Raw genomic sequence first — 55,379 nt, 5'->3', positions numbered from 1 at the left:
CTTTCCCTTTGACGCTGAGCGTACTCGCCAATGCTCTCCCGGTTCACGGCTACCTCCCTGGGATTTCGGTAACCGTAGTTTTGAGACAATCACTTTATTTCGGTAACCATATTTTTAATGTCATGCGGGGGATTGACGTGGCGGTGATGTTCCGGACCCTGGGAGGCATGTATGTGTCCGATGATGAGTCGGAGCCGGAGTTCGCCGCGGCCATGGCGCGGGGGTTCAACGACTGGGCGTCGGACTTCTGCAAGACCGATCCGGCCAGGTTCAAGGGCACAGGAATAGTGGCCCAGCACAACGCGGCTGAGGCCGCGCGGGAGGCGAGACGGGCCGTGGAGGAGCTGGGTATGGTGGGCATAGCCATGCTTCCCATGCCCATAGCGGGAAAACACGTGCATGACCAGGAGTTCGACGTTTTATGGGCGGAGCTGGAGGGGCTTAACGTCCCCGCGTGTTTTCACGGAACCTCCGGAGGCTTGTCCAAGGACTACATCAGCGCGCGTCTAGCGGGCCATCCGGCCTTTAGGACGCTGTCGCACGCCTCCACCTTTGCACTAGAGCTGATGCTGGCGGCGGGCAGCATGATCCTGGGCGGGGTGCTGCATCGATTCCCCCGCCTGCGCGTGGCGTTCCTGGAGGGGAACTGTTCGTGGCTGCCGTAGTGGCTGTACCGTCTGGACGACCAGTGGGAGAAGTTTGGCCCCGGGGAGGGCCTGGAACTGGATATGAGGCCGTCCGAGTATTTCCTGAGTCAGTGCTACATATCGGTAGACCCCGACGAGGAGTTGGTAAAGCACGTGGTCGGCGAGCTTGGCGACAGCAACATTGTGTTTTCGACGGATTTCCCACACCACGACAGCGCATACCCTCATGCCGTCGACACCTTTCTGTCTACGGACGCGCTGAGCCTAGAGTCGAAACGAAAGATCCTCTGGGACAACTGCCGCCGGCTCTATGACCTGCCTAAGTCTCTGAAACAAGGGGCAGCAGGCGGAGAGGCCCTTGAAGCAGCCTCAATTCATGATTAGACGGCTGCTGATGAGGCCCGTCCTTCTTCTGGGCCTTATACCTAGCCTGGCGCTGCTGGCGGTTATTAAGGCCCAGGACAGGGCTAGCTCCTTTGAGCTGATGCAAGACCCGTCCACTGTCACCGACTCGCCTTTTTACATTGGGGCCGTCTCCAGCCTGGGAATTGTGTTGTGGTCTTTCGCGGCCGCCGCGTGCCTGTTCGCCTGGCTGGTGAGGGGCCAGCCTTATCTCAAGGGAGTTAGCCTGTTCCTTCTGGCTTCCGGCCTGGCGTCTTGCGCGCTGCTGCTGGACGATTTATTCCTAGCACACGAGCACGTTATCCCATACTACCTAGAGATACCGCAGAAGGGAGTGGTGGCGGTCTATCTCTTAATCGGCCTTGTCTATCTGGCGGTCTTTCGGAAGAACATCCTGGCCGGCCCGGCGGCGTTTCTCTTGCTGGCCTTTGGTCTCTTCGCGATTTCCTCCTTCCTGGACACTCACGTTATACAGATGCCTGACCACGATTGGTGGGAGGACGGAACGAAGTTTCTGGGGATCACAAGCTGGCTTATATTTTTCGGGGAGAGGAGCAGACAGGCCGTATATGAGGGGTTGGAGATGGTGGGGAGGCGTGGGGTGACGAACGGGCTGCGGCCCCATGTGTCGGCGATGGTGAGCGAGAGGGATACCGGAGGTCCGTTGTAGAGGCAGTTGGCAGCGAGTCCCGCCTCGCCAAGGTTTCCTACCGCTTAGCTCTGTCAGTCAAGACGCGTAATCTGAAAAAGAGGTCTCGTTCTTAATCGGGATACCTTCATCCTCTTTGTCCCCTTCTTCATGCCGGAAGAAGGGGAAAGAAGAACAAGATCACCTCATCATCATCCCCTAACCCCTTCTTCTCCTTTTCAATAGGAGAAGAAGGGGGACCAGAAGGGGAAGGCCTTCGCCTCCGTTTGTTCTTAGGCTCGTGGTTTTATAATCCTAGCCCTTAATGTGCATTACGAGTTCACGTGAGAGAGGCCAGATGGGCAGGACAACCGGTTATGCGGCCTGCCTAGCAAGACACACAAGCAAAAAGAATGAGGCGCAGCGATACTGTGGACGACGCGGCGTCATCCAACGGACGAGGATATGCGCGTTAGATGGCGACCATGGGGTCTAGGATTCGCTGGAGGGCCATGGTGTGGCTGCAGGTGGCGCTGACGCGGAAATAGTGGCAGTCGCAGGACCAGAAGCCGTTGTTATATATGACCTGGTGGTCAGTGTGGTCGCCCCGCAGGGTGGCTGTGAGAGAGGTGAACTTAACGCGGTCTTTTTCCTCGGAGTAACGTCTGGCTTTTTCGATCTTGCCGATAACGCTGGACTGCATTCCTACTCCTTGGGTGGTGGTAATTTGAATATTAAGGGAACTACTAGAAGGAATCAATGGGAATGGTCATTATCTTGGTTTGGCACAACAGACCTTGTTCTTAATCGAGGCGACCTCATCACCCTTAATCTCGCCACGGCGAGCTTGCAGCCCTCTTCTCCTTTCTGAGAAGAGGGAAAGAATAAAGAAATACCACAACCCCCTCCTTCGATCCGCCAAAGGCGGACTCAGGACGGCGTCTAACTCCCCCTTCGTCCCTCGGGGGGTACTCTGGACAGGCTCTTCCAGGCCGAAGGGGGAGAACCTGATGGGAGGAGAAAGGAAGGTACTCGACGAGCTACGGCTCAATGCATTGGGTCGCTTTGACGGTACGACTAGAGGGCGACGTTGGCGAGGCTGGAGCGGAGGCGTTTGAGGCGGTCCCGGTAGTCCGGCATGGAGCGCTCGACGCGCTGCCAGAAGCGGGGGGAGTGGTTGAGGACGGCGAGGTGGGCCAGCTCATGGACGACGACGTAGTCGATGATTTCGGGGTCGAGCTGGATTAGACGCCAGTTAAATCGCAGGACGCCTTTGGCGGTGCAGCTGCCCCATCGATGGCGCTGCTCGCGGACGATGACTTCCGCGGGCTTGAGGCCCATGGCGGCGCTCCATGGGGTGACGCGCTGGCCCAGGTATTCCAGGGCATGGCGCCGATACCATGTCTCGAAGGCGCGGGCGATGGCCGCGCGGCGGGAGTCTGGGTCGGGGTAGTCTGGGGCGTCGAGGGTGAAGGCGCAGTCGTCGAAGGAGATTTGGGGACGACGAAGCCCCTTGGGCGGGTTGACGGTCAGAGGGAAGGAGCGGCCCAGGTAGGGGAGGGTGTCGCCGGCGGCGAAGGCGATGGGAGAGGGGGCGTAGGCGTGGCGGCCGTAGTTTTTAAGGATCCATTTGGCGTGGCGGAGGACGAAGCTTTCTATGTGGCTGAAGGACTCGTTTTGAGGGGCGGCGACGATGACGCCGTGGCGGGGATGGAATGTGATGTGGAGGGTTTTTCGGCGGCGTTTGCTCCTGATAAGGAGGTAGCGAATGGCGGCGCCGTTGTACTGGATGGAGCACTGCTGAGCTGGCATGAGTGGGGGATTTTACAGAGAATGAGAGGGTAAGAGGAAGGGGTTTTTAGCGGATGATTTTGGACGTTTTCGTGCGTGATTTACATAAAAGCGGATTTTCCCGACAATGATCTGAATGAGGCAATCCACGCCGGATTTGATGATGAGTTGTAGTTCCCTACGGCACACTGATGATGATTAACAACTTAACTGGCTTTGCACGGAAAGTGGAGTGTTGGTCTCCTTCGGAACCACCATCCCCTTTATCCCCTTCCCGAAGAGGAAGGGGAAGAGAAATAAGGAACCACAACCCCCTCTAACTCCCCCTTCGCCTTTCAGGCCGAAGGGGGAGAACCTGATGGGAGAAGGCCCCCGCCGAGATGTTGCGCCCCATATTCGCTTCCGGACTAGGGGTACACCGAGTTTTCGTGCAAAGCTAACTTAACGAGGTAATACACCAGCGGATTTAATGGTAGGTAGGTACTGTACCGCACACTTCAGTGTGCGGCATAGGCCTCGTCGGTAGCCATGTTGCACACTCAGTGGAGACTGGTATTTGGTATCAAGGTACTCAGTTTGACCATGCCTGATTCTTGCCCTAGAATCGCCGCCACCTGTACACTAGATGTAAGATGCTAACAGGCGACCAGATACGAGACAGATTTCGCGCTTTCTTTGAGAAGCGAGGACACAGCGCGCTGCCCAGTGCGTCGCTGGTGCCGGCGGGGGACCCGACGCTGCTGTTCACCAGCGCGGGGATGGTGCCGCTGAAGCCGTATTTCACGGCCCAGCAGACGCCGCCATCGAAAAGACTGACGTCGTGCCAGAAGTCGTTCAGGACGACGGACATCGACGAAGTGGGCGACCATAAGCACCTAACGTTCTTCGAGATGCTGGGGAACTTCAGCATCGGCGACTATTTCAAGCGGGACGCTATTAAATGGGCGTGGGAGTTTGTGACATCGAAGGCGGAGGGGTATGGGCTGGAGCCGGAGCGGTTCTACGCCACGGTTTATCTGGACGACGAGGAGGCTTACGGCATCTGGCGGGACGAGGTGGGAGTCGACCCGAAGCGTATACATCGTTACGGCAACGAGGCCAACTGGTGGGGCCCGGCAGGCCGTACGGGGCCGACGGGGCCGTGCAGCGAGCTGCATTATGACTTCGGCGCCGAACGGGGGTGCGGGCAGCCTATTCGGGATGGGTCAGATATTAACGGGCCGGGGTGCCACCCCAATCACGAGTGCGAGCGATTTGTCGAACTCTGGAACCTGGTGTTTATGCAGTACTACCAGGACGAGGAGGGGAAGCGGACGCCGCTTCCTGCGCCGAGTGTTGATACAGGGATGGGGCTGGAGAGGGCGGCAGCGGTGGTGCAGAACGCGGCGAATGTATATGAAACGGACTTGCTGAAGCCGCTCATCGAGAAGGTGTTGCAGTTGTCGGGGAAGGCGTACGGACGGGACAAGGAGACGGACTACGCGCTGCGGGTGGTGGCGGAGCACAGCCGGGCGGCGGCTTTTGTTATCAGCGACGGCGTCGCGCCCAGCAACGAGGGACGGGGCTACGTGCTGCGCCGGGTGTTGCGGCGCGCCATTCGATACGGGCGTCGTTTGGGGTTGGAGGGGGCCTTCCTGGGCGAGGTGGTGGAGGCGGCGATACGCCGGTTCTCGGGGGCGTACCCGGATTTGGGGACAAATCGAGATTTCATATTGCGCGTTGTGAACCTGGAGGAGGAGCGGTTTAACGAGACAGTACGTAAGGGAAGTGACCATCTTGAGGGGTACATAAGGGGAATTAAAACCCTATCGAAAGCTGATTTAGGAAATATTAAGGCTGCCCTTACGCCATTATTAACCGAGAGGGCGAAACGTGGTGGTGTGGGTTTCCAGGTCTCACAAGCTACTGAAACAGTTTGGTCAGTTAAGGAGAAGCTCGATAAGGGAAGAGATAGCGTTGACCTGAATTTTTCTGTTAGCGCAGAAAGCTATTTCAGGGCCATTTCCAATCTGATAGAACTGCTAACGAGGCTCTATAGGGCAGCAGGCGAGGGAGGATGGGACACCACTCCAGAAATTAACAAAGGCTCAATAAGGAGTGTTTTGGCTTCACTTGAAGAGATATCAACCAAACTGCCTGGCGACATTGTGTTCCAGCTCGCATCCACTTATGGCTTCCCTGTGGAGCTAACAGCAGAAATAGCACGAGAGAACGGGCTGGAAATAGATTTTGAGGCTTTCGAAAGGGCACAGGAAATTCATCGTCAGGAATCACGGACGGCGCATGTGGTGACTGGGGGTATGGAGGTCCACGCCGCCTATGAGAATTTGGGGGTGGAGAAGTCAGAGTTTGTTGGATACCAACATTTGCATAAGCACACCAGCGTTATCGCGCTGCTGGTGGAGGGGAGGCTGGTGGGCCACGCCGGGCAGGGGCAGACGGTGGAGGTTGTGCTGAAGGAGACGCCTTTCTATGCCGAGGGCGGCGGGCAGGTGGGCGACGCGGGGTATATCGTCGGGGCGAAAGGGAAGGTGGAGGTCAAGGATACGCAGAGCCCCGTCGCGGGACTGATTGTGCACAAGGGTGTGGTGCTGGAGGGGAACGTGTCGCTGGGGGATAAGGTAGAGGCGTCGGTGGACGGGACGAGGCGGGCGGACACGGCGCGGAACCACAGCGGGACGCATCTATTACACGCGGCGCTTCGCCAGATTTTGGGGTCGCACGTGCGGCAAGCGGGGTCGCTGGTGGCGCCGGAGCGGCTTCGATTCGACTACACCCACGTGAGTCCTTTGGCACGGGAGGAATTGCGGGACATTCAAGACCTGGTGAACAGCAAGGTGCGGGGCAATTTGGATGTGAAGACCAGGGAGACCACATATGCCCAGGCGGTGCAGGAGGGCGCGCTGGCGTTCTTCGGCGATAAGTATGGCGACAGGGTGCGGGTGGTATCGATGGGGGAGCGCCGAGAGCACAAGCCCTTCAGCCTGGAGCTGTGCGGTGGCACCCACGTTCACGCGACGGGCGAGGTGGGGCCGATATTTATTCTAGGCGAGGCCAGTGTAGGCGGCGGGCTGCGTCGAGTGGAGGCGGTAACGGGGAGGTCGGCGGAGTCGTTATTTGTGGAGCGGACGGACATTTTGTATAACGTCGCGAAACGATTGGAGACGCCGGTAGCGGATGTAGAGGGGCGGCTGCAATCGTTCATGGACGAGATGTCGTCGTTGCGGAAGCGGGTGGCGGAGTTGGAGCGGCGGAGCCTGAAGTCGGAGGCGCAGGAGCTATTGGGGAAGGTGCAGCAGGTGGAGGGGGTGAACGTGCTGGCGGCAAAGACGTCGGCCAACAGCGTGGAGGCGCTGCGGGAGATGGGGGACTGGCTGAAGGCCAAGCTAAGCAGCGCGGTGCTGGTGCTGGCGATGTCGCAGAACGGCAGCCCGTTGCTGGTGTCGATGGTGACGCCGGATTTGATCAAGCGAGGCTTGCACGCGGGGAATATCGTGCGGGAGACTGCGAAAGTGGTGGGAGGCGGAGGCGGCGGCAGGCCGGACACGGCGCAGGCGGGGGGAAAGCGGATGGATAAGCTGAACGAGGCGCTGGCAGGGGTGGCGGAGCTGGTGAGGCGGGAGGTGAGGCCCTGAGGGTGCAAGGTGGGCAAATATTCAGCATGCTAATGATGTCTGAGGACTGAATGTGGTCATACGTATCGTAGTTTGATGATAAGTTGGTACCCTACCGCACCCTGAAGGGTGCGGCATAGGCTTTGTTGGCAGCTTTGGAGGTCATATACAGGGATGCCGGCAGAGGAAAGAATAGTTCGCAGTGCGGCAGGTTTCCCTTGATAAAGTATCGTGGAGCCAGGGTTTCACCCTCACCTTCCCGATGGTCATCGGGATTTCAATCATATATGCAGTAAGGTGTTCAATAATCCTCTCCCATCAAGGGAGAGGAAAGAAGAGAGAGTTTCAACGTGGCGTTCATATTATCCATGCCTGTGGAAACGGCTCAGAGCCAAAGGGGGCCGGGGCGGGTGATGGCGCTGGATGTGGGGGACCGGCGCATTGGGATGGCGGTCAGCGATCCGACGGGACTGATAGCGTCGCCGGCGGGGTTTATAACTCGGAGGGGGTTGGAGCGGGATGTGGAGATTATTATTAGCAAGGCTAGGGAGTTGAAGGCGGAGCGGATTGTGGTGGGTATGCCTTTGGATTCGAGGGGGGAGGTGGGGGAGCAGGGGAGGCGGGTGCAGGTGCTGGTGGAGGTGCTAGAGGGGGCATCGCCGGTGGCGGTGGAGACGTGGGATGAAAGGTTTTCGACGTTGGAGGCGGAGGGGTTCATGAGGGAGATTGGGAGGAAGCCGTCGAGGGAGAAGGGGGCGTCGGACGCGGCGGCGGCGGCGGTGATTTTGCAGGGGTGGCTGGATAAGAGGAGAAAAGGCTGAGGTAAAGTTGGTTGCAAAGATGAGGCCTGGTCAGCAGGGTTTCACCCTCACCTTAATCCTCTCCCATCAAGGGAGAGGAAAGAAGAAAGAGGGTGTATCTAGTGCTGACAACTCACGGCTTTAATCCTAGCATCAAAACATACTATGACAAAACGCTTGGGAATAATCGGGTATCCGATAAAACACTCCATGTCGCCGGCGTTTCAGAATGCGGCGATACGGCATCACGGGCTGGACATGACGTATGAGGCGTGGGAAGTGCCGATGACGGGGGTGAGGGAGTTTGTGGCGGAGGTGAGGACGGAACAGTCCAACATACTGGGGTTTAACGTGACGGTGCCGCACAAAGAGATGGTGATGGAGTATGTGGACGAGCTGTCACCGGAGGCCAAGCGGGCGCAGGCGGTGAACACGATTATGAAGCGGGACGGGAGGCTTTTCGGGCACAACACCGATGGGCTGGGGTTCGTCCGCGCGCTGAAGGAGGAGGCGGGGTTTAGCGCCGCTGGAAAGCGGGTGCTGATTCTGGGGGCGGGCGGCGCGGCGCGAGGGGTGGTGATGGCGCTGGCGTCGGAGGGGATGGCGTCGGTGGCGATTGCGAATCGGACGGTGGACAGGGCCAAGCGGCTGGTCAAGGACTTGAAGCAGGGGTGGAAGGGAGAGGCGAGGGCTATTGGGCTGTCGGGGGAGGAGATGGAGGAGGAGGCGTCGCAGGCGGACTTAATCGTGCAGTGCACGACCATGGGGATGCTGCACGGGGGAGCGGAGCGGGAGTCGGCACTGAGTCGAGAGCAGATACCGTCTGGGGCTGTGGTATATGAGCTAGTGTATAATCCACCCGTGACGCCGCTGATGCAGGAGGCGTCGAAGTCGGGGGCGCGAGTGCTGGGGGGCCTGTCGATGCTGATCTACCAGGGCGCGGTGGCCTTTGAGCTGTGGACGGGCAAGCCTGCGCCGGTAGACGTGATGTTCAAGGCGGCGCGAAAGGCGCTGATGGAAAGGACGAGTTAGGCGAAGGTGCTGAGGTTGACCCCCCTCTTTAGTTCTCCCCCTCAAGGGGGGAGAAGAGGAGAAATGATGGCAGGTGGCAGTGATAAAGGATTGTGGAGCTAGTGTTTCACCCTCTCTTCTGTTCTCCCCCATCAAGGGGGAGAAGGGAGAAAAGGAAGGCTTAGCCTGATAGGCGGCATCTCAACTAGCAACAACCGTCCGAAGAGTACCATGAACAAAATCAACGAAACAAAGTAGGACGATGCTGAGCAAGATTAGGTTTATGACAGCGGGCGAGTCCCACGGCCAGGGGCTGGCGGTGATTGTTGATGGAATGCCGGCGGGCGTGCCGCTGACGGAGGACTACATCGGTGCGCAGATGGCGCGTCGGCAGAAGGGGTATGGCCGGGGCGGGCGGATGCAGATTGAGAAGGACTGGGCGCACGTGATAAGCGGCGTGCGTCACGGGAAGACCCTGGGCAGCCCCATCGCCATGACTATTGAGAACAAGGACTGGGTCAACTGGACCAAGATTATGAGCGTGTCGGCGGTGGAGGAGGAGATTAAGCGGGTGACGCGGCTGCGGCCCGGCCACGCCGACCTGGCGGGGACGATGAAGTATGGCTATGACGACGTTCGCGACGTGCTGGAGCGGGCCAGCGCGCGAGAGACGGCGGCGCGGGTGGCGGCGGGGTCGGTGGCGAGGGCGCTGCTGGAGCAGTTCGATATATCGATAAACAGCCACTCGCTATCCATTGGCGGGGTATGGGCGAAGGCGCCGCAGAACATCGATTGGGCCAAGACGGAGGCGTCGCCGGTGCGGTGCGCCGATGAGTCGGTGGAGGCCAAGATGATGAAGGTCATCGATGAGGCCAAGGAGGCGGGAGACACGGTGGGGGGAGTAGTGGAGGTGGTGTGCGAGAATTTGCCTATTGGGCTAGGGTCGCACGTGCAGTGGGATAGGAAGCTGGACGGGCGGATAGCTCAGGCGCTGATGTCGATACACGCCTGTAAGGCGGTGTCGATTGGCGACGGGTGGGAGTCGGTGAACATGAAGGGGTCGCAGGTGCATGATGTTATCGAGCCGGTGACGGACCCGTCGAGGCCGTGGCAGCGAAAGACAAATCGTGGCGGCGGGACGGAGGGCGGGATGACCAGCGGGACTCCGCTGGTGGCGCGGTTCGCTATCAAGCCGATATCGACGCTGAAGAACCCGCTGCCGTCGGTGGACCTGGACAGCGGGGAGATGGTGCAGGCGCATTATGAGCGGTCGGACGTGTGCCAGGTGCCGCCGGCTGGGGTGATAGGGGAGGCGATGGTGGCGCTGGTGGTGGCGGACGCTTTTCTGGAGAAGTTCGGGGGGGACAGCCTGAGGGAGACGCGTCGGAATTATGAGGGGTATATGAAGACGGTGGGGCCGAGGAAGGTCACGGCGAAAGGGGCGTAGGGATGGGTAGCAGAGCCCCCAGGGGCCCCGCCCCAACCCCCCTCTCTAAGTCTCCCTCCTTCAACCAGGCTCAGGACAGGCCTCAAGGGGGGAGAGGACCAGACGAGGCCAGTGAACTCGAAGCCCCCATATCGATTGTGGCGGTAGGGTTTCACCCCTCATCTCGCCACGGCGAGTCTTCGACCTGCGCCTTCTCCCCCTTCGACTACGCTCAGGGCAGGCTCCAGGGGAGAAGGAAGTTCCTGGGCGCTGAACAGCACTTTTCGGCGCCTCAAATCTCAATTAGCGCCAGGCACTAGAGAGGCGGCAGCGATGCCTCAGCAGCAAAACGTTATCGCCATTGTTTATGACTATGACCGCACGCTGAGTCCGTTTTCGATGCAGGACGACGTTTTGTTCGCGCGGCTGGGCGTCGCGAGGAACGATTTCTGGGGGAAGGCGGCGGACATGATCGCGTCCAAAGCCTATGAGGGGGAGCTGGCGTGGATGCGGCTGCTGCTGGAGATACCGGAGTTTCGACGGATGTCCAACAAGGACTTGTCGGCGTTGGGCAAGGAGCTGCATTTTTATCGGGGCGTGCCGGAGGTGTTTCGGGAGCTGAGCCTGACGCTGAACGAGGAGAGGTTCCAGCAGCACGGCATCAAGCTGGAGCACTATGTCGTAACGTCGGGACTGCAAGCGATTCTGGATGGCAGCGGCCTGAAGCGGAACGTGGACCGTATCTTTGGATGCGAGCTGGACGAGGACAAGGACGGGCGGGTGTGCTGGCCCAAGCGCATCGTCAGCCACACGTCCAAGACGCAGTACTTGTTTCGCATAAACAAGGGAGTCGAGTACATGGACTTCCATCTGGACGTGAACGACCACCTGCCGGAGGACGAGAAGCGGGTGCCGTTCAGCAACATGATGTACATCGGCGATGGGCCGACAGACGTGCCGTGTTTTGCGGTGGTGACCAGCCTGGGGGGGAAGGCGGTGGCGGTGTACGATCCGGACAGCAAGAACGCTTTCGAGAACTGCATGTCGCTGCGGGACGCCAAGCGGGTGGACGAGATAGCGGAGGCGGACTACCGCAAGAACACGCACCTGCGGCGAGTGCTGGAGTACTACGTGAAGCAGATGGCGCTGAACATTGTGGCGAGGATGGAGGGGGAGCACGTGAGTCGGCTGATACAGGCGCCGAGGCATTACTGAGGGCTGCTGGACGGCGGAGGGGCCGCCTTGACACCGTAATCCAATTAGCCGAGGATGGTGTAAGTATTACTGTCGCTGCCAGTTGGCATTGGCTTAGGGGGTCGAGTCAATGTCAAGGGCGAAGAAGCTGCCGCAAAATTCCCCACAGTCCTCAGTAGACGCAACCCCCATTTCCACCCCTGGAACTTCGGGCCGTGGGCCTCGTAATTCCAGCAACGGTCGGAGCAAAGACGGCAAGGGCGCTCGTGGGAGCAATGGGGCGGGTAAGACCAACGGGCGCAGAGGGGTCGAAGAAACGCTGATTGGAGGCGAGCACAGCTTTAGCCAGATGTTCGATGTGCTGCCAGCGGCAATCTACACGACGGACGCGGAGGGCCGCCTTACTTACTTCAGCCCGGCAGCCGTGGAATTTTCCGGCCGCGTGCCGGAGCTAGGCAGCGATAAGTGGTGTATTAGCTGGAAGCTCTACTATCCGGACGGCAGACCGATGCCCCACGACGAGTGCCCCATGGCTATTGCGCTAAAGGAGGGGAGAACTGTCCGTGGCGCTGAGGCCATTGCGGAGAGGCCGGACGGGAAGCGCATCTGGTTCGCCCATTATCCGACACCGTTGCGCGATGCCGAAGGCAGAATTACCGGCGGCATCAACATGCTGGTGGACATCTCGGAGCGCAGGCGGGCAGAAGAAGCGCTGTGGCGTAAGGAACAGGAGCTGACCGATTTTGTTGAAAACGCTACCATTGGCCTGCACTGGGTGGGGCCTGATGGCCGTGTGATCTGGGTAAACCAGGCGGAGGTAGACCTCCTGGGCTATACCCGCGAGGAGTATATAGGCCATCACATCTCGGAGTTCCACGCAGACCAGGCCGTGATTGAGGACTTCCTACGGCGTCTCAGCAATAGAGAAGAACTGCACAGTTATGAGGCGCGACTGCGGTGCAAGGACGGCTCGATAAAGTACGTCCTTATCGATTCCAATGTTTATTGGCAAGGAGACCGATTTATTCATACCCGTTGCTTCACTCGCGACATCACCGAGCGTAAGCAGGCGGAGGAGTCGCTACGTAGGAGCGAGGCCGAGGCCCGCCGGTTACTGGAACTTAACCAGACAACTACGGCCAACATGGGTGAAGGAATGTACACCGTGGATACTCATGGCCTAGTCACGTACATGAATCCTGAGTCGGAAAGGTTATTTGGATGGACATCTGAAGAATTAATTGGCCGCAGGATGCATGATGTGACTCATTACAAGCGCCCTGACGGCACGCCGTTCCCTATCGAAGAGTGCGCAGGTTTTAAGGTGGCACATGAAGGCAAAGTGCTGAAGGATTTTGAAGATATCTTTATTAGCAAGGACAGAAGTTTTTTCCCAGTCTCCTACTCGTCGTCGCCGTTGCGGGACCAGCAGGGCTCGATTGTTGGTCTGATAGTTGTATTCCAAGACATCACGGAGCGGAAGCGGGCGGAGGGAGAACGTGCGCGCCTTGCTGCTATAGTTGAATCCACATCGGATGCGATAGTCAGCAAGGACTTGAATGGGACCATTACGAGTTGGAACAAGGGAGCGGAACGAATCTTCGGTTACACCGCGGAGGAAGCTATTGGTCGTTCTATCACCTTTATCATACCGCCTGACCGCATAGACGAAGAGCAGATGAATATGGGTCGCATTCGCCGTGGTGAACGAATAGAGCATTATGATACTGTGCGTATTAGTAAGGACGGCCAGAGATTACCCATCTCTCTGACGATATCTCCGCTTAGAGACAGCGCGGGCAAGATTATTGGCGCGTCAAAGATAGCCCGTGATATCACGGAGCGGAAGCGCGCGGAGGAGCAGATCAAAGCCTCGCTGCGAGAGAAGGACGTTCTTCTAAAAGAGATCCACCATCGTGTGAAGAATAATCTACAAATCACTTTGAGTCTGCTCAGTATGCAGGCGGACGAGATTAGGGACCCCCAGGCCAGGGCAAAGTTTCAAGAGAGCCAGGAGCGCATCCGATCTATAGCGCTGATTCACGACAAGCTATTTCAGTCCAAAGACCTGGCCGGGATAGACATGGCCGGTTACATTCGGAATCTAGCTGACAGCCTGCTGCATTCATACAACGTGGAGCCTGAGCGGGTAAAGGTCACGCTGGATGCAGACAAAGGGTCTCTGGAGCTTGATACGGCGGTGCTTTGCGGGCTGATACTCAACGAGCTGATGACCAACGCGATTAAATATGCCTTTCCAGGCGGCAGGAAAGGGAGTATTCGGATCGAGTTTCGAGAGGAGGAGCCGGGGCGCTTCAGCCTGAGGGTGGCGGACGACGGTGTGGGCCTGCCGGCGGGGTTGGACTTTCGCAAGACGGAGAGTTTAGGATTACAGCTAGCCAACGAACTAACCCATCAGCTGCGTGGTACGATTGAACTGGAACAGGACGCATTGAACGGAAATATCGGGACAGCCTTCCGGATCAGGTTTACCCAGGTCGGGGGGGATGATGTAGCGTGGAAAAGGCTCGTATATTAATTGTCGAGGACGAACGGGTGGTGGCCCTGGACTTGAGAAGGATGCCCAGGGGCTGGGGTTACACCGACGTGGATGTGGCTACCTCAGGACCGGAGGCCGTAGAGAAGGCTGCCAAATTCAAGCCGGACCTGGTGCTTATGGACATTGTGCTGGGTGGAAGGGCTGATGGAATAGAGGCTGCGGAGCGTATTCAGCGGGCCCGTCCAATCCCGGTAATATTCATTACGGCTCATGGAGACGACGCAAACAGTTACCGAGCCCTGGAAGCCCTCCCGGTGGGAATGATTAGGGTTATCACAAAACCTGTGAAGGAAGAGGACCTCAAGTCGGCGATTGAGATTGCTGTGCGCGATTAGGGGATTTGAAGGGACGGGCGCTCTGCTATTTTGACCGGTTTTATTTGTCATTGTCACGTCTACCCATGCTAAAATGTCGGTTCTCGGCGAAGGCTCGGCCTTTGTGCTGAGGAGAGGAATTAAGAAGAGAGGCTTGTGAATCGCTTTGCTTTATAATTCGGCGTGAACAAGCTAGCGTGGTGATCAGATTCTTCGATCCGCCTACGGCGGACTCAGAATGACAAACGTTGGCGATTTATGGCGGCTAAAGAGAACATAATCCTGACTGGATTCTCGGGGACGGGGAAGAGCGCCGTGGGGGCGCTGGCGGCCCGAACCCTGGGGTGGGAGTTTGTCGACACCGACGCGGAGATTGTGAAACGGGCGGGGAAGTCGGTGACGAAGATATTCGCGCAGGAGGGGGAGGTGGTGTTCCGGAGGATGGAGGGGGAGGAGGTGCGGCGGGCCTGCGGGGGCACACGACGGGTCATTGCGACGGGCGGCGGCGCGCTGATGGATGAGGGGAACCGGGAGGTGTGCTTTGGGAGCGGGCTGGTGGTAGGGTTGGAGGCGAGCCCGGAGACGATTTACAAGAGGCTGTCGGCGCAGGGGGGAGGACGGAACCCTGAGGAGCGGCCCATGCTGGCATCGCGAGAGCCGTTAAAGCGTATACGGGAGCTGAAGGCCCAGCGACAGCCGTATTATTCGATGGCGCATTGGACGGTGTCGACGGACTATTTGACGGAGGCGCAGGCGGCGGCGGAGGTGGCGCGGGCGTGGCAAACGGTGGGTGGGAGGATGATGGGAGGCGCGTCGTCGGACAGTGAGGTAGCGGCGGTAGTGACGCATTCGACGGGGAGCTACCCCATCGTTGTGGGCTGGGGGCTGCTGGAGAGGCTGGGGGAGCGGCTGCTGGGGATTGGGATAAAGGGGCCGGTCTATATCATCAGCGACAGCAACGTGTTCCCGCTGTACGGGCGGCAGGCGCAGCGGTCGCTGCAGAAGGCGGGGATTGTCGCGCACGCGTTTGTGATACCGGCGGGCGAGGAGAACAAGAGCCTGGCTATGGCGCAGAACATTTACGAATGGCTGGCGTCGCGGCGGGCGGAGCGCCGGCACGCCATTTTAGCGGTGGGCGGCGGTGTGGTGGGGGACCTGGCGGGGTTCGTGGCGTCGACGTACCTGCGCGGGATGCCCTTTGTCCAGGTCCCGACGAGCATGGCGGCGATGGTGGACGCCTCCATAGGAGGGAAGGTAGCGGTGAACATGCCGCAGGCCAAGAACCTGGTGGGGGCGTTTTATCAGCCGCAGATGGTGCTGGCGGACCCGCAGGCGCTGACCACCCTGGGGAAACGGGAGCTGGCGGAGGGCTGGTGCGAGGCTATCAAACACGGCTTCATCCTCGACGCCGGGCTGGTGGATGTGTTCGAGGAGCACGCCGAGGCGCTGATGGCGCTGGAACGGGATATATCGACGCAGGTTATACGCCGGAGCATGGCTATCAAGGCGCAGATTGTGTCGGAGGACGAGCGGGAGACGCTGGGGCGTCGCATATTGCTGAACTACGGGCACACAATGGGCCATGCGCTGGAGGCGACGACGTCGTACGGGAAGTACCTGCACGGCGAGGGGGTGTCGGTGGGGATGATGGGGGCGGCGCGGATAAGCCATCGCATGGGGATGATTGGCGACGATGTGATAAATCGGCAGGAGCGGCTGCTGCGGCGGTTCAACCTGCCTACCAAGGTGGAGGCAGTGGACTCGGAGGGGTTGTTTAAGGCGATGGCGCTGGACAAGAAGACGGAGGGCGGGGCCATCCGGTGGGTGCTGCTGGAAGGGGTGGGGAGGGCGGTGTCCCGACGGGATGTGCCAGGGGAGGTGGTGGAGGAGGTGGTGCGGGGCTTGGGGAGGTAGGGTAGGAGGGAGAAGCGGGGTCATTCGGGCGTGGCAACAGTCACGGCGATTAGATCCTTCGATCCGCCTACGGCAGACTCAGGATGACAGGACTCTTTTTATTACATACCTCGGGAGTGCTTATCTGCCGCTTGGAGCAAGTCGTTGACAGTCACATGAAGGGTTATGCTGGCAGGCGTGCTGTTGAGGTTTCTCGATCCGCCACGGCGGACTCGAAATGACGTGCCCCCTGGCACCCATCGCTAAGAGAGGGAGCTGGCCCTGCCTTCGCTGGTATGACGCCAGCGAGCTACTTGCCGTGGACTTTTTCGATGGTGTAGGAGATGGCGCCGCGGGGGGTGGTGATTTCCACTTTTTCGCCCTGGCGGCGGTTCATGATGGCCTTGCCGACGGGGGACTCGCTGGAAAGTTTGCCGGTGGCTGGGTTGGCCTCTCGCGGGTGGACGACGGTGTAGGATAGCTGGCGGCCGCTGACGGCGTCTTTAAGGACTACTTTCTTGCCGAGGGAGATTCGCATGGTCTCATGGGAAGATCCGGCGCCGGTAACGACGGCGGTACTTAAGGCGGCTTCCAGGTCTCGGATCATGGATTCGACCATGCCCTGGCGCTCTTTGGCGGCGTCCAAGGGGGCGTTCTCCCGGAAGTCCTTGTCGGCCATAGCGCGGCCAATATCGCCGGTGATTTTGACTCGCTCTACTTTCAAGGCCTCGAGGCGGTTAACCAGGTCTTGATAGCCCTGGGTGGAAAGCTCGGCGCGTTCCGGGGCGTGACTGCCATTGGAGGCGTGGGCTTTGGACCTGCTCTTGGGTATGCGGATATGGGAGGCGAGGCTGGCTTCGATATATTCCTTCTTTTTGAGGAAGGTGAGAAAGGACTTGACGGGTTCCAGGGGCTTGGAGGCGTCGCCGGCGCGGGCGCCTATCCATTCGGCGTAGGAGGCGACTATTTGAGGATTAAGCTGAGAGATGCTGCTGGTCTTGCCGCACCACTGTACAAATCGGTTGACATCCTGGAATCCGGAGGCATCGTTAGTGCCCTTAACACCGTTTACGTAAGCTGTGTAAGCGTCATACAGTGAAAGGTCAACTTTTTGCTGCAAGTCCCAGTCTCCTTATTGTGTGAAATGTCTCACCAGGATAGCAATCCCTAGTATTTTTAGCCAAGGGGCGCTATCTGTGAGAACTAGTTTTCAAGGCTCAGTATATTGTGACATTGATTTCAAATTCTGTCCAATTTCAGGTATAATTAAGGCAAGTTGATTATTGTTAGCCTCACTCCGAAATCCGATAGAGAAGCCTCCTCAGATTTTGGAGTTCTCGCGAAGTATAATGTGAAGCCGGTCAGGTCCAATGAGCTTCACTTAGGGCAAGGCCCCGGCCTGGATGGGATGAGTGGCTTGTACGTGACCGGAGACGCTGCTTCTATCTCGCCGGTCACGAAGAATGTGTGGCTGGAAGAAGACGTGTCACTCCTTCGACGGGCATTGGAGAGGGATGTGCCGATTTTAGCTACGGGAATGGGACTGGGTCTTCTCAACCAGGCCTTTGGGGGAAAGCCATCGATTCCCGTGAAGGGACATGCGGCGAATGATGGGAACAATGGCGCTGCCGCAACACATACTATCTATCTATCGCCGGGGAGCAAGTCGGCGGCGATTCTGGGTGTGGGAGGGTTTTTCAAGATTACCAGCCGCCATACGGAGGGCTTGAAGGAGCCTCAGAGGTCGCCGAGGCTTATGGCGTCGGCGTACGCGGTGGAGGATGGGGTGATAGAGGGGCTGGAGAGCGTAGAGCATAGCTGGGTTATCGGCTTCCAGGCGACCATTGAGCGGGAGGGGGAGGCGCCCAGGGTGTTCGGCAACGTGATGCAGGCCTTTGTGGAGCGGGCCAGGTTGTTCGCGACGGAACGGGTGTCCGAGGGACGGTTTTAACGCCGATATGTGGCAAATTGGTGGAAATGCGCTGGTTTAGGAATTGAAGGCGCAGGTTACCATAAGACAGAATTAGAAGATAAGAAAGAGAGTTGGAGTGAATAATGGTCACAGCCTCTGACAGGCCCCTGCCTCAGACCGTCCGCATAGACGACGAGATGAGGTCGTCTTATCTGAGCTATGCCATGAGCGTCATTGTGGCGCGGGCGCTGCCGGACATTCGGGACGGGCTGAAGCCGGTGCAGCGGCGCATCCTCTACGCCATGAGCGAGCTGAACCTGGGGCCGAACAGCGCGTATAAGAAGTGCGCGCGTATCGTCGGCGAGGTGCTGGGCAAGTACCACCCCCACGGCGACGCGCCGGTGTACGATGCGCTGGTGCGTATGGCCCAGGACTTCTCGCTTCGCTACCCGCTGGTGGACGGCCAGGGGAACTTTGGGAGCATTGACGACGACCCGCCGGCGGCCATGCGGTACACCGAGGCGCGGCTGACCCGGGTGGCGATGGAGATGCTGGCGGACATAGACCTGGACACCGTCGACTTCACCGCCAACTTTGACGACTCGCTCAAGGAGCCCACAGTCCTGCCCGCGCGGCTGCCTAATCTGCTGGTGAACGGCGCGTCAGGTATCGCGGTGGGAATGGCGACGAGCATCCCGCCGCACAACCTGGGCGAGATATGCGACGCCGTAGTCCACCTTATCGACCAGCCTGACACCTATGTAGAAGACCTGCTTCAGTACGTGAAGGGGCCGGACTTCCCCACGGGGGCCATTGCGCTGGTGGGCAAGGGCAACGAGTTCGGGCGGCAACTGTACTCGACGGGCCGTGGCCGGGTGGTGATGCAGGCCAAGACGGACATCGAGGAGATTCGAGGCGGGCGAAGCCAGATAGTCGTCACGGAGATACCGTACCAGGTCAACAAGGCCAGCCTGGTGGCGCGGATAGCGCAGCTGGTGCGCGATAAGAAGATAGATGGCATATCGGACATACGGGACGAGTCGGACCGGCAGGGGCTGCGGATAGTTATAGAGCTGAAGCGGGACGCCCACGACCAGATTGTGTTGAACAACCTGTTCAAGCACACGGCGCTGCAATCGGCGTTCAACGTGACTATGCTGGCGCTGGTGGACGGGCAGCCGCAGATTTTGAATCTGAAGGACGCGCTGCAGCAGTTTATACAGCACAGGCAGCGGGTGGTGACCCGCCGTTCCGAGTTCTTGCTGAAGAAGGCCAAGGACCGCGCCCATATTTTGGAGGGCTTGCGAAAGGCGCTGGAGAACCTGGACCTGGTCATCAAGCTGATCCGCGAGGCCAAGGACGTGCAGGCGGCCAAGGATGCGCTGATGCAGCGCCTGACTCTCACGGACATACAGGCGCAGGCAATCCTTGACATGCAGCTCCGCAGGCTGGCGGCGCTGGAGCGGCAGAAGCTGGAGGAGGAGTACCAGGAAGTCCTCAAGACCATTGCGGAGCTGGAGGCGATACTGGCCAGCCCGGCTAAGGTGCTGGAGGTCATCAGGGGCGAGACGTTGAAGCTGAAGGATGACTTCAAGAGTCCTCGGATGACGAAAATCCTAAAGGGCGAGCCTGGTGAGAAGACCTTTGAGGAGCTTTACAAGCCGGAGGACGTGGTGCTGGCGGTGAGCCGGCGCGGGTATGTGAAGGTTATGCCTCTTAGCACCTACCGGGCGCAGCATCGCGGAGGACGGGGTGTGCGGGGCATGTCCACGCGCGAGGATGACATCGTACAGCACATCGTCGCCACCAACACTTACCACTACCTGCTGTTCTTCACCAACCGAGGGCGGGTCTATCGCCTGCGGTGCGCCGAGATACACGCCGACACGTCGAGGAACACCCGCGGGTCCCACGTTAAGAACCTCATCGGGGCCATCGCGGACGACGAGCGGATCAGCGCCATCATATCGCTGCCCGAGGTGGAGACGGAAGGGAAGTGTGTTGTCGCGACGCGGATTGGGGAGGTAAAGGCTGTACGGTTTGAGAATATGGCTAACATTCGCAGCAACGGCCTGATCTTCATGGACCTGGAGCCGGGGGATGAAGTGGTGTCGGTGAGGAAGGTAGAACAGGACGAGGATGTGCATATCATCACGGCCAAGGGCCAGTCCATTCGCTTCCCTGGGGAGAAGGTGCCGGTGCGGAGCAGGGCGGCGGGCGGAGTGAGGGGCATACGGCGCGGGAGCGACGACTACGTGGTAGGGATGGAGACGGTGAAGCCCAACGAACGGCTGCTGGTGGTCAGCGCCAACGGCTACGGCAAGCTGGTGGCCCTGGACCGCTTCCGCCAGCAGGGCCGGGGCGGCAAGGGTGTGCGGGTCTTCAAGGTCACGGATAAGACCGGCCCAGTGGCCGCCGCGCGGGTGGTGGCGGAGGGAGTGGAGGATGAGGTGATGCTGTCGTCCGCCCAGTCCCAGGTTATCCGCACGAGCCTGGCGAGCATATCGCAACAGGGCCGCAACGCCAGCGGGGTTAGGGTGTGGAAGGCGGAGGATGGGGACAAGGTGGTGGCGATAACGTGCTTCCAGAACGGGAAGGAGAAGGGCGAGTAGGGCCAGACCTACTGCGGGTTTAGCTGGGTAAACTTGCTTTCGTAGAAGAGCAGGGGCTTGTCGGAGTTGCCGAGGACTACTTCCTCGACCTGGCCGATGTAGATGGAGTGGTCGCCGTGGACATGGGTGTCGATGACGCGGCACCCGAAGAAGGCCAGGGCGCCTTCGATGATAGGCAGCTTGCTCTGGCCGAGGGCGTACTTGTAAGGCTCGGGACCAACGCGGTCGGCGGGTTTCCTGGCGAAGTACCTGCCTACGTCCTGCTGTTTTTCGCTCAAGACGTTGACGCCCATGGCTTTGGTAGCTTCGATATAGCCGTGGGTGCTGGTGCGGAAGTCCACGCATACCAGGACAAGGGGAGGGTCCAGGCAGACGGACGTGAAGGAGTTGGCGGTCATGCCGTGGATTTTGCCCTGGCCGCTAAGGGTGGTGACCACGGTAACGCCGGTGGCGAAACGGGCCATGCTCTGTCGAAACGTGTCTTTTGTAACCAAACTTCAAGCCTCGTGAGTAGCTGGGCTAATTATAACATTCGAAATGCCGCCCTCAACACGCGACTTTAGCCCATTGCTTATACTTAGTGGTCAGGCGTTCTATGAAGACCAGTGATTTTGATTACCACCTGCCTCCTGATCTTATAGCCCAGCATCCCGTGGAACCCCGTGACTCTTCACGACTCCTGGTATTGCATCGAGAGACTGGTGATATTGAGCACGCCCGGTTTCACGAGATTGGTCGGTGGCTGCGGGTCGGCGATCTGCTGGTGCTGAATGACAGCCGAGTGATACCCGCGCGTATTCGCGCCAAGCGGGTCGGAAGCGGCGGCGGTGCCGAGTTTCTACTGCTGGAGAGGCTGTCGCCGGGGGTGTGGAAGGCCATTGGGCAGCCGGGACGCCGGTTACAGCCGGGCGCGCGGTTTGTGGTAGAGGGGGCGGACGTGGAGGTGGAGGTGCGGGAGCGGAGCGAGGACGGACTGCGGGTGGTGCGGCTTTCGATGGAGGAGGGGATGGAGAAGTGGGGGCAGGTCCCGCTGCCGCCGTACATCCACGCGCCGCTGGAAAATCGAGAGCGGTACCAGACGGTATACGCTCGTGAGTCGGGGAGCGCCGCCGCGCCAACGGCGGGGCTTCATTTTACGAATCGGTTATTGGGGGAACTGAAGGGCCAGGGGGTAAGGGTGGCCTACGTGACGCTGCACGTTGGGCTGGACACCTTCAGGCCGGTGGAGGTGGAGGACCCTCGACAGCACAAGATACATACGGAGTTCTTTCAGATAACCGCAGCCACAGCGGAGGCGGTGAATTCGGCGAGGCGGGAGGGCAGTCGAGTAGTGGCGGTGGGGACTACCAGCGTGCGGAGCCTGGAGCAGGCGGCATTGTGGTCGGAAGAGCGGGGCGAGTCGGGGCTGGCGGCGACGGCGGGTCGGGCGAGGCTGCTGATACTGCCGGGGCATCGGTTCAGGATGGTGGATGTATTTGTGACCAACTTCCATCTGCCTCGCAGCACGCCGCTAATGCTGACGTCGGCGTTGGCGGGGTGGGAGCGGCTGAAGGGGGCGTATGAGGAGGCGATACGGGAGGGTTACAGGTTTTACAGTTTTGGGGACGGGATGGTGGTGGTGTGAGGGTTGGGGTTTGGCAGGTGTACTATAATCACCGTATATACGTTATACGGAGAGCAACATGGCTTTGAAAAAACGGGTGGAAGTGCTATTTGAACCATCTAAATTCTCATATCTCGAAGAGATAGCGCGCCGGCGGAAGACTTCGGTGGGGAAGCTGATCCGGGAGGCGGTGGAGAAGACGTACCTGGAGGCGGACTTGGAGAAAAGGCGGGAGGCGGTGAAGTGGTTGGCAAGCCAGAAAATTGACTTTGGCGGGGATTGGGATGTGGTTAAGAAGCAAATCATTGAGGAACGAGTTAGGCAGATTGAGGAGTCGCTGGAGAATTACAATAAATGAAACTCATTGATGCCAATATGGTGATCTACGCGGTAGGCCTAGATCATCCCTTAAGAGAGCCAAGCCTAAAGATAATCGAGCATTCGCTAGAAAATACGGACGGTTACGCAATAGATGCAGAGACAATACAGGAAATCTTATATGTATTTGACTACCGCCATCAGAAGAAATTTGGAATTGAGATAGCTGAAAAGCTTCTTGGAATGTTTGGGTCTGTAGTACCTGTTACCACAAGCGAGGTATCGTTAGCGATACACCTTTTTGAGAGATATCCTCGTCTACAATCTCGAGATGCCATTCATGCCGCAGTGGCGATTGTTAATGGCATGGACGGCATCATTAGCGCGGACAAGGCTTTTGATGGCATCGAAGGATTAAGGCGTTTCAACCCACTGGAAGTGGCGTCGTCGTTGTAGATTTCTGAGCTAGCAGATCCTGCGTTTGCAGGATATTACTATTCTAATGAGATCACAAACGTAGAGTCTAAACATGGAAGATACATTGCGTGACAGGAAAAAGCGGATTGAAGCTGCAAATCGGATATAAATGCAAACATTGACCTAGGTGGTGATTGGGAAGAGCTGAAACAGGAGATGCTAGAGGAGCAGGCCACGGAGATAGAGGAGTCTATGTACGGCTCAGACTCTCAAGGAAAAGATCAGGGTCGGGCTACTTAGGCAGCTCCAACATCTGCAACACGTTGCCGTCTGGGTCCTTAAACGTGGCGACCCAGCCGCCCCAGTCCTCACGCTCCGGCACTCGAATGAACTCTACACCGGCGGCTTTTAGGCGCTCGTATTCCGAGTGGATATCTTTGACGCCGAAGTGGACCATGGTGCGGTAGGGGTCTTTGGAAGGGCCGTGGACTCGACTGTGAAGACCGAGGTTGAGGCGCATGTCGCCCCATCTGAAGACGACGAAGTCACCGTGGTCGGAGTGGAGGGGGAGACGGAGGGTGTCTTTATAGAAGGCCTTGAGGCGGTGGAGGTTATCGGTCCAGAGGGTTATGCCGATGATGCCGTAGATCATGGGTTTCTCCTAATTGGTTTCAAGCAAAAGTCGTTCTCTATTAGCCTGTCGATTCCACAGACCAACGAGCCATCCCCTTTATCCCCTTCCTTTTCTGGAAGGGGAAGAAATTGCTGGGGGGCACCCCCAGTTCCCCCGCCAAAGAGGACTTCGCCCTCTCTGGACTCTCCTGAGAAGGGAGAACGCCATAGGTATGCTATTGGCTTTGGAGTCCACTATGCTTAGTTAAACCCTTGAGTTACGCCTTTGTAAGCCAGGCCGGCGAGGCCGCCGCCGAGGACTATCCAGGCTGAGTTGACTTTGAGCCGGAAGACGGCGAGGAGGCTGGCGAGGCCGAGAAGGATGGTAAACCAGTCGATGACGGAGGCGCGGCCTAGTTGCCAGGTGACGCCGGCCATGATGGCTAGCGAGGTGGCGTTGATGCCGTCTAGGAGGAGGCCGGCGGTGGGGGAGCGCCGGACGATGGGGAGGATTCGGCTGAGGAAGAAGACGAAGACGAAGGCCGGCAGGAAGATTGCGACGGTGGCCACCAGGGCGGCGGGCCAGCCACCGACGAGGTATCCGACAAAAGTAGCGGTGGTGAAGACGGGGCCGGGGGTGAACTGGCCGACGGCGATGGCGTCGAGGAGTTGCTGCTCGGTGAGCCAGCCTAACCGGTCGACGAAATCGCCGTGGAGGAAGGCGAGGAGGACATAGCCGCTGCCGTAGAGGACGGCGCCGATTTTGAGGAAGGTGAGGAAAAGGGTGGTCATGCTGAAGCCGGGGACGGTGGCGGCGCCGAAGGCGGGGGGCACGGAGGCGATGAGGGGGAGCAGGGCAATTCCGTTGGTGCGCTCTTTCCAGACTTTGAAACCTTGTTTTATCAACAGATACAGGGCCGCTCCCGCGAAGAGCAGCAGCAGTTCGTTAATGCCGATGAGGTAGAGGGCGATGACGGCGGCGACGATGACGGCGAGGACAGGCCCTTTAATCGCCCGCCGGCCGAGGGCTAGCAACGCTTGGAGAATTACAGCGATGATTACAGGCTTAATGCCGTAGAGGAGCCAGTCGGCCTTGACGGTCTCGCCGTACTCGACGTAGAGGATGGCGATGGCGAGGACGATGAGCATGGCTGGGATGATGAAGCAGGCGCCGCCGACGATGAGGCCCCGCCATCCAGCGCGCCGGTGACCAAGATGGATAGCCATTTCGGTGGAGTTGGGGCCGGGGATGACGTTGGTGGCGCCGACCATGTCCAGGAACTCCTGGTCGTTGAGCCAGCGGCGCCGTTGGACCACCTCGTCGCGCATCATAGCGATGTGGGCGGCGGGGCCGCCGAAACCGATGAGGCCGAGCTTTAGGAAGAGGCGAAAGACCTCTGCTATGGGACTGCTTTTGGGTTTTGCATCAGGGGAGTCGCCCGTTGAATCGATCGAAGCCATGCCTACTAGCGGCGAGGCTCGCGGGATGAGCGGGCTCGATAGACCTCGACGCCGGCGGAGGCGAGGATGGCGCCTTTAATGGGGGGCTTGGTCTTTTTGATGCGCACCCGGACGGCGGCGACGGGGTGGAGTTCCAGCACCGCCTGGGCTATGGCTTCGGCGAGGGACTCGAGGAGATTGCGTGGCGGGCCTTCCAGGACTTCGCGGACCATGTGGTAGAGGTTGGTGTAGTTGACGGTGTCCTTGATGTCATCGGAGTCACCGGCGCGGCGGAGGTCCATTTCGGCCTCGAGGTCGACAACAAAGGGCTGGCCGAGGGTGCGCTCCTCCTGGTTGCGGCCGTGGTAGGCGTAGAATTGCATGCCTTCCAGGAGGATATGGTCGGGCTGTTTGGAGAGGGGCATTAGTTCCTCCCTAGGCTATAGACAACAAGCGTAATTCTATGCGGGACACCATCCCCTGGCCCCTTTCCCGACTGCATCGGGACTGAGTACAGCCTGCTGGAAGGGGAAGAGAAATAAGGCTCACCTCATCACCCTCCTTCGACCAGGCTCAGGACGGCGTCTAACTCCCTCTTCTCCTTGGACAATAGGAGAAGAGGGAGAACCAGAAGAATAGCCCCAAGTTCCCCTGGATTCTAGCGCGGAGTATGAAGCTGGGGTCAACATTAAGATGTCTACCGCTTCAGCTTTTCCATTTGTTCAACCAGGGTGAGGAGGTTGCGGGCGCGTTTGACTACGGGCACGTCCACCATCTTGCCATCGAGGGATAGGGAGCCGCGGCCCTGGGCTTCCGACTCCTCCCAGGCTTTGACGACGCGGCGGGCGTAATCGATGTCCTCTTGCTTGGGGGAGAAGACCTGGTTGATGACATCGATCTGGGCGGGATGGATGGAGAACTTGCCCTTGAATCCCATTTTGGCGGCGGTTTCAGATTCTCGGCGGAGGCCCTCGGGGTCGCGGAACTTGACGTAGGGGGAGTCGAGGGCGGGAATGCCGGCGGCGCGGGCGGCCATGGCGACGAAGCCGCGGGCTTGCTGCACCTCCTGGCCCTCGTCGGTGCGGACGATGCCCATGTCGTTGGTGAAGTCCTCGGCGCCGAAGGCCAGGGCGGCAACTCGCGGGGAGGCTTCGGCGATGGCAAGGGCGTTGAGGACGGCGCGGGCGCTTTCCACCCAAGGGATGATTTTGACCTTGCCAGCCTCCATGCCGGCGCGGCGTTCCAGGGCCTCCAGCATTCGGCCGCACTCCTGGACGTGCCAGGGCGAAGTGACTTTTCCGAGGCTTATGCCCCAGAGGTAAGGGCCGACAACAGCTTGGAGCTCCTCCCAGGTAAGGCCCGTGTCCAGAGAGTTGACTCGAACGATGACTTTTTGGCCTTGAGTCCAGAGGCCAGGGACGGTGGATTTCACGAGGTCGCGGGCGGCGGTTTTTTCGGCTGGGGGGACCGAGTCTTCGAGGTCGGCGATGAGGGCGTCTGCGGCAAAGGCGCGCCCTTTTTCGAGCATGTCGCGGCGGTTGCCGGGGATGAACTGGAGGCTGCGGAGAAGTTCCACTATTCGGCTCCTGATGAGGCTGGTGGAAGTATAGCATTAGGGTGTGGGGGCAGGAAGAACGGTGGCTATGGGGCCTCATCATTCCCATCCCGAACCACTCCTCCTCAAGACGTGTGATCCACATCACATTCCTGTTCTCAGTCGAGATACCTTCATCCCCTTTGTCCCCTTCTTTCCCTCGGGGGATACTCGGGACGGCGCCTCACGCTGGAAGAAGGGGAAAGAAAAAAGAAATACCACAACCCCCTCCTTCGACCAGGCTCAGGACGGCGTCTAACTCCCCCTTCGCCTTCCAGGCCGAAGGGGGAGAACCAGAAGGAGCAATGAAGAGTGGCCTGGCTACTAATACAACAGTGGTGCGACCGAACAAACTTAGATTACAAATTTCGACGAGAGTGATGGGAGGGGGTATCATAGGCAGGACGTTTATGTTTCTACGACTGGGGCGATTCACAGTACGCTATCGATGGGCGATTATCGCCGCGTGGGTGGCGGCTTTCGTGGTGTCGCTGCCGCTGCTGGCGCGGGTGACGGAGCCGCTAAAGAGCGGCTTTGGCGAGGTGGACACGGAGTCGCGCCGGGCGCTGCAGATCATAGCGGACCGCTTCGACTCTACCGAGGCGGGCTTTACGGTGGTGTTCCAGAGCGACAGCCTTCCGGCGACGGATGCGCGGTACAGAGAAGAGGTAGAGAAGGCGCTGTCGCCGCTGCGGGACAGACGCGAAGTTGAGGACGTGCTCACCTACTACGACGGCGGCACGCCTTCCATGGTATCGGCAGACGGGCGGACGACCTACGCGCTGGTGCGGCTGGAGCTGGATATTGACGAGGCCATAGACCGCATCTCCGGGCTTAAAGATTCGCTGGGTGAAACTGAGCTTAAGGTCTGGACCACGGGCGGCATACCCATCTTTTCCGAAATAAACGACACGTCGGAGGAGGACCTGCGGCGGGGGGAGATGCTGGCGGTGCCGCTGGTGCTGGTGGCGCTGGTGTTTGTGTTTCGAGGGGTAGTGGCGGCGGTGATACCGGTGGTGGTGGGCGCGGTGGGAGTATCGGCGGCGCTGGCGCTGCTGTATTTCGTGGCCCAGGGCTTCGACATGTCCATTTTCGCGCTGAACATTGCGTCGTTCCTGGGGCTGGGACTGGCGGTGGACTACTCGCTGCTGACGGTGAGTCGTTTTCGAGAGGAGCTGGCGAGTCGTTCCAAGGATGAGGCGGTAGAAGTGGCAGTGGCGACATCGGGAAAGACGATAGTGTTCTCGGCGGTGACGTCGATACTGGGGCTGGCGTCGCTGCTGCTGTTCGACTTCATGATGCTGCGGTCGCTGGGGGTGGGCGGGATGCTGGTAATCGCCGTGTCCATGCTGGCGGCGCTGACGCTGCTGCCGTCGATACTGGCAGTGGTGGGAACGAGGGTCAACGCGCTGCCGGTGCTGGCGTCGAGGAAGCAGGGGCGGAGCTACTGGCGGACGCTGGCGCTGGGGGTGATGCGCCGGCCCTTGCTGGTGGCGATACCGCTGCTGGCGCTGCTGGTGGCGCTGGGGATACCGTTCCTGGGGGTCAAGCTGGGGTCGCCGTGGGCGTCGGTGCTGCCGGAGGAGTCGCCGTCGAGGCAGGGGTGGGAGGTGGTGGAGGAGGAGCTAGGGTCGGGGGAGCTGTCGCCGGTGATCATCGTAGCGCAGTTTTCGGGGGATGCGGTGGGGCCGGAGCTGCTGGGCCGGATGCAAGAGCTGGTGGAGAGGCTGGAGCGGGACCCCAGGGTGGCGAGGGTGGAGAGCCCGCTGGACGCCCTGTCGTCGACGGGCGGGACGCCGGACCTGACGCTGCTGCGGCAGTTCGCTCGAAGCGACACAGCCATCGTGCGGGCATACCTTCGACACTCGCCGGTGGAGGAGGAGGCGAAGGACCTGGTCTCGGACATACGGGCCATCGACCCCGGGCCGGGGGCGACGCTGCTGGTAAGCGGGGCGACGGCGGACCTGATGGACTCGATCGACGTGATGTACGCGGACTTTCCCATGGCGGTGGCCTTTGTGCTGGTGACCATCTACGTGGCGCTGCTGGTCTTATTCCGGTCGGTGTTCCTGCCGCTGAAGGCGACGATTATGAACATGATGAGCATCTTCTCCAGCTACGGGGCGCTGGTGTTTATCTTCCAGGAGGGGCATTTGGAGGGGCTGCTGGGGTTCGCGTCGGAGGGGAGCATCGAGGCATCGGTGCCCATCATACTGTTCGCCATACTCTTCGGTGTGAGCATGGACTACGAGATATTCTTGCTGTCGAGGGTGAAGGAGCGGTACGACGCCACGGGGGACAACACGCGGAGCGTGGCGGAGGGACTGGAAGCGACGGGGCCGGTGATAACCAGCGCGGCGCTGGTGCTGGTATTGGTGGCGCTGGCCTTCGCGACGGCGGATGTGATCATCGTGAAGGCGCTGGGAGTGGGGACGGCGATAGCGGTGTTCCTGGACGCGACGGTGGTGCGGGCGTTTCTGGTGCCGGCGCTGATGCGGATAATGGACAGGTGGAACTGGTGGGCGCCGGGGTGGTTGGGGAGGAGACATTAGTCTTAGCACATTGTGAGATTATGCAATCGGTCACCTCAGCTTCAATCCCTATCGCGGCAGTTCAGGCCTTTGGAAGAATTTGAGAATGATATGGTGATGTAGGTTCCTTGGTATAATGCCACTCCAAATCGGTAGTAGTATTTTCAAGGGAGGGGAAATGGCTCTCTCTGAGGACAAAGTAATTGACTTATTGGTGGAGGAATACAGATTTGTCAGGGCGGAAATTAGGATGTATGTCGAGCAATACTCTCCCCGTTTTAGCATATTTGCTGTGTTTGTCCTCTCTGCGCTAGCTTTTGCGTTTGAAAATCCTAAGTACGATGTTATTTACACGATTATTCCTATCTTCGTATTCGTTATCCTATTTTTAACCATTGCGCAAACACATCTCATCATGTCGTTGGCTACACGTGCTAGAAACATAGAGTACGAGATTCAAGCTATGAACAAGGGGAACCCGATACTCAAGTGGGAATCACTATACGTTTTATCTCTGGTTGTTCCTCCAATTATTAAGTTGAAGTTAAAAGGAAAAAATGTTAGATCCCAAATTACCGCTATTAACCCCATTTTGTATCCACGATCCTGATTAGTATCGCTGTTCTTCCGATTCTAGGGTACTCAACTTACAAATCCTTTCTTTTCTTCAGTATGGCTGGTGGCATCTTATATTCGCTAGCGATGTTTTTGCTGACCTTGCTGTGTCTTGTACAAGCCTTCTCCTTTTTTACACTTGGCCTGCTCATAGATCATGCTAAGTTTGAAACTCAAGAGGCACATTAGGGACAATCGCTCTTGCCCCTGCCTTTGGCCCCGTGCTAGCATACGGCCACCAACACATAATCTAGGGCCGGAGGCGGGCCATGACGACGAAAAAGGCTGACGTTTTAATCAAGGGCGGACTGCTGGTGTCGGGGAGCGGGATAACGCGTTCCGACATACTGGTGGAGGACGGGAAGGTCAAGGAGGTGGGGCCGGACCTGTCCAAGCGGCAGGCCAAGAAGGTCATCGATGCGGCGGGGAAGTACGTGCTGCCGGGGGGCATCGACAGCCACGCCCACCCGATATTCGGCGACAAGATTGACACGTATTCGATGTGCGCGGCCTTCGGCGGCGTGACCACAGTGGCGGCGTTCATCGGGTCGGAGACGCACCGGCACGAACACTTCGGCAACAAGTGGGGCGTGCGGAAGTACAACCCGGACATCGTCAAGGGGTTTATCGACTTCGCGGAGCAGGAGTCGTACACCGACTTCACGGCCCACGGGCTCATAACCATGCGCGACAAGGACGACCTGCACAAGGTCATCCCCGACCTGGTGAAGCTGGGGGTCACGTCCTACAAGCTGTTCATGACCTGGAACCCCTTTGTGCTGCCGTCGGAAAAGAACTACTCGAACCTCATGGCGTTGCCCGACGACCAGGTAATGATGGTGATGCACCACGCGGCCCACAACGGCGGCATGGTGATGGTGCACGCCGAGAACGGCACGTGCAAGGCGTACCTGGAGGACAAGTTCAAGCACGAGAAGAAGACGTCGCCGGAGTACTACGAGCCCGCCGCGCCAGCGATTATCGAAGCCGAGGCGGTGAACCGCGCGGCGACCATGGCGATGGTGGCGGGGTCGCCGCTGTACCCGGTGCACCTGAGCGCGCAGGAGACGGTGCCGGTGCTGGACCACTACAAGGATAAGGGGCTGGCGCTGTACGGCGAGACGTGCCCCCACTACCTGACCCTGACCAACGACATGATGCTGAAGCACGGCTACAAGTACAAAGTCGCGCCGCCGCTTCGGGAGAGTGAGGACGTAGCGGCGATGTGGAAGGGTGTCGCCAGCGGCAGCCTGAATACCATAGGCAGCGACTTCACGGGTTACACCAACAATTTGAAAATAACGGGGAGCCTGTCGGGCACGGTGAAGGGCGACGCCAAGGAGCCGGACCCGAAGTCGATAAACATATTCTCGGTGGCGGCAGGGCTGAGCACCCTGGAGTACATGATGCCGGTGGTGTGGACGCATGGCGTGAACACGGGCAAGATAACGCTGCCTCGGTTTGTGCAGTTATTCTGCGAGAACCCGGCGAAGATCTTCGGCATTTGGCCCAAGAAGGGGTCGCTGCAAGTGGGGTCGGACGCGGACGTGGTGATATGGGACCAGACGCGGATGCACACGGCGGGGCCGGAGCACGGCGTCAGCGACCTGAACACCTTCGAGGGAATGAATCTATTGGGGATGCCGGTGATGACGATGGTGCGGGGCCAGGTGGTGATAGAGGATGGGAAGGTGGTGGGGAAGCAGGGGAAGGCCAAGTTTGAGCCTCGGAACCCGGACAAGACCGCCTACGCGCCCCGCGGGCCGAGGGTGGATGGGGTGTAGGGGAGAGTCCGAGCAAGTGGTGCTTGTTAAGCTTAATACACCAAAAGGATACCCATTTCAAAGCCACAGATGAGTGGCACATAACCGGAGGCTAGCCAAGGGGGACAATTATGGATTCTCTGTGGCTTGCGATCTACCGAGTATGCACCCAGTGTCGCGCCTGGGTAAAGTGACGCTGGGATTGGTGTTACTTGCCATAGGTTTGATAGCTACTGTAACGGTTTATGCTGCAGGGGTTCCAGGCGAGACTTACACTGGGTGTTTGGTGTTTTTGGGATTGGGGGGTGTATTACTAGTCAAAGCTGTCTTCAACCCAGATAGTGACGATCTGACTATAGAAAAGATATACGAGGCAATCAACCAACCTGGTAACACTCCTCCGCCAGCTGCTAAACTTTCGCACTGTTTTAACTGTAATTCCATGGTCCTAGAGGACTCCCCCAGATGTAAAAAGTGTGGATTTGACTCGACTGGTAACAAAAAGGATTAATGATGAAGATCTCCTTGTCGGTAATTAAAAAATGAGTAGGAATTTTGTTATGCGAGTGCAGCCAACGTCATGACAGATTCTTCGACTGCGTCCGAGTACGGACTTCGCTCAGAATGACAAAAACAGGAGGATGTTGTGGCTAAATTAATTGTTGGGACGGGGGATACGGCGTGGGAGGTGATACACCCCTTCGGCAGGCTGCCGCGAGGGTGGACGTACGGCAACGTGAGCCACGTGGCCACGGACTCGAAGGACAACGTGTACGTGTTCCAGCGCAAGGACCCGCCGGTGGTGGTGCTGGACAGCGAGGGGAACTTTATCACGGGCTGGGGCACCGGTGTCCTGTACGACGCCCACGGCATCTTTATCACCGCGCAAGACGACATCTATTTAATCGATCGCGACTACCACGAGGTATTGAAGTTCAACAAGGACGGCAAGGTGCAGATGCGGCTGGGGAGACGGGAGCGGCCCGCCTTCCAGGCGCCCTTCAACCATCCGTGCGATATCGCGGTGGCGCCCAACGGCGACCTGTATATCGTCGATGGGTACGGCAACTCGAACGTGCACCGCTTCAGCGGCGACGGGAAGCATATAAAAACGTGGGGCGCGCCCGGGGCCAAGGCAGGGCAGTTCACCACGCCCCACGGTGTGTGGGTGGACGGTCGGGAGCGGGTGTACGTGTGCGACCGCGAGAACAATCGAGTGCAGATTTTCAGCCTCGAAGGCGACTACGTGAGCGAGTGGGGGGATTTTTTCCACCCTATGGATATTTTCATGGACGCGCAGGGGCGGTTTTTTGTCAGCGACCAGATACCTCGGATATCGGTTTTGGATTCCAGCGGGAAGTTGATCAGCCGGGGGAAGACGGCAGCGAACCCGCACGGGATATGGCTGGACCGTCGAGGGAACATGTATACAGGCGGAAACGAGGCCGGGGTGACGAAGTATAAGAAGGTGTGACAAGCCCCGCCGCGCCCCGCGTAATCCGGTCAGATACTCTTAAGGGCAATAGGCGGCCCTTGACTCGTTGGCTTGACGGTAGGATGATTTCTCACAAGGACCAGTAAAAAGGGAAGACTACGGCTAAGCTGATGTCGGTTCTGGCGGTGTTGGTGGCTCTTCTGATCCTGGCAGCTTAGCCTATTTACGGCGCGGGGCCGGACAACGGGGGCGGCCAGGGTAAGGGGAATCTAAAGGACTGGCACGACAAGTCGCTGGGACTATTTGAAATCGATGGTGTGGTTTTTACGGATGCCGACGAGGCGTCGGGAAAGGTGGTAGTGGGTGTGGAGAGCAGAGGGCGATCTGGGAAGGTGCGCGCCAAAGCCAAGGCCTTGGGCATTCCCGACGACTCGATGGAGGTGGTGGAGTCGCCGGCGATGATTAACATGGCGACGCTGCGAGACAATGTGAGGCCCCTGCAGGGCGGCCTACAGATCACTTTTCAGTCCAAAGCCTTTGTCTACGCGTGCACGCTGGGCTTTAACGCAGTGCGTGGAGGGGTGCAGGGCTATGTCACCAACTCGCACTGCACCTCCAAGCAGGGCGCTCTGGATGGCACCAAGCACTACCAGCCGACCATATCGTCCAGCAATCTGGCAGGAACAGAAACGGCGGACCCCAGCTTCTTCACCGGCGGCGTTTGTCCCAGGGGCAAGCAGTGCCGTTACAGCGACACCGCCTTCGCCACCCTGGCCCCGGGCGTAGCCGCCGACATAGGGTATGTTGAACAGACCGATGGAGTAAACAACGGATCGCTGACCATTGCGGGCAGTTTACGCATCGTCGGTGAGGCGGCGGGGAACGCAGCAGTAGGAGACACACTGAACAAGGTGGGCAGGACATCAGGCTGGTCTCAGGGGTCGGTGACGAGGAGCTGCGTACACACCGGTGTGTACGGCACCAAGTTTGTGATGCTGTGCCAGGACTGGGTCCAGGCCACGGTTATCGGCGGAGACAGCGGGTCGCCGGTGTTTAAGATAGTCGATGGGAACGATGTGGAACTGGCGGGGATATTGTGGGGAGGCATCAGCGACAACACGACTTTTGTTTTCAGCCCCATGGTCAACGTGCAGAGGACGGGTGAGATGGGAGCGCTAAGCAACTGCGCCGCAGGCTACAGCTGCTAGACAAGAACTTACAAAGCGTCTTTGAAGCCGTCCGCCTTAGGCGGACGGCTTCTTTTTTAAGATGATTTTCCAACTGAGCGAGACTTGATGTAGAGTAGGGGAAACGGCGGCAGCTCTGGAGGTTGGGATGATCCAGTATTTCGACACGCTTTTTGCGGGGTACGTGGACCTGGAGGACGTGGGGTACGGCGGCACGCCGGTGAACGACAGGTCGTACTCGGACGAGTACCTGGCCACGGCCTTCGACAAGGCGGAGGCCATCGCCAGGCTGATGGACCGCACGGGCTACGACACGCTGTGGCTGGCGGAACACCATTTCCAGCCCGAGGGCTACGAGTGCATACCTAACATAATGATTCTGGCGGTCCACCTGGCGCACCTGACCAGGCGGCTGAACTTTGGCTGCGGCTTCAACATCACGCCCATGTGGCACCCGCTGAGGCTGGCCGAGGACTACGCCATGGCGGACATATTGACCAAGGGTAGGCTGAGGTTTGGCGTCGGGCGGGGGTGCCACACGCGGGAGGTGGAGACCTTCGGCGCGCCGCTGCTGGACCAGCAGGCGAATCGAGAGCTTTTCGAGGAGCAGGTGGACGTGGTACACAAGGCGATAAAGGAGAGACCGTTTTCACACCACGGGAAGTATTACAACCTGCCGCCGGCGGTGCCATATCGCGATTACACGCTCAAAGAACTGACGCTGGTGCCGAGGCCGCTGTACCGGCCTTTTGAGTGCTGGCAGCCCATCCAGAGCGCGACACCTCGAGGCCTCGATTTCATGGTCAAGCACGGCATCAAGGGGGTCATCGGCGGGGGCGTGGCGGAGGGCGGCGCGCTGCGCAGGGTTGTGGAGGCGTGGCGGGACGCGCAGGGGCGGGCGGGGCATGACGTGAAGCTGGGGGAGAATCTGAGCATCGGCTTCCACTTCTACATCGCGGACAGCCAGAAGACGGCGATAAAAGAAGCGTCGGCATATTATGAGGAGAACCTGAAGGTCTTCGGGCCGCTGCGGCTGGTGAGGTCTATGACGGAGCAGCAGATCGCGGACATGGCGGACCCGAAGAAGGCGCCATACGCGGGCCTGCCGACGATGGAGGACGCGGTGAAGGCGGGGGCGGTGCTGTGCGGGCCGCCGGAGTCGATTATCGAGAAGCTGAAGGGGATCGAGGAGGCGTACCCGGGGCTGGATAGGGTGAGCATGGGGCTGCCGGTGAGCTCGCCGCAGAAGATGTGGATGGAGCAGTTGGAGCGGCTGGCGAAGGAAGTGATGCCGGCGTTCGCTAAGAAGGCGCAGGCAGCGACGGGGGAGGGATAGAAGCGGACACAAAATTGAGGTCACTATACGTAGTGACCTCAATTGCTAAACGCAGGGACCGATTTGCCGTTAGAACTTAGCCCTCGTCGGGCTTACCTTGCTTCAGGTTCTGCTTGCTCTTGGTAATGGCTTTCTCGAGCTTCTCTTTAAACTCCATCATAGCCAAAACGCCTGCTTCACCGTCAGGCATCTTGCCGCTGGCGACTTTCTCCTTAAGCTGGACAAAGAGGTGGTCCTCTATGGTGGTGTGAGGTATGTTGAAGAACTCGTTGTCGAAGTGGGGGAGCTCGCCGGGGCCGAAGTAGCCCTTGCCGGCGACGTTGAAGCCTTCCAGCTCATGGGTGCCCTTGCCCAGCACTTCGCCGGTCTCGATGTAATGTTCCAGGACGGGCTTCATGCCGTACTTCTGGACCGGGCAGACTTTCATGCAGACGCCGCATCCGGTGTAGTGGCCCATGACAGGGCGGCAGCGCTCGTAGGTGAGCTTGTTCTTGAGGACGCCCCGCCACCAGACCTTCTCTCGCGAGATGGCGCGGCCGGGGCAGCGGTTGATGCACACCTGGCACTGCTGGCAGAGCTTGTGCATGCCGTAGTCGACGGGCTGGTCGTAGGTGACAATAGCGTCGGTGCTGATGATCATGAGGCGGGCGCGGGAGCCGAAGTGGGGCGAAAGAAGCTGGCCGTTGGCGCCAAGCTGGCCGAGGCCGGCCTCGACAAACATTGGTATGTAGGCGCCGCTGTTGTCGGTGGGGCTGTGGACCTGGGCGTGGTAGCCGAGGCCGCGGATGTAGTCGGCGAGAATGAGGCAGGCCAGGCTCATGGTGCGGTAGGTGCCGACGTGGGCGAATTCAGCGAAGGTGCTGGGCGTGGCCTGGGTGCGCTCGTAGTCCTGCTCGAAGGCGATGCAGACGGCGTGGTCGTACTTGGCCCACTTTTTCTTCGACAGGTAGATGTAGCGGCGGTCGAACTTGGTGAACCCGATCTCGCCGAAGCCCAGCTCTTTGGCGCGGCGTCGAATATCCGCGGTGACGTTTTTATTGGGGGCGGGTTTGGTCTGAGGCTCGATTTCGCCGGAGGCGCGGGCGGCCTTGACCAGGGGTTCCAGCAGGCCTTCATGCTCCTGCCGCAGGGCCGATTCTTCCGGCTCGAAGTTGTCCGCCACCCACTCGCGGTCGGCGCTGAACGTTATAGAGTGGCTTTCCAGGGGATAGCTTCGAGAATAAAAATCCACGTCGGTATTATTGGTGGGGACTCCGGGCTGGGATAACAGGTCTTCCGCTACGCGGACTTCTATGTCAGGGTCACCCAACTTGAGGCCGGGGCGGCGGACTATGCGACCTATTTTTTTGACTGCCATTTTTTCTCCAGACGTGATTTGTTGGCCTAGAGCACAGGTCTAGTTACCGACTTTAGTCAGCGTACACCTACATTCTGTTGAATGTAAAGTTGAACAGATGGGCGCTCTCCACGCGAAATGACTTAAGCGTGGAGAGCGCCCATTATGCTACTTGGTGACTGCCTTGGTGTATTCAGGGTACCGGATGGGGCCGACGTGAAGCATGTTGATCTTGAATTCGGACACGTAGGCGGGGTTGTAGGCGGCCTCGCCGAATATCCAGAGAAGCGGGGCGTTGACGGCGTTGCCCAGCCACCAGGTTCCGAAATCGCTGGCCAGGGTGCGGCGCGCCGCGGGATCGGCGGTGACGTTGCAGGCCAGTTTGAAGTCGGACATCTCTTTCCATTCGTACCGGCCTCTGCCCGACTCGTACCAGGAGAACTCAGGGAAGGTGCAGGCCGGGTCAAGGGATTCCGAGAAGAGCCACATGAAGTTGGAGTGGGTGGCCTCCCGCGCCCTGCCGTAGATGGCGCCGCTGTTCTCCACAATCTCCAGCTTTGCCCTAATTCCGACGGCGGCGAGGTAAGTAACCATCTGCTCGGCCATGTCCGGCGCTTCCGGCATAGCGGGGCCGGGGAAGGCCACGAAGGTGGTGTCAAGGCCGTTGGGGTAGCCGGCCTCGGTCAGGAGCTGCTTGGCCTTGGCAGGGTCGTAGTTATAAGGCCAGCCGCCCTCTTTGCCGGTCTTGCCCTGGGGTCCGGCGACGGGAGCCCAGGAGTCCTTAAAGTCGTCGCGCCACTGGGGGAAGTAGCTCACCGCGGGGAAGCCTTCGCCGAAGAAGTAAATCCGGTTAATCTCGTCCCGATTTATGGCGTGGTTGATGGCCTGGCGCACCAGCTTGTTGCGCATGGGGTCGTTGGCGTCATAGCCCTTGGGGACGCCCGCGGGCCGACCTCCGGCAGGGGCCTGGCCGGTCTTGGGGTCTATATAGTTCTCTCCACGGTAGTAGGGGAAGTGTATACCTGTGTGGAACCCAGGAAGGGTACTCTTGGAAATGCGCATTCCAGAGCTGGTAGCTTCGTTACGAAGGAGTCTGGGGATGGAAACGATGTGGGCTTCGCCGGCTTTGAGCATGGCTAGCCTGGTGGCGTCCTCTTTGGCGTAGACCCATTCTAGTTGGGGGAAATCCGGCGTCTGGCGCCAGTGGTTTTCCACTCTGTCGTGGAGAATGCCCTCGTTGATGGTGAACTTTTTTAAGGTGAAGGGACCGGTGCCGACGGGGTCGTCAAAGTAACCCTTTTCGCCGCCCACCTTGTCGAAGTGGTCCTTGCTGACTATTCCAGCGGCCAACTCATCGGACAGGTGGAGGGGCAGGTCAAGGTTAATGTTGGGCGTGGTCATGGCGACTTCGTAGTCGTTGACGATCTTCCAGCTCTCTGGAGTGCCCAACCTGCCGGTCCACTGGCCCGACTGCTGGTGAGGCGTGGCGACAATGGTCTTGTCGCCTATTCTCAACTGCCAGCTTAGGAGGAGGTCCTTGGCAGTGAAGGTAGTGCCGGTAGGCTTTCCGGCTTTGTAGAAGGGGACGTTCTTGCGAAGTTTCCACGTCCAATCCTTACCGGTTGTTCCTACGGACCAGGACTCGGCAAGCTGGGGCGTTTCGACGCCGGTCTGATGGTGGTGGCCAATGAGCCGCTCGTATTCGGGCAAGAACAAGGACTCGTTGGACTGTAGCATATGCGTCATGGTGTTCTGGGCATTGGGGAGTGGAACGGAAACCCGAAGTTTAGACGTTACGATTTGCTTAGGTGCCGCCGTCGTCGGGGTAGGGGTTGGCTGGGCGGCAACAGTGGCGGTAGGGGTCGAGGTTGCGCCTGCCTGGCGAGTCGCGGTGGGGGTCTCGTCGTCGCCGCAGGCCGCTACTAAGAGAATGAAAACGAGCAGGAGTGCGACCGAAAGATAAGACGCCAAGGGCCGCAGCCTACGAGAACGGGTAGGGAATTCCATCACTGCCTCCTGGTCATGTTGTTAGTTTTAAGGGCGCGTGTAACACCCTCAACCTTCGCATGGTAATGAAAGCCCTGTTTGTAGTCAATACGGATACTGCGTAGGAAGGCATGCAGAAACGGCTGCAATTAAGACGCAGCAAATCGACAGCTTAATTTATTTTCGATGACGGCTTAGCTTAATTACCGACCTGTAGGGGTGAGCGGGCTTGCCCGCCTGGGGCGCCAAGGCCTGCCGCGTCCACTCGTCGCCCAAGATGGACCTGGGCATCTCGGCGATGTAGAGGCCGCCGCGAGAATCTATGGCGATGCCGTGGGGCGCGGTGAACTGGCCTGGTGCGAAGCCGGGGTTCGGGTCGCCAATTCTTGCCTGCAGCTTGCCGCTTTTGTCGTAGACGCGTACCTCATGGCCCACGCCGGGGGCGTCGGCGATGTAGAGGTAGGGCGGCATCTGAGCGACGAACACAAAGCCTTCCTTATCCAGGACCAGGCCTGCCGCTCTATAAATACCCGGCCAGACTGCCAGCAGCTTGCCCTTCTCAGTGAAAACCTGGATGCGGTGGTTCTCCCGGTCAGCGATGTAGATGTTCTCGTCCTTGTCGATGACGACGGCGTGAGGCACGACGAACTGGCCATGGGCGGTGCCAGGCTCACCCCAGGAGTAGATTAGCTTGCCTTCCGGGCTGAACCGATGGACGCGCCCATTGGCGTAGCCGTCGCTGACGAAGAGGTCGCCGGACCTGGGGGATACGGCTGCCTGGGTGGGGCGGCTGAAGGGCTTGCCGCTGAATTGAGGCGAGGGTAGAGCGATGGAGAGGAGCAAGCCGCCGTCGGGGGTGAACTTTTTCACGTCGTGGGTGGCGGCGCCGGTGCAGTAGACGGAGCCGTCGGGTCCGACGGAAATACCATGCCTGCCGACATCGGCCTTAAAGTCCCAGGAGCCGAGATGCTTGCCGTCGGCGCCGTAGATGATGACGGGAGGATCTATGGCGTTGGGGTCGGCGTTTGGGAACTGGTGGCCGCTTTTCATCAGCAAGAACACGCGGTCCTGGGCGTCGACGGCGACATCGGCGGGCTCGCCGAAGAAGGGGAAGGAGTCTTTAGGAGGCCAAGGATGGACCGGCTCGTAGGTCCAGCGGCCCGTGCCGAGGGTGACGCTCATGGAGACCTCTTTTCGTTGAGTTCTGAACCAAGGACTGGATTTCGGCGTCCGTTTGAATGTCTTTCGACAGCCTCAGGGCAGACTCCCTGCCCGCCATCCCACCGACCCCCCATCTTAATCTTCCCCCTCAAGGGGGGAAGAGACCAGAAGTAGCTCCCCTACCTAACCTTTCCCCACCGAGCGGGGAAGGGATTTGTCATGTTAAGCGTAGGTGTGTCTTAGTTAAATGCTGAGAAGCCTTTGGGCATGACGACTTCTATGAGGTGGAGGGTCTTGGAGTCCAGGGCGCCTTCCACGGCCTTGGCGAGGTCCTTTCGGTTGTGGACGCGGGTGGCGGCGGCGCCGTAGGCCTCGGCCACTTTGACGAAGTCGGGGTTTTTGAGGTCGGTGGCCATGTGGCGGCCGTTGAACTGGTTGTCCTGGATCCACTTGAGGACACCCCAAGCGCTGTCGTTCCAGACAATGACGATGGGGGCGATGCCGTACTGGCCGGCGGTGGCCAGCTCCTGGATGTTGTACTGGAAACCGCCGTCGCCGGTCATAGCGACGACCTTTCGGTTGGGCATGCCGACCTTGGCGCCGAGGCTGGCAGGGAAGGCGAAGCCCAGGCCGGCCCAAGCAAAGGAGCCGAAGTAAGTGCGGGGTTCGTAGGCCTGGAAGCATCGGTGGGCGCGATAGACGGGAACGGTGGTGTCGCCGACAAAGATGGCGTCGCGAGGAAGGACGGCGCGGAGGGCCTCGTGGGTCTTGAGCTCGTTGGGGAACTGCTGGGCGACGCTTTGATAGATGTCCTTTTTGGCCTGGGCGACCTCGCCGGCGTAGGTCTTGGACGTGGCGATGCTGCCGTTGCCTAGCTGGGTGAGGATCTGCTGAAGGGCGGCTTTAGCGTCTCCAACGACGCCGACGGCCGCATGGTAGTTCTTACCGATTTCGGCGGGGTCGATGTCGATCTGAATAACGTTGGCAGGCAGTTTGAGGCCGTTGGTGACGGTGCGGGAGTAGGGCATGGAGCAGCCGACGATGATGACCAGATCGGAGGAGGCGATGAAATCAGCGACGGGATTGGAGCCTCGGTGGCCGCCGAATTCGGCGACGCCGAGGGAAAGGGGATGGTCTTCAGGGAAGGCGCCCTTGCCGGTGGGGAGGCCGGTGACGGCGGCGCCCAGACGTTCTGCCAGTTCGCGCACCTCTTTAGTGGCATTGGCGGAGGTGACTCCGCTGCCGAGCCAGATGACAGGCCGCTTGGACTTTTTGATGGCGGCGGCGGCCTGCTCAATTTTCAAGGGGTCCGGCTGTTTGGGGGCGACTTTGCGGGGGCCAAAGATTTCGACGTCGGCCTCCTGGCCAAAGAGGTCGGTGGGCATCTCCAGGGCAATGGGGCGCGGGCGGCTGGTCTTGAATCGCTGGAAGGCGTCATGGATGTGGTCGGGGAAGGCCTCAACGTTGTCGACCTGGGCGTTCCAGCCGGTGACGGAGCGGAACATGCCGGGCTGGTCCTTGATTTCGTGGAGGCCGCCTTTGCTGGTATTGAGGAGATAGGATTCGACGTTGGCGGTAATCTGGAGGACGGAGGAGGAGGCGGCGTAGGCCTCGCCCATGGGGCCTATGGAGTTGGCGGCGCCCGGGCCGCCGCTGGTGAGGAAGACACCGGGCCTGCCGGTGGCGCGGGAGTAGCCGTCGGCCATGAAGCCCAGGGCGTGCTCGTGCCTTCCGCCGATGAACCGGACGGCCTTTTCGTGATAAAGGGCGTCGTAGATGTGCATGGTGTGGGTGGAGATGATGCCGAAGACGGTGTCGACGCCGTGGGCTTTGAGGCTTTCGACAACGGCGCGGCCGCCGGTCATTCTGGCCATGGGGCACCTCCGAGGCTGGTGTGGGGCCATGATACATCAGGGTATGGGGCGTCACAACCCGGCGGCGCTGCGGCCAGGACACGGAGGAAGGGGCGGCTTAGGGCTTGCGCCAGATAACCCAGTAGCGGTCCATGGTCTCGTATCTGGGGTCCAGAACAGTTTGGATGTCCTTAAATCCCAAGTCGGAAAGGGCGCTTAACGCCTGCCGCGGCGGCACTGCTTCCCCCATGTCCCAAGTTGTTTCGCTGCCGACGATGTCTGACCCTACGGGCTGGCCCAGCGCCCAGCGAAAGGTGGCGAGGCGGAAGAGGGTCTGGGCGGCGGGCTGGGCGCTTTTGGGGAATAGGTGGAGGATGCGGCGTTTCAAGGGGTAGCCGGATCGGAGGTGGAGTTGGAAGCCTCCGCCCGGAGCCAGCACTCGGCGCAGCTCTTGAAAGTAGCTCCACAGGATTTTCTTATCAGGCATATGCTGCAAAACGTTGTATGAGAAGCAATAGTCAAAACGGCTGTCTTCCAGTCCTGCCAGGTCCACACCGTTGCCCAACAGGAATTGCGCATGGCGCACCGGGCAATGCCGGCGCGCGCGTTCGGTCATTTCCGGGGAAATATCAACTCCGACGACATCCCGAAAACCAGCGGAGGTGAAGGCGGGAAAGAGCCTGCCAGCGCCACAACCAATTTCAAGGATACATTTGCCCTGGGGGTCAAAGGTTAATTTTTCAAAAATGGGAGATAGGGGGTCAAGCCCTCTGGCGCGTCCGTCATTGTAGAAATCCTCAATAGAGCGGAAGTCCTCGCCATAAATGTTGTCGGTCCAATACATGAAGTTGTGCTGGGCACGTTTATCCCAATCGCGCCGCATAAGCTGCTGGTGCATGCTTCGACTCCTTGAGAAGCGCCGCATATTCATATTCATAAAAGAGAACACGAGGAGTTCTTCTGAGGCGATACACTGCTGCAGGCCGGGCCTATGGGCGTCCCGGACGTTCTGAGACTGTCCGTACATCAAAGTATCGGAGCGCAAGGCTTGCTGCCTGATGCGAATGCATGAGGGGGTTAGTCCGAAAGTGCAGAGGTAAGTATTACACCTGGCTAAACGGGGTCTCCAAAGTCACGCCACCTCTCCGTCAGAAGAAGGCTTTTGGGGACGGCTGGACTGATGAGTATAAAACTTTGAATGCTTGGCAGGCGTATATAAGGCAACAACACAAGCAGGAAGGCTATGTACAAACGCGAGCTGCTCAAGGGGAACACGGAGACCCTGGTGCTGTCCTTGCTGGCTGAGGCGCCTATGCATGGTTACAGGCTTGTGAAGGAGATAGAGGCGCGGAGCGACGGATACTTCCGGGTAAAGGATGGAACGGTTTACCAGGCGCTGCATCGTTTGGAGAGGGAGGGGCTGGTGCAGAGCCGGTGGGACATGATGCCTAACTGGATGTCGCGGCGATGTTATGAGATTACAGCCGCGGGGGCGGGGGTTTTGGCGACGCAGAAGGTGGAATGGAGGCGGTTTTGGCAGGCGCTAGGGCAGGTGATGGAGCCCGGGAGGGCGGGGGAGGGCGGCGAGGCCGAGTGCTCTCGCGAGGTTTGTAAGCATGAGAGGGTGCAGGTGGCGCGGTAGGGGTTTGCGCTAGAAGCCGGCTTTGGACTTAATCGTGGCGCCCTCATCACCCTTGGTCCCTCTTCTCCCGTAGTCGGGAGAAGAGGGAAAGAAAGGTAAGGCACCTCATCATCCCCTAACCCCTTCTTCTCCTTCGAAGGAGAAGAAGGGGAACCAGAAGGAGCACCCCCCGAGGCCGCCAAGTCACAGCTATACCACGTAACACTTGAATCTTCGCTACGCCCTTTTAGCACTTACAGGCTCTTTTGAAGAGACATCTATCTTGTAAAGCCTGGCGGCGTTGTTCACCAGGATGCGCTGCTTGTCCCGAGCGGGGACGCCGGTGAAGCTGCGGAGGATGAAGTCGCGGCTGTTGGGCCAGGTAGAGTTGGCCTGGGGGAAGTTGGACTCCCACAGTATGTTTTTGACGCCCAGGAAGTCGCGGATGTCCAGGCCGGCGCGGTCGAACCAGCCGGTGACGAAGCAATGCTCATGGAAGACTTCCGTCGGCTTGCGGGTGTAGCCTTCCTTATGGAGGCGCTGACGCTCGAACTGGTGGTCGGCGGTCTCCAACTCGTAGGCCACCCAGGCAAGGGTGGTCTCGGCGAAGACGATTTTTAGCTTGGGGACGCGGTTGAAGATGGGGGCGAAGAGGATGTTGGCCATGATGGAGACGGTGCTGACGGGGCCGGTGATGTCGTCCATGGCGGCGGCGAGGACAGGGCTGAAGCCCTCCCAAGCCTTGAGTCGCACCTTCTCGCTGGCGCCGGAATGGAGGGAGATGGGAATGCCGGCATCGGAGCAGACGTTCCACAGGGCGTCCCAGGAGGGGTCGTTGATGTGGGGGACGCCGTCTTTCAGATTCCAAGGTGATGGCGGGACGATGACGCCCTTGTGACCTCGCTTGATGGCGCGGCGGGCTTCCTGAGCGGCGGCCTCGCCGGAGGAGATGGGGATGAGGGCCTGGGGGATGAACCGAGGGCTGGCCGCGGCCCACTCGTCGATAATCCAGTCGTTGTAAGCCTGGACGCAGGCATTTTCGAGTTCGGCGTCCTTGATGCGGGCAAGGAACTCGCCTGAGCCGCCGCAGACGGTGGGGTAGAGGACCTGGCAATCGACGCCGTCGGAGTCCATGGCGCGAAGGCGCTCGGTGAAGCTGTAGGCGGTGGCGGGGACGTCGGCCCATCGCTGGGGTTCGTGGTTGCGGTCGGGCATGAGGGCAGCGGCGCGGGCGGTGCCTCGGAGGGGGACGGGCTGGCCGTCGATGGTCCAGGACTCGTTTTTGGCCTGGCGTTTTAGCTGGGGGATGCTGCCGCCCCATTTTCTTTTGGAGAGGCGGGATGTCCACAGGTCGGGAGTTTCCTGGACGTGGTCGTCGGCGCTTATAAATCCGTATTTGAGTTCCATCCTGATTGTCCCTCAATTAGAAAAGCTGCTTCTTAATCTAACAGGCGGAGTATAAATCCTCTGGGAGAGAAGAGGCAAAAAAGACTAGTGGAATGTCCACCTATTACACGAATCGAGTCCACAGGGCTTCACCCTCACCTTAATCCTCTCCCATCGAGGGAGAGGAAATCTGAAGGGAAGGCCTGAAGATATCAAGTAGCATGCAGTTCTTGAATCCGACAACTGCTCAATTACCGATTCCGTCTGCAAAGTTAACCTTCCTACGATAAAAAGGGGCCTGGTCAGGCCCCTTTTTAAGGATTCAAAGTTCTCGCTGATTCTACTTTTTGGAGCCGTTTTTGGCCTTAGTCTTGGCGGGCTTAGCGTTCATTTTGTAGACACGGATGGCGTTGCCGGCCATGAGCATGTGTTTCTCGTCATCCGGTACGTCTTTGAGGGTGCGATCGATGAAGGTCCAGGACTCCGGCCAGGTGGAGGTGGAGTGGGGGAAGTCAGACTCCCACATGATGTTTTCCAGGCCGATGGCGTGGCGCTGCTCGATGCCGGCGTACTCGTACCAGAAGTCCACGAAGACCTGGCGCTTGAACAGGTCGCTGGGTCGGGTGGGCAGGCCTTCGGTCCAGAGGTGGCGTTGCTCCCAGACGTGATCGCAGGCTTCCAGGATGTAGTTGAGCCAGCCGAGGCCGGTCTCGGCACAGACGAACTTGGTGTTGGGGAACTTATCGAGGATGCCGGAGAGGAGGAGGTTGGGGATGGACTGGGCCTGAAGGCCGAAAGAGGCGGAGGGACCCATGGCCTGGACCTGGTTGCGGGTGTAGCCAGTCCAGTGGTCCATGTTCAGCTTCTTCATGCCGCCGGAGGCGTGGAAGTGGACGGGGGCGTCCAGCTCCTGGCAGGCGGCCCAGACGGGGTGCCAGTAGGCGTCGTTGAGGTGGGGGAGGCCGTCGGCGGCCTGGCTGGGCTCGGACAGCATAACGATGCCGCGGTGGCCGTTCTTGACGGCGCGATAGATCTCCTTGACGGTGGCGTCGATGCCCTTCTTGTAGGGGATGTAGGCCAGGCCGACGTACCGGTCGTCGATGGTCCACTCCTCGGTGAGGAGGTCGTTGTAGGCCTGGCAGAGGGCAAGTTCAAAATCGGCGTCGTAGTTGACGAAGTTCTCGCCCGACTGGCCGGTGACGTTGGGGAAGAGGATTTCGCCGTCGATGCCATCCTTCTCCTGGGCCTTGATGCGGGCCTTGGGGTCGTAGACAAAGACGGGGACCTCGTCCCATCGCTGGGGGTAGGTCTTGCGGAGGGGGTCGCCCATGGCGGTGGGGCAGTTGACGGTGCCGCGCTTTTCGGCGACCTTGCCGTCGATAAACCAGCGCTCGACGGCCTTGTCCTGGGGGGCGATCATGGCGGCCTTGTCGGTGGTCTCGGTGACGTGGGGAATGCGGTCTCCCCACTTCTTCTTAGACATACGGTCCAGGAAGGCGGTCTTGCGCTCCTGGGCATGGCTGTCGCAGCTAATGAGGCCGTATTTCAACTCCATGCGATTCCTCCATCAAGTAAAGCTGGCTATTGAGGAAATGCTACTCCCGAGGGATTTAAAAATCAACGGTGGGGGGCAGGGGGCTCAGGCTCCTTGACGTAGGGCTGGTGAAGCTGGACGGGTTCCGATTTGCGGCCTCGGACCCGGAGGTTCAGGGCTTCTACCAGGATAGAGAAGCCCATGGCGAAGTAGATGTAGCCTTTGGGGATATGGACATCGAAGCCTTCGGCCACCAGGGTCATGCCGATGAGCAGTAAGAAGCTAAGGGCCAGCATTTTCACCGTGGGGTGCTTGTTCACAAAGCCGCTGATGAACCCCATGGACAAGAGCATTATTGCTATCGATATCACTACCGCCGCGATCATGACACCCAGCTCATCCGCAACGCCGACAGCGGTGATGACGGAGTCCAGGGAAAAAACCATGTCCAGCAGCATTATCTGAACGATAACTGAGGCGAAGGAAGCAGCTACTCGGGTAGTTCCGTGACCTTGTTCCCCCTCTAAGCGTTCGTGGATTTCAAAGGTGCTTTTGCCCAGGAGGAAGAGCCCGCCCAGGACCAGGATAATGTCCCGGCCTGAAATCTCTTCGCCGAAGACCTCAAAAAGGGGCGCTGTCAGTCCGATGATCCAGGTTATCGAGAAGAGGAGGGCGGTGCGCATAAACATGGCCAGGCCCAGGCCAAGGTTTCTTGCCTTCGCCTGGCTTTCCTGAGGCAGCTTGGAGGAGAGGATTGAGATGAATACCAGGTTGTCGATGTCAAGGACGACTTCCAGGGCGGTCAGGGTAAGGAGGGCGATCCAGATATCAGGGTTTGAAATCCAGTCCACGGCGTTACCTCTCGATTGATTTGGTATTTCCCGGCGGATTGCCTATCCTTTTAGTATATCCAGGTTTGGTATTAAGAGCAGAGCGGCTAATTTGCGGGCGCTAGCTTGACCTTTGATGGGCGAGGTGGCAAAGTGGCCGCACGGCATAGGAATAACAGGTAAAACGCGGGGTAATTATGAGCAAGACAGAGCTGCCCTTCCTGACGGCCACGGAACTCTCCCGGCAGATCAAGTCGAAGAAGGTGTCGCCGGTGGAGGCGGTGAAGGCGTACCTGGAACGCATCGAAAAGTTTAACGACAAGCTTAACGCCTATATTACGGTCTGTGAGGATGACGCGTTGAAGGCGGCGCGGGAGGCGGAGCGGGAGATAATGCGGGGGGACTATCGCGGGGCGATGCACGGGATTCCGGTGGCGTGCAAGGACCAGTGGTGGACCAAGGGCGTGCGCACAACGGCAGGCTCCGTAATCCTGAAAGACTTTGTGCCGAAGGAGGACGCTACGGTGCAGGTCAGGCTTAAAGAGGCCGGGGGCATCATGATCGGCAAGACCAACCTCACCGAGTTCGCCATGGGGTACAACGTGCGATACCCCTACGGCGTGCCGACCAACCCGTGGAACGTGAAGCACATGCCCGGCGGCTCCAGCGCGGGGTCAGGCTCCGCCCTGGCGGCCTATCTGTGCTCGACGGCCCTGGGCGAGGACACCGGCGGGTCGATTCGAGGGCCGGCGACGTACTGCGGCATCGTCGGCTTGCGGCCCAGCCAGGGCCGGGTGAGCCGCTACGGCGCGCTGGGGATGTGCTGGTCCATGGACACAGTCGGGCCGATGTCCAGGACGGTGGAGGACTGCGCGATGACGCTCCAGGTCATCGCGGGCCACGACCCCAAGGACCCGTACACCTGGGACCAGCCCGCGCCGGACTACGTGGCGTTGCTGAAGGGCGGGATTAAGGGGTTGCGGGTGGGAATCCTGGAAGAGCAGACGCATACGGACAACGTGCAGGATGAGGTCAGGGCCGCGGTGCTGAAGGCCGCCAGCGTGCTGGGCGAACTGGGGGCCGACGTGCGGGAGGTCTCCCTCCCCTTATCCCGCTACGACCGGTCGATATCTACTCCCATCATGTACACGCAAGCCTCCCACGTCCACTACAAGAACACGCGCGAACGCCTCCATGACTACGACCGCAACATGCAGATAAACCTTAAGATGGGCAATCTCATTCCAGCCCAGACCTATTACAAGGCTGAGAGACTGCGCCAGCTGCTTAGAGCGCAGTATCTGGAACTGATGGAGACGGTGGACGTGCTAGTGTACCCGACGGCGGCCACGCCGGCCCCGCTGGTCCTGACCAAGCACGGCCTTGGAAATAAAGAGGCGTTCAAGAAAGAGATGACGTACGGCAGCCGGACGCTGACATCGCTGGGCAACACCGTCGGCGCGCCGGCCCTTTCGGTGCCCTGCGGCTTTTCCCAGGACAAGCTGCCGATAGGCCTTCAGCTTTTGGGCCGTCCTTTCGAGGAGGCGACGGTGCTGAGGGCGGGCCACGCGTACCAGCAGGCCACGGACTGGCATAACCGGCGGCCTCCTGTGTCGTAACATGCCGGGTCTTTTCAGGGATAGAATGGAGACAGGATAGTGTCGGGTCCGTCCCTGGAAGGGCAAGCCAAGGCTTATCTAGGAGGAGCCGATGCCGAAGTACCTGCTGGAAGCGACGTACACCACCGAAGGGAAAAGGGGTCTGGTGGATTTCGGGGGGACCAAGCGGCGGGAGGCGGTGGAGGAGTCGATACGAAAGGCTGGCGGGCACGTGGAGGCCTTTTATTTCGCCTTCGGCGACGCCGACGCCTATGTTATCGCGGACCTGCCGGACAACGTGTCGGCGACGGCGCTGGCGCTGGCGGTAGCAAGCAGCGGCCTAGTCCGAATCAAGACCAGCGTTTTAGTGACGCCTGAAGAGGTGGACGAGGCAGTGCGAATGAACGTGGCCCACAGGACTCCAGTCCACAGGTACGAAACGTCAAAGGCCCGCGGCGACACATAGACTCAGCGCCCCGATTCATCGGGGCGCTGAGTAATTTTGCGAGGGATTCAGAAGGGCCTAGCGGCGGCGCTTGGCGGCGGGCTTGGCCCTGGAGCGGGAGGGGGCCTTCTTAGCGGCGGCGCGTTTTGGAGCGGCCTTGCCAGCGCGTTTGGAGGAGGCTTTGCCGCTTCTGGCGGTGGAAGCGCGGGCGGGGGAACGATTGGCGGCGGCGCGCTTGGGCGCGGCCCTGCCGGCGGTCTTTCGCGCGGCGGGGAGGGGCACCACGGCGGTGACGGCGGGCTTGTCGCCCAGGACAGCGGTGGTATGGCCCTTGCCTGTGACATCTTCCACCAGGCGAGCGTCGCCGGGGCCGAAGACGTGGAAGGAGCCGTCGCCGAGGCCGATTTGAATCTGGCCGGCGATGCCGATGACGAACTGGCGTCGCGGAGCGGTGTGGAAGCCGATTTTATGGCCGGGCCGCCACTCGCGGAAGAAGACGCCTTCAGCCTTCTGCGCCTTCATGTATAGGTCACCAAGCTCGGGGTTGGTCAAAAGGTTAATCTCCCGGAGGTGGGTCTGGCCGTCCGAGCCGGTGTACATGTGGTAGATGCCCATTCATCTTCTCCTTGTTAGAAAATTTGATTACTAATGTTTATAGCTATTAGGCCAATCTGTCAACTAAACCGGCACCCAGGTGACGGCGGTGGCCTCGCTGAACTCGCGCCACTCTTTGGCCCAGGAGTCGCCGCCGTCGTCGCTGCGATAGAGGTCGCCGTAGCGGCTGGCGGCGAAAATGATTTTGGGGTTGTCCTCGTGCATGCCGATGGCCCAGATGGCGGTGTTGGGTTTTTGCGATAGGGTCAAGTTTTCCCAGGTCTTGCCCGCATCCTTAGAGCGAATTATGGTGCCGGTGCTGCCCGGGGTGTAGTCGCCCAGGCCGATGAAGACGGTCTTGGAGTGGCCGGGCTGGGTGGCGATGCATCTCGGGTAGTTCATGGGGAAGGCCTCTTTGGCCAGGGCGCCTTTCCATGTTTTGCCTTCGTTGATGCTGGTGAAGATGCCATTATTGACCACGATGACAATGGTCTTAGGCGGGCCGGGCACCACGGCGACGCTGTGGACGTCCGGGTTGGTAATGACGCCGTTAATCTTCTGCCAGCTTTCGCCGCCGTCCTTGGAGTAGCGGACGCCATCGACCTCGATGCCGGCCCAGATTTGATTCGGGTCGACAGGGTCCACGGCCAGGCCGGTAAATCGCGGTATGCCGACGTTGGGGCAGGTGTCGGGGACGGCGACGGGGAGTTTCTTCCAGGACTTGCCGCCGTCGTCGGAGCGGAAGATGGCCGTCTTGGAGGGAGTACCGGTGCCGGCGTAGATAATCTTGGGGTCTTTGGGGTTCTGGGCCAGGTTCCAGACGGAGTAGGGCGTCAGCGGCGTGTCCAGGTGCTTCCAGTGGATGCCGGCGTCGTCACTGCGATAGAGGCCCTGGTCGGTGCCGGCTAGGACGACGCTGGGCTTGTGGGGATCGGTAAGGAGGGCGCGGACCACGGCGTCGGAGTGCATGCCGTGGTCGGTGTTGGAGCGGGTCCAGGACTTTCCGGAGTCGGCGCTTCTGAAAGTGCCCTGGCCGTTGGTGGCTAACAGAATGGTCATCTTCCCTGCCATGGCGACACCTCCCAGCACGAAGTCGTTTTAAGGTACGGTGGTATTGTAGTCAAAGGGGAAGGCAGGGGCAAGAAGTGTTAATCGGAAACGCTTTTGCCTGCGATTAATGCGATTGGGGCATGATGATGGGCGGGGCCTGCCGGATACTGGAACGTGACTGGCCTTTCCCGGCAAGGGGCATGGGTCAGTCCCAGTACCAACCCGGAGGGGAGTGGAGCCATGCGACAAACCACAATGAAGCAAGAGATGAAAGAGGAACTGGCGCAATGTATTGAGGCCTGCAACAACTGCGCCGACGAGTGTTTGAAGACCATCTCCTATTGCCTGGAGCAGGGAGGCAAGCATGTGGGCGAGGCCCACCTGCGCCTGATGATAGACTGCGTGGAGATATGCAGGACCAGCGCTAATTTTATGCTCAGGGAATCGGAGATGAGCATGGCGCTGTGCAAAATTTGCGCCGACATCTGCGAGCAGTGCGCCACAAGCTGCGAGAGCTTTGGCCAGGACGACGCCCAGATGGTGGAGTGCGCCAACGCTTGCAGGGCCTGCGCCACTTCATGCCGCAAGATGGCGGAGATGGCTGAGGCTGACTGAGGAGCTGCCGCCTTGACAGCAGACTTGCCACTGGGGCGATAGACGCCGGTCCCGCCAGCGCCTGCCAAGGCGGACTAATGGCCGGGCGCGGCGCCGATTTGCTGTAACAGCTCCATCTGGTCAAAGGTCTCGAATAGCTCCACGACTTTGCCTTTAGAGATGTGCATAATCCCAATGAACTTGACCGAGATGGGTTTATTACTGGCCGGGATACCCATGAGGTCGGCTTTATGGGTGCCGGTGAGATGGAATCGGACGGCGACCCGGTTATCCTGAGCCAGGAACTCGTCGAAGTTGTGCTTCAGATCTGGGAAAGCGGTGTAAAAGGCGACAGCCAACTGTTTGTGAGCTTCCAGGTTCATGACCGGCATGCCGCCGATGTGGGCGGTATAGTTTGGCGCGGCCAACTCGGGCGGAGGCGGCCCCTTTTGCTTGTCCTGGCCTTCAAGGAACCGCCTGGCTATGGCTATATTTTGCTCAGACATAATCCGCTCCTTTGGTTTTGCGTGCCCATAGTCTACTCACTCTTAGGGAACCAAGAAAGCGGTTAGTCGTCAGGCTGAAGGGTCCAGAGGGGCGGCTTGCCCTGTATGACGCGCTGTATGTTCATGAAGGCGTTGCGGCCTCGAAGGGCGAAGGTCTCCCAGGTAGGGCCGGCAATGTGGGGCGTGACGATGACGTTGTCTAGCTGCAACAGGGGGTCTTTGGGGTCGGGGGGTTCCTTGGAGGCGGTGTCCAGGCCCGCGCCAGCGAGGCGCCTTTCTTTGAGGGCGGCGTAGAGGGCGGCGTGGTCGATGAGGCCGCCGCTGGAGACGTTGACGATGATGGCGGAGGGCTTCATCAGTCGAAACTCGCGCTCGCCGATGAGGTGCCGCGTCTTTTTGCTGAGATACGTGTCGATGGTGACGACATCGGACTCTTTTAGCAGGTGATTGAGGGAGACAAGGCGCGCGCCCATGTCGTCGGCCTGGCCTTCGGTGACGGTGAAATAAGGCTCGAAGCCGAGGATTCGGACGCCGAAGCCCTTGAGTCGCTTGACCAGGGGCCGCCCAAACTCCTCCAGGCCGATGACGCCGACGGTCTTGCCGTCCAGGGTGTGAGTGTCAGGGTGGATGATGACGTTTCGAGGCCACTGGCCGCTTTTGACGGCGTGGGCGTAGGGGTAGATGCGCCGCAGGACGGCCAGGGTGAGGACAATGGTCTGCTCGGCGGCGGAGACGGCGTTGGCGAAGCCGTTGTTGGCGACGGGGACGTTCATGGACTGGAGCAGCTTGAAATTCATCCCGCCGGTGCCGGAGCCCAGCTGCTGGATAAGCTTGACGTTCTTGCAGGCCTCCAAAACGCGGTCGGTGAGGCGGCCCACGAAGATAATCACAAAGTCGGCCTCTCTCACGAGGCGAATTTTTTCGTCCTCGGGCGTCGAGTCAGGGTGGACGGCGACGTCGAGGCTGGCGGGGGCCTGGGAGGTGACCTGGGCGGTGGTCTCGGCGTCGAGGGAGGAGAAGAGGACGACTTTGGGATTGGGCATGGGGGCCTCCTGGGGAGCGGGTGAGGGGAATATAGGGCGGCGGTGGCGAGGGCGTCAATGAGGGGAGGTACGGAGGGAGAGGCCATTGACGGTGGCTGCGTTGTGCACTACATCCTAAGGGGCTATTTCAAAGGTTACAGGTTCTGATTCAATGGAATCTTGATATCCTGGATCGCCATTTGGATCGGGGTAATAGCCTGCTAAGCCTATGGCCATATGCATGCCAGATTTGGCCAACACCTTTGGGCAATCAAAGAAGAAACGTTCGTCGATTGTCCCAAAGGGGCAGTTGCTTCGCAGGTCCCACTGCTGCTCGTAAGACTTTTCTTCGCCAGGGGAAAATGTAGTACCGTTAAACCTTCCTACTACAATGCGGCTCCTAGACAACCACCAGAATACAGTCCCGTCCTCAGAGACGACTTTTACGTCATAAAGTTCCCCTAAGAGCGTTAGTTGAAGATGTGAATTAGACGTGTTTTTTATCCTGATGGTAAAGGTGATAGCTGGATCACCTGAGGATGGCGTGGGATAGGGGGCAGGTTGATAGGGTCTGCGAGCTGTTGGGTATGAGATGCTTCCCTCTTTCCAAACATCGTGTCTTACTTCAACCTGGACCTTTAGCACATCTGCCAAGAGATCAGGCGTTGGAGGGATGTAAAAGACACGGGGTATTGATTCAACGATGACCCTGCTACTTGCATTATCTGGGTCTGGATAGTAGCCCACCGACCCAACCACCCTATACAGGCCAGCTTTGATTAATTCCCCCGGGCAGACCCCCGAAGGACACCCTTCTATGGCTCCAAAAGGGCAGTTGCTTCTCATATCCCACTCATGCCCAAAATACCTGTGTGACATCTCATTGACTTTAAGCTCATCAAGACTTATTTCAGCGGAGCTATACTTGGATAACCACCAGAACAGGGTGCCGTCCTCTGTGAAAACCTTAAGATCGTAAAATATAGTTTTGTGCGGCGAATGGAGAGGGCCCAAGAATGAGTAGTCGGGGTTTATGACCCCAAACCCGAAGGTGATCTTTTCATCACTCAGCTTAACGTGCCCAGCGCCCACTTGGAGCACTAGGTTCGCTGCGCGGGGATCAAGATTTGTGATGTCCCCTAATGCCGTTGGTGTAGGAGTTGGCGCGTGGGTTGCTGAGTTGGAGCAGGCTGTGCTCGCGGCGGTTGGCACAGGAGTATCAGTAGGTGATGCCATGCCTCGCGGAGGGGTTGTGGGCGTGCTTATCTCCGTGACTCCGCAGGCAGCGCTGAGGGCCAATAAGAAAATTAACACCACAACCGCCTTCATAAAAAGGCCCCCTCACATCTTCATCACATGATAGTACAAAGCTGGGGGTAATAGGGCCGCGTTATTTCACCAGCTTCGGTCTTCCTGCCACATCCGGACTATTCTGAAAACCCCGCTATCGCCAACCTGACGCCGACGACCAGCAGGCCCAGGGCCAGGGCGCGGGAGGTCCAGACGGAGCCGATGCGTTTTGCCAGCCGCGCGCCTAGCTGGGCGCCGGCGATGGCGCCGATGGACAGGGCCAGGGCATTCAGCCAGAAGCCGTTGAGGTCGCCCTGGGAGATGTTGGTGATGTTGGCGACGGAGGCGGTGCCGATTAACATAAACTGCGACGTGGCGGCGGCGACCTGGATGGGTATGCCGAGGATAAGGGTGAAGGCGGGGACGGAGAAGATGCCGCCGCCGACGCCCAACATGCTGGAGAGGAAGCCGATGAAGAAACAGATGGCGACGCCCAGTCTGATGTTCACGATGTACTCGTAAATATTCCCGCCGCTGTCCACCAGGCGTCGAGGCTCGCCGCGCTGGGCGGCCCTGGCTTTGGCGATGCCACGGACGCTGCGATAAAGGATATAGAGGGCGACCAGGCCCAGGAGGACGCCGAAGGTAGCCTGGAAGGGGACCCGGTCGATGTAGTCGACGATGATGGCGCCGATGACGCCGCCGGGGAGGGTCGCCAGTAGGAAAGCGACGCCGCTTTTGTAGTCGATGCGCATCTGTCGCAGGTAGGCGAGGGTGCCGGAGATGCCGTTGGCGAGGACGGCGATGAGGGAGACGGCGGTGACGGTGGCCGCTTCCAGGGTGGAGTCGCGGAAGAGGAGCAGGGGGACGATGATGAAGCCGCCGCCCGCGCCGATGAGGGTGCCCCAAGTGCCTGCC

At 59.4% G+C, this 55,379-nt stretch carries 47 protein-coding genes and 1 pseudogene; 26 read left to right on the top strand and 22 right to left on the bottom strand.

From position 1 onward, the window contains the following. Nucleotides 1–122: 122 nt before the first annotated feature. From FJ320_05565 to FJ320_05555, 3 genes are all read left to right on the top strand, one after another. The gene (locus FJ320_05565; protein MBM3925444.1) at nt 123–665 is read left to right on the top strand and encodes a hypothetical protein; all 543 of its coding nucleotides are present in this window, start codon (nt 123–125) and stop codon (nt 663–665) included. A 63-nt stretch (nt 666–728) separates the two neighbouring features. Next, nucleotides 729–1,031 (top strand): hypothetical protein, encoded by a 303-nt coding sequence (locus FJ320_05560; protein ID MBM3925443.1) that lies wholly within the window; start codon nt 729–731, stop codon nt 1,029–1,031. Beyond that, nucleotides 1,006–1,719 (top strand): hypothetical protein, encoded by a 714-nt coding sequence (locus tag FJ320_05555; protein MBM3925442.1) that lies wholly within the window; start codon nt 1,006–1,008, stop codon nt 1,717–1,719. The genes FJ320_05560 and FJ320_05555 overlap by 26 nt, the downstream gene beginning before the upstream one ends. A gap of 430 nt (nt 1,720–2,149) precedes the next feature. Here FJ320_05555 and FJ320_05550 read toward each other — a convergent pair whose 3' ends face one another. Together FJ320_05550 and FJ320_05545 are read right to left on the bottom strand one after the other, a co-directional pair. Further along, the gene (locus FJ320_05550) at nt 2,150–2,380 is read right to left on the bottom strand and encodes a hypothetical protein (protein MBM3925441.1); all 231 of its coding nucleotides are present in this window, start codon (nt 2,378–2,380) and stop codon (nt 2,150–2,152) included. 374 nt (nt 2,381–2,754) lie between these two features. Continuing rightward, nucleotides 2,755–3,489 (bottom strand): M48 family metallopeptidase, encoded by a 735-nt coding sequence (locus tag FJ320_05545; protein MBM3925440.1) that lies wholly within the window; start codon nt 3,487–3,489, stop codon nt 2,755–2,757. A 611-nt stretch (nt 3,490–4,100) separates the two neighbouring features. Between FJ320_05545 and FJ320_05540 the strand changes: the two genes are divergently transcribed. From FJ320_05540 to aroB, 8 genes are all read left to right on the top strand, one after another. Further along, nucleotides 4,101–7,103, top strand: a complete 3,003-nt coding sequence (locus FJ320_05540) for an alanine--tRNA ligase (protein MBM3925439.1) — start codon at nt 4,101–4,103, stop codon at nt 7,101–7,103. A gap of 329 nt (nt 7,104–7,432) precedes the next feature. Beyond that, nucleotides 7,433–7,903 (top strand): Holliday junction resolvase RuvX, encoded by a 471-nt coding sequence (gene ruvX, locus FJ320_05535; protein MBM3925438.1) that lies wholly within the window; start codon nt 7,433–7,435, stop codon nt 7,901–7,903. A gap of 144 nt (nt 7,904–8,047) precedes the next feature. Continuing rightward, nucleotides 8,048–8,914, top strand: a complete 867-nt coding sequence (gene aroE, locus FJ320_05530) for a shikimate dehydrogenase (protein MBM3925437.1) — start codon at nt 8,048–8,050, stop codon at nt 8,912–8,914. Nucleotides 8,915–9,167: 253 nt separating this feature from the next. Then, a complete protein-coding gene (gene aroC / locus FJ320_05525; GenBank protein ID MBM3925436.1) occupies nt 9,168–10,340 on the top strand; it encodes a chorismate synthase in 1,173 nt (390 codons plus the stop codon). Between the two features lie 312 nt (nt 10,341–10,652). Beyond that, nucleotides 10,653–11,534: a haloacid dehalogenase-like hydrolase gene (locus tag FJ320_05520; protein ID MBM3925435.1), complete on the top strand. Its 882-nt coding sequence runs from the start codon at nt 10,653–10,655 to the stop codon at nt 11,532–11,534. Nucleotides 11,535–11,643: 109 nt separating this feature from the next. Continuing rightward, complete coding sequence (locus FJ320_05515) at nt 11,644–14,052, top strand: PAS domain S-box protein (GenBank protein ID MBM3925434.1); 2,409 nt, start codon at nt 11,644–11,646, stop codon at nt 14,050–14,052. After that, nucleotides 14,031–14,408: a response regulator gene (locus tag FJ320_05510; GenBank protein MBM3925433.1), complete on the top strand. Its 378-nt coding sequence runs from the start codon at nt 14,031–14,033 to the stop codon at nt 14,406–14,408. Before FJ320_05515 ends, FJ320_05510 begins: the two co-directional genes overlap by 22 nt. 237 nt (nt 14,409–14,645) lie before the next feature. Beyond that, nucleotides 14,646–16,301 carry a 3-dehydroquinate synthase gene (aroB, locus tag FJ320_05505; GenBank protein ID MBM3925432.1) on the top strand — a complete coding sequence of 552 codons (1,656 nt, stop codon included), beginning with the start codon at nt 14,646–14,648 and terminating at the stop codon, nt 16,299–16,301. Nucleotides 16,302–16,590: 289 nt separating this feature from the next. On the opposite strand, the gene FJ320_05500 is transcribed toward aroB, so the two are convergent. Next, the gene (locus FJ320_05500) at nt 16,591–17,400 is read right to left on the bottom strand and encodes a hypothetical protein (GenBank protein MBM3925431.1); all 810 of its coding nucleotides are present in this window, start codon (nt 17,398–17,400) and stop codon (nt 16,591–16,593) included. 288 nt (nt 17,401–17,688) lie between these two features. Here FJ320_05500 and FJ320_05495 point away from each other — a divergent pair, with 288 nt between their 5' ends. Both FJ320_05495 and gyrA read left to right on the top strand, forming a co-directional pair. Beyond that, on the top strand, nt 17,689–18,231 hold the full coding sequence (locus tag FJ320_05495) for a hypothetical protein (GenBank protein ID MBM3925430.1): 543 nt from the start codon (nt 17,689–17,691) through the stop codon (nt 18,229–18,231). 104 nt (nt 18,232–18,335) lie between these two features. After that, the gene (gene gyrA, locus FJ320_05490; protein MBM3925429.1) at nt 18,336–20,804 is read left to right on the top strand and encodes a DNA gyrase subunit A; all 2,469 of its coding nucleotides are present in this window, start codon (nt 18,336–18,338) and stop codon (nt 20,802–20,804) included. A gap of 8 nt (nt 20,805–20,812) precedes the next feature. Here gyrA and FJ320_05485 read toward each other — a convergent pair whose 3' ends face one another. Then, nucleotides 20,813–21,298 (bottom strand): flavin reductase family protein, encoded by a 486-nt coding sequence (locus FJ320_05485; protein ID MBM3925428.1) that lies wholly within the window; start codon nt 21,296–21,298, stop codon nt 20,813–20,815. Between the two features lie 101 nt (nt 21,299–21,399). On the opposite strand from FJ320_05485, the gene queA reads away from it, so the two are divergent. Genes queA through FJ320_05470 form a run of 3 tightly spaced genes read left to right on the top strand, consistent with a single transcriptional unit; the run spans nt 21,400 to nt 23,181 of the window. Then, nucleotides 21,400–22,428 carry a tRNA preQ1(34) S-adenosylmethionine ribosyltransferase-isomerase QueA gene (gene queA, locus FJ320_05480; GenBank protein ID MBM3925427.1) on the top strand — a complete coding sequence of 343 codons (1,029 nt, stop codon included), beginning with the start codon at nt 21,400–21,402 and terminating at the stop codon, nt 22,426–22,428. Between the two features lie 58 nt (nt 22,429–22,486). Continuing rightward, the gene (locus FJ320_05475; GenBank protein ID MBM3925426.1) at nt 22,487–22,765 is read left to right on the top strand and encodes a hypothetical protein; all 279 of its coding nucleotides are present in this window, start codon (nt 22,487–22,489) and stop codon (nt 22,763–22,765) included. Continuing rightward, the gene (locus FJ320_05470) at nt 22,762–23,181 is read left to right on the top strand and encodes a type II toxin-antitoxin system VapC family toxin (GenBank protein ID MBM3925425.1); all 420 of its coding nucleotides are present in this window, start codon (nt 22,762–22,764) and stop codon (nt 23,179–23,181) included. The genes FJ320_05475 and FJ320_05470 overlap by 4 nt, the downstream gene beginning before the upstream one ends. Before the next feature lie 253 nt (nt 23,182–23,434). Here the strand turns inward: FJ320_05470 and FJ320_05465 are convergent, their stop codons facing one another. From FJ320_05465 to FJ320_05450, 4 genes are all read right to left on the bottom strand, one after another. Then, on the bottom strand, nt 23,435–23,794 hold the full coding sequence (locus FJ320_05465) for a hypothetical protein (protein ID MBM3925424.1): 360 nt from the start codon (nt 23,792–23,794) through the stop codon (nt 23,435–23,437). Between the two features lie 221 nt (nt 23,795–24,015). Then, nucleotides 24,016–25,215, bottom strand: a complete 1,200-nt coding sequence (chrA, locus tag FJ320_05460) for a chromate efflux transporter (GenBank protein MBM3925423.1) — start codon at nt 25,213–25,215, stop codon at nt 24,016–24,018. A gap of 5 nt (nt 25,216–25,220) precedes the next feature. Beyond that, nucleotides 25,221–25,619, bottom strand: coding sequence for a dihydroneopterin aldolase (folB, locus tag FJ320_05455; protein MBM3925422.1), 399 nt, complete (start codon nt 25,617–25,619; stop codon nt 25,221–25,223). Nucleotides 25,620–25,891: 272 nt separating this feature from the next. Beyond that, nucleotides 25,892–26,770, bottom strand: a complete 879-nt coding sequence (locus FJ320_05450) for a CoA ester lyase (GenBank protein MBM3925421.1) — start codon at nt 26,768–26,770, stop codon at nt 25,892–25,894. A 323-nt stretch (nt 26,771–27,093) separates the two neighbouring features. On the opposite strand from FJ320_05450, the gene FJ320_05445 reads away from it, so the two are divergent. The 6 genes from FJ320_05445 to FJ320_05420 all read left to right on the top strand — a co-directional run bounded on the left by FJ320_05445 (nt 27,094) and on the right by FJ320_05420 (nt 35,655). Continuing rightward, nucleotides 27,094–29,340, top strand: a complete 2,247-nt coding sequence (locus tag FJ320_05445) for an MMPL family transporter (GenBank protein ID MBM3925420.1) — start codon at nt 27,094–27,096, stop codon at nt 29,338–29,340. 157 nt (nt 29,341–29,497) lie between these two features. Next, on the top strand, nt 29,498–29,929 hold the full coding sequence (locus tag FJ320_05440; protein MBM3925419.1) for a hypothetical protein: 432 nt from the start codon (nt 29,498–29,500) through the stop codon (nt 29,927–29,929). Nucleotides 29,930–30,203: 274 nt separating this feature from the next. Further along, entirely contained in the window at nt 30,204–31,718 is a 1,515-nt protein-coding gene (locus tag FJ320_05435) for an amidohydrolase family protein (GenBank protein MBM3925418.1), read from the top strand. A 625-nt stretch (nt 31,719–32,343) separates the two neighbouring features. Continuing rightward, the gene (locus tag FJ320_05430) at nt 32,344–33,171 is read left to right on the top strand and encodes a peptidase (protein ID MBM3925417.1); all 828 of its coding nucleotides are present in this window, start codon (nt 32,344–32,346) and stop codon (nt 33,169–33,171) included. Between the two features lie 278 nt (nt 33,172–33,449). Beyond that, nucleotides 33,450–34,340, top strand: a complete 891-nt coding sequence (locus FJ320_05425; GenBank protein ID MBM3925416.1) for a hypothetical protein — start codon at nt 33,450–33,452, stop codon at nt 34,338–34,340. 127 nt (nt 34,341–34,467) lie between these two features. Beyond that, nucleotides 34,468–35,655, top strand: a complete 1,188-nt coding sequence (locus FJ320_05420; protein MBM3925415.1) for an LLM class flavin-dependent oxidoreductase — start codon at nt 34,468–34,470, stop codon at nt 35,653–35,655. 76 nt (nt 35,656–35,731) lie between these two features. On the opposite strand, the gene FJ320_05415 is transcribed toward FJ320_05420, so the two are convergent. The 5 genes from FJ320_05415 to FJ320_05395 form a co-directional block, all read right to left on the bottom strand. Beyond that, a complete protein-coding gene (locus FJ320_05415; protein MBM3925414.1) occupies nt 35,732–37,012 on the bottom strand; it encodes a hypothetical protein in 1,281 nt (426 codons plus the stop codon). 147 nt (nt 37,013–37,159) lie between these two features. Beyond that, nucleotides 37,160–38,998, bottom strand: coding sequence for an ABC transporter substrate-binding protein (locus FJ320_05410; protein ID MBM3925413.1), 1,839 nt, complete (start codon nt 38,996–38,998; stop codon nt 37,160–37,162). A gap of 156 nt (nt 38,999–39,154) precedes the next feature. Next, nucleotides 39,155–40,159 (bottom strand): hypothetical protein, encoded by a 1,005-nt coding sequence (locus FJ320_05405; GenBank protein ID MBM3925412.1) that lies wholly within the window; start codon nt 40,157–40,159, stop codon nt 39,155–39,157. A gap of 218 nt (nt 40,160–40,377) precedes the next feature. Beyond that, the gene (locus FJ320_05400) at nt 40,378–42,042 is read right to left on the bottom strand and encodes a thiamine pyrophosphate-binding protein (GenBank protein MBM3925411.1); all 1,665 of its coding nucleotides are present in this window, start codon (nt 42,040–42,042) and stop codon (nt 40,378–40,380) included. Nucleotides 42,043–42,109: 67 nt separating this feature from the next. After that, on the bottom strand, nt 42,110–43,036 hold the full coding sequence (locus FJ320_05395) for a class I SAM-dependent methyltransferase (protein MBM3925410.1): 927 nt from the start codon (nt 43,034–43,036) through the stop codon (nt 42,110–42,112). Nucleotides 43,037–43,234: 198 nt separating this feature from the next. Here FJ320_05395 and FJ320_05390 point away from each other — a divergent pair, with 198 nt between their 5' ends. Next, nucleotides 43,235–43,633 carry a PadR family transcriptional regulator gene (locus FJ320_05390; GenBank protein ID MBM3925409.1) on the top strand — a complete coding sequence of 133 codons (399 nt, stop codon included), beginning with the start codon at nt 43,235–43,237 and terminating at the stop codon, nt 43,631–43,633. Nucleotides 43,634–43,849: 216 nt separating this feature from the next. Here the strand turns inward: FJ320_05390 and FJ320_05385 are convergent, their stop codons facing one another. The 3 genes from FJ320_05385 to FJ320_05375 form a co-directional block, all read right to left on the bottom strand. Then, nucleotides 43,850–45,019, bottom strand: a complete 1,170-nt coding sequence (locus FJ320_05385; protein ID MBM3925408.1) for an amidohydrolase — start codon at nt 45,017–45,019, stop codon at nt 43,850–43,852. A gap of 319 nt (nt 45,020–45,338) precedes the next feature. After that, nucleotides 45,339–46,553, bottom strand: a complete 1,215-nt coding sequence (locus tag FJ320_05380; GenBank protein ID MBM3925407.1) for an amidohydrolase — start codon at nt 46,551–46,553, stop codon at nt 45,339–45,341. A 62-nt stretch (nt 46,554–46,615) separates the two neighbouring features. Continuing rightward, nucleotides 46,616–47,383, bottom strand: coding sequence for a TerC family protein (locus FJ320_05375; GenBank protein ID MBM3925406.1), 768 nt, complete (start codon nt 47,381–47,383; stop codon nt 46,616–46,618). A 176-nt stretch (nt 47,384–47,559) separates the two neighbouring features. Between FJ320_05375 and FJ320_05370 the strand changes: the two genes are divergently transcribed. Both FJ320_05370 and FJ320_05365 read left to right on the top strand, forming a co-directional pair. After that, nucleotides 47,560–48,981 carry an amidase gene (locus FJ320_05370; protein ID MBM3925405.1) on the top strand — a complete coding sequence of 474 codons (1,422 nt, stop codon included), beginning with the start codon at nt 47,560–47,562 and terminating at the stop codon, nt 48,979–48,981. 91 nt (nt 48,982–49,072) lie between these two features. Beyond that, on the top strand, nt 49,073–49,426 hold the full coding sequence (locus FJ320_05365) for a GYD domain-containing protein (protein ID MBM3925404.1): 354 nt from the start codon (nt 49,073–49,075) through the stop codon (nt 49,424–49,426). A 249-nt stretch (nt 49,427–49,675) separates the two neighbouring features. On the opposite strand, the pseudogene FJ320_05360 reads toward FJ320_05365, so the two are convergent. Beyond that, a pseudogene (locus FJ320_05360) lies at nt 49,676–50,020 on the bottom strand (hypothetical protein). Between the two features lie 63 nt (nt 50,021–50,083). Beyond that, complete coding sequence (locus FJ320_05355; GenBank protein MBM3925403.1) at nt 50,084–51,070, bottom strand: hypothetical protein; 987 nt, start codon at nt 51,068–51,070, stop codon at nt 50,084–50,086. A 219-nt stretch (nt 51,071–51,289) separates the two neighbouring features. On the opposite strand from FJ320_05355, the gene FJ320_05350 reads away from it, so the two are divergent. Beyond that, entirely contained in the window at nt 51,290–51,664 is a 375-nt protein-coding gene (locus FJ320_05350; protein ID MBM3925402.1) for a four-helix bundle copper-binding protein, read from the top strand. A gap of 74 nt (nt 51,665–51,738) precedes the next feature. Here FJ320_05350 and FJ320_05345 read toward each other — a convergent pair whose 3' ends face one another. From FJ320_05345 to FJ320_05330, 4 genes are all read right to left on the bottom strand, one after another. Beyond that, nucleotides 51,739–52,149: an ester cyclase gene (locus FJ320_05345; protein ID MBM3925401.1), complete on the bottom strand. Its 411-nt coding sequence runs from the start codon at nt 52,147–52,149 to the stop codon at nt 51,739–51,741. 62 nt (nt 52,150–52,211) lie between these two features. After that, nucleotides 52,212–53,192, bottom strand: coding sequence for a lactate dehydrogenase (locus FJ320_05340; GenBank protein MBM3925400.1), 981 nt, complete (start codon nt 53,190–53,192; stop codon nt 52,212–52,214). A 114-nt stretch (nt 53,193–53,306) separates the two neighbouring features. Then, nucleotides 53,307–54,500, bottom strand: a complete 1,194-nt coding sequence (locus FJ320_05335; protein ID MBM3925399.1) for a hypothetical protein — start codon at nt 54,498–54,500, stop codon at nt 53,307–53,309. Between the two features lie 98 nt (nt 54,501–54,598). After that, a partial coding sequence (locus FJ320_05330) for a sulfite exporter TauE/SafE family protein (protein MBM3925398.1) occupies nt 54,599–55,379 on the bottom strand: 781 nt, incomplete at its 5' end.

The organism is SAR202 cluster bacterium, assembly GCA_016872285.1.
Taxonomy (GTDB): domain Bacteria; phylum Chloroflexota; class Dehalococcoidia; order Lucifugimonadales.
Note: the sequence above shows the minus strand (reverse complement) of the source record. Positions and strands in the feature narration are given on the sequence as shown.

Excerpts from the sequence above, each read along its gene's own strand:
- FJ320_05565 (MBM3925444.1), top strand. The coding sequence starts at position 123 with ATGCGGGGGATTGACGTGGCGGTGATGTTCCGGACCCTGGGAGGCATG.
- FJ320_05560 (MBM3925443.1), top strand. The coding sequence starts at position 729 with ATGAGGCCGTCCGAGTATTTCCTGAGTCAGTGCTACATATCGGTAGAC.
- FJ320_05550 (MBM3925441.1), bottom strand. The coding sequence starts at position 2,380 with ATGCAGTCCAGCGTTATCGGCAAGATCGAAAAAGCCAGACGTTACTCC.
- FJ320_05545 (MBM3925440.1), bottom strand. The coding sequence starts at position 3,489 with ATGCCAGCTCAGCAGTGCTCCATCCAGTACAACGGCGCCGCCATTCGC.
- FJ320_05540 (MBM3925439.1), top strand. The coding sequence starts at position 4,101 with ATGCTAACAGGCGACCAGATACGAGACAGATTTCGCGCTTTCTTTGAG.
- aroE (MBM3925437.1), top strand. The coding sequence starts at position 8,048 with ATGACAAAACGCTTGGGAATAATCGGGTATCCGATAAAACACTCCATG.
- FJ320_05520 (MBM3925435.1), top strand. The coding sequence starts at position 10,653 with ATGCCTCAGCAGCAAAACGTTATCGCCATTGTTTATGACTATGACCGC.
- FJ320_05515 (MBM3925434.1), top strand. The coding sequence starts at position 11,644 with ATGTCAAGGGCGAAGAAGCTGCCGCAAAATTCCCCACAGTCCTCAGTA.
- aroB (MBM3925432.1), top strand. The coding sequence starts at position 14,646 with ATGGCGGCTAAAGAGAACATAATCCTGACTGGATTCTCGGGGACGGGG.
- FJ320_05495 (MBM3925430.1), top strand. The coding sequence starts at position 17,689 with ATGAGTGGCTTGTACGTGACCGGAGACGCTGCTTCTATCTCGCCGGTC.
- gyrA (MBM3925429.1), top strand. The coding sequence starts at position 18,336 with ATGGTCACAGCCTCTGACAGGCCCCTGCCTCAGACCGTCCGCATAGAC.
- queA (MBM3925427.1), top strand. The coding sequence starts at position 21,400 with ATGAAGACCAGTGATTTTGATTACCACCTGCCTCCTGATCTTATAGCC.
- FJ320_05475 (MBM3925426.1), top strand. The coding sequence starts at position 22,487 with ATGGCTTTGAAAAAACGGGTGGAAGTGCTATTTGAACCATCTAAATTC.
- FJ320_05470 (MBM3925425.1), top strand. The coding sequence starts at position 22,762 with ATGAAACTCATTGATGCCAATATGGTGATCTACGCGGTAGGCCTAGAT.
- FJ320_05465 (MBM3925424.1), bottom strand. The coding sequence starts at position 23,794 with ATGATCTACGGCATCATCGGCATAACCCTCTGGACCGATAACCTCCAC.
- chrA (MBM3925423.1), bottom strand. The coding sequence starts at position 25,215 with ATGGCTTCGATCGATTCAACGGGCGACTCCCCTGATGCAAAACCCAAA.
- folB (MBM3925422.1), bottom strand. The coding sequence starts at position 25,619 with ATGCCCCTCTCCAAACAGCCCGACCATATCCTCCTGGAAGGCATGCAA.
- FJ320_05445 (MBM3925420.1), top strand. The coding sequence starts at position 27,094 with ATGAAGAGTGGCCTGGCTACTAATACAACAGTGGTGCGACCGAACAAA.
- FJ320_05440 (MBM3925419.1), top strand. The coding sequence starts at position 29,498 with ATGGCTCTCTCTGAGGACAAAGTAATTGACTTATTGGTGGAGGAATAC.
- FJ320_05435 (MBM3925418.1), top strand. The coding sequence starts at position 30,204 with ATGACGACGAAAAAGGCTGACGTTTTAATCAAGGGCGGACTGCTGGTG.
- FJ320_05420 (MBM3925415.1), top strand. The coding sequence starts at position 34,468 with ATGATCCAGTATTTCGACACGCTTTTTGCGGGGTACGTGGACCTGGAG.
- FJ320_05415 (MBM3925414.1), bottom strand. The coding sequence starts at position 37,012 with ATGGCAGTCAAAAAAATAGGTCGCATAGTCCGCCGCCCCGGCCTCAAG.
- FJ320_05410 (MBM3925413.1), bottom strand. The coding sequence starts at position 38,998 with ATGGAATTCCCTACCCGTTCTCGTAGGCTGCGGCCCTTGGCGTCTTAT.
- FJ320_05405 (MBM3925412.1), bottom strand. The coding sequence starts at position 40,159 with ATGAGCGTCACCCTCGGCACGGGCCGCTGGACCTACGAGCCGGTCCAT.
- FJ320_05400 (MBM3925411.1), bottom strand. The coding sequence starts at position 42,042 with ATGGCCCCACACCAGCCTCGGAGGTGCCCCATGGCCAGAATGACCGGC.
- FJ320_05390 (MBM3925409.1), top strand. The coding sequence starts at position 43,235 with ATGTACAAACGCGAGCTGCTCAAGGGGAACACGGAGACCCTGGTGCTG.
- FJ320_05385 (MBM3925408.1), bottom strand. The coding sequence starts at position 45,019 with ATGGAACTCAAATACGGATTTATAAGCGCCGACGACCACGTCCAGGAA.
- FJ320_05380 (MBM3925407.1), bottom strand. The coding sequence starts at position 46,553 with ATGGAGTTGAAATACGGCCTCATTAGCTGCGACAGCCATGCCCAGGAG.
- FJ320_05370 (MBM3925405.1), top strand. The coding sequence starts at position 47,560 with ATGAGCAAGACAGAGCTGCCCTTCCTGACGGCCACGGAACTCTCCCGG.
- FJ320_05365 (MBM3925404.1), top strand. The coding sequence starts at position 49,073 with ATGCCGAAGTACCTGCTGGAAGCGACGTACACCACCGAAGGGAAAAGG.
- FJ320_05355 (MBM3925403.1), bottom strand. The coding sequence starts at position 51,070 with ATGGCAGGGAAGATGACCATTCTGTTAGCCACCAACGGCCAGGGCACT.
- FJ320_05350 (MBM3925402.1), top strand. The coding sequence starts at position 51,290 with ATGCGACAAACCACAATGAAGCAAGAGATGAAAGAGGAACTGGCGCAA.
- FJ320_05345 (MBM3925401.1), bottom strand. The coding sequence starts at position 52,149 with ATGTCTGAGCAAAATATAGCCATAGCCAGGCGGTTCCTTGAAGGCCAG.
- FJ320_05340 (MBM3925400.1), bottom strand. The coding sequence starts at position 53,192 with ATGCCCAATCCCAAAGTCGTCCTCTTCTCCTCCCTCGACGCCGAGACC.
- FJ320_05335 (MBM3925399.1), bottom strand. The coding sequence starts at position 54,500 with ATGAAGGCGGTTGTGGTGTTAATTTTCTTATTGGCCCTCAGCGCTGCC.